Source organism: Belnapia rosea, assembly GCF_900101615.1.
In the GTDB taxonomy this organism is placed as follows: domain Bacteria; phylum Pseudomonadota; class Alphaproteobacteria; order Acetobacterales; family Acetobacteraceae; genus Belnapia; species Belnapia rosea.
The window spans coordinates 1-53,514 of record NZ_FMZX01000018.1; the positions used below are offsets into that span (position 1 = coordinate 1).

General features: G+C 69.8%; 61 protein-coding genes and 2 tRNA genes (1 of these 63 only partly in view). 40 read left to right on the forward strand and 23 right to left on the reverse strand.

The annotated features are described in order from the left end of the window. Window positions 1-339 (reverse strand): GTP-binding protein (locus tag BLR02_RS21585; protein ID WP_176849728.1); only part of this gene is annotated, 339 nt, incomplete at its 3' end. Between the two features lie 226 nt (window positions 340-565). On the opposite strand from BLR02_RS21585, the gene BLR02_RS21590 reads away from it, so the two are divergent. Continuing rightward, window positions 566-641 (forward strand) — tRNA-Gly (locus tag BLR02_RS21590). 37 nt (window positions 642-678) lie between these two features. On the opposite strand, the gene BLR02_RS30580 is transcribed toward BLR02_RS21590, so the two are convergent. Together BLR02_RS30580 and crcB are read right to left on the reverse strand one after the other, a co-directional pair. After that, window positions 679-1,473, reverse strand: coding sequence for an acyltransferase (locus BLR02_RS30580; RefSeq protein WP_090565745.1), 795 nt, complete (start codon window positions 1,471-1,473; stop codon window positions 679-681). Between the two features lie 63 nt (window positions 1,474-1,536). After that, window positions 1,537-1,917 carry a fluoride efflux transporter CrcB gene (crcB, locus tag BLR02_RS21600; protein ID WP_090565747.1) on the reverse strand — a complete coding sequence of 127 codons (381 nt, stop codon included), beginning with the start codon at window positions 1,915-1,917 and terminating at the stop codon, window positions 1,537-1,539. A 166-nt stretch (window positions 1,918-2,083) separates the two neighbouring features. On the opposite strand from crcB, the gene ilvD reads away from it, so the two are divergent. Beyond that, window positions 2,084-3,940 (forward strand): dihydroxy-acid dehydratase, encoded by a 1,857-nt coding sequence (ilvD, locus tag BLR02_RS21605; protein ID WP_090664618.1) that lies wholly within the window; start codon window positions 2,084-2,086, stop codon window positions 3,938-3,940. Between the two features lie 236 nt (window positions 3,941-4,176). Here the strand turns inward: ilvD and BLR02_RS21610 are convergent, their stop codons facing one another. After that, a complete protein-coding gene (locus BLR02_RS21610) occupies window positions 4,177-5,511 on the reverse strand; it encodes an LLM class flavin-dependent oxidoreductase (protein WP_090664619.1) in 1,335 nt (444 codons plus the stop codon). A gap of 187 nt (window positions 5,512-5,698) precedes the next feature. On the opposite strand from BLR02_RS21610, the gene BLR02_RS21615 reads away from it, so the two are divergent. The 3 genes from BLR02_RS21615 to BLR02_RS21625 all read left to right on the forward strand — a co-directional run bounded on the left by BLR02_RS21615 (window position 5,699) and on the right by BLR02_RS21625 (window position 8,032). After that, window positions 5,699-7,270 carry an ABC transporter substrate-binding protein gene (locus BLR02_RS21615; protein WP_245704893.1) on the forward strand — a complete coding sequence of 524 codons (1,572 nt, stop codon included), beginning with the start codon at window positions 5,699-5,701 and terminating at the stop codon, window positions 7,268-7,270. 70 nt (window positions 7,271-7,340) lie between these two features. Beyond that, window positions 7,341-7,694, forward strand: a complete 354-nt coding sequence (locus tag BLR02_RS21620) for a Lin0512 family protein (RefSeq protein ID WP_090565753.1) — start codon at window positions 7,341-7,343, stop codon at window positions 7,692-7,694. Beyond that, window positions 7,691-8,032: a Lin0512 family protein gene (locus BLR02_RS21625; RefSeq protein WP_090565755.1), complete on the forward strand. Its 342-nt coding sequence runs from the start codon at window positions 7,691-7,693 to the stop codon at window positions 8,030-8,032. The genes BLR02_RS21620 and BLR02_RS21625 overlap by 4 nt, the downstream gene beginning before the upstream one ends. Here the strand turns inward: BLR02_RS21625 and BLR02_RS21630 are convergent. The 3 genes from BLR02_RS21630 to BLR02_RS21640 are packed head-to-tail and all read right to left on the reverse strand — an operon-like array spanning window position 8,007 to window position 10,458. Next, complete coding sequence (locus BLR02_RS21630) at window positions 8,007-8,738, reverse strand: N-formylglutamate amidohydrolase (protein ID WP_090664620.1); 732 nt, start codon at window positions 8,736-8,738, stop codon at window positions 8,007-8,009. The two genes, BLR02_RS21625 and BLR02_RS21630, sit on opposite strands and share 26 nt — an antisense overlap. Beyond that, window positions 8,735-9,541: a transglutaminase-like domain-containing protein gene (locus tag BLR02_RS21635; protein ID WP_090565759.1), complete on the reverse strand. Its 807-nt coding sequence runs from the start codon at window positions 9,539-9,541 to the stop codon at window positions 8,735-8,737. Before BLR02_RS21635 ends, BLR02_RS21630 begins: the two co-directional genes overlap by 4 nt. A 26-nt stretch (window positions 9,542-9,567) precedes the next feature. Then, complete coding sequence (locus BLR02_RS21640; protein WP_090565762.1) at window positions 9,568-10,458, reverse strand: transglutaminase family protein; 891 nt, start codon at window positions 10,456-10,458, stop codon at window positions 9,568-9,570. 321 nt (window positions 10,459-10,779) lie between these two features. On the opposite strand from BLR02_RS21640, the gene BLR02_RS21645 reads away from it, so the two are divergent. After that, window positions 10,780-11,235, forward strand: a complete 456-nt coding sequence (locus BLR02_RS21645) for a DUF6481 family protein (RefSeq protein ID WP_090565764.1) — start codon at window positions 10,780-10,782, stop codon at window positions 11,233-11,235. Between the two features lie 3 nt (window positions 11,236-11,238). On the opposite strand, the gene BLR02_RS21650 is transcribed toward BLR02_RS21645, so the two are convergent. Continuing rightward, window positions 11,239-12,867, reverse strand: coding sequence for a flavin-containing monooxygenase (locus BLR02_RS21650; protein WP_090565767.1), 1,629 nt, complete (start codon window positions 12,865-12,867; stop codon window positions 11,239-11,241). Window positions 12,868-12,986: 119 nt separating this feature from the next. On the opposite strand from BLR02_RS21650, the gene BLR02_RS21655 reads away from it, so the two are divergent. Together BLR02_RS21655 and BLR02_RS21660 are read left to right on the forward strand one after the other, a co-directional pair. Next, complete coding sequence (locus BLR02_RS21655) at window positions 12,987-13,682, forward strand: substrate-binding domain-containing protein (RefSeq protein WP_090565769.1); 696 nt, start codon at window positions 12,987-12,989, stop codon at window positions 13,680-13,682. A gap of 59 nt (window positions 13,683-13,741) precedes the next feature. Further along, window positions 13,742-14,539: an SDR family NAD(P)-dependent oxidoreductase gene (locus BLR02_RS21660; RefSeq protein WP_090565771.1), complete on the forward strand. Its 798-nt coding sequence runs from the start codon at window positions 13,742-13,744 to the stop codon at window positions 14,537-14,539. Here the strand turns inward: BLR02_RS21660 and arfB are convergent. The 3 genes from arfB to BLR02_RS21675 are packed head-to-tail and all read right to left on the reverse strand — an operon-like array spanning window position 14,536 to window position 17,059. Continuing rightward, the gene (gene arfB / locus BLR02_RS21665) at window positions 14,536-14,958 is read right to left on the reverse strand and encodes an alternative ribosome rescue aminoacyl-tRNA hydrolase ArfB (RefSeq protein ID WP_090664621.1); all 423 of its coding nucleotides are present in this window, start codon (window positions 14,956-14,958) and stop codon (window positions 14,536-14,538) included. The two genes, BLR02_RS21660 and arfB, sit on opposite strands and share 4 nt — an antisense overlap. Continuing rightward, on the reverse strand, window positions 14,955-15,698 hold the full coding sequence (eutC, locus tag BLR02_RS21670; RefSeq protein ID WP_090664622.1) for an ethanolamine ammonia-lyase subunit EutC: 744 nt from the start codon (window positions 15,696-15,698) through the stop codon (window positions 14,955-14,957). Before eutC ends, arfB begins: the two co-directional genes overlap by 4 nt. Continuing rightward, window positions 15,695-17,059, reverse strand: coding sequence for an ethanolamine ammonia-lyase subunit EutB (locus BLR02_RS21675; RefSeq protein ID WP_090565777.1), 1,365 nt, complete (start codon window positions 17,057-17,059; stop codon window positions 15,695-15,697). Before BLR02_RS21675 ends, eutC begins: the two co-directional genes overlap by 4 nt. Window positions 17,060-17,144: 85 nt before the next feature. Here BLR02_RS21675 and BLR02_RS21680 point away from each other — a divergent pair, with 85 nt between their 5' ends. Genes BLR02_RS21680 through BLR02_RS21695 form a run of 4 tightly spaced genes read left to right on the forward strand, consistent with a single transcriptional unit; the run spans window position 17,145 to window position 20,631 of the window. Next, a complete protein-coding gene (locus BLR02_RS21680) occupies window positions 17,145-17,669 on the forward strand; it encodes a thiamine pyrophosphate-binding protein (RefSeq protein ID WP_090565779.1) in 525 nt (174 codons plus the stop codon). Between the two features lie 19 nt (window positions 17,670-17,688). Next, window positions 17,689-18,291, forward strand: coding sequence for a thiamine pyrophosphate-dependent enzyme (locus BLR02_RS21685; protein ID WP_090664659.1), 603 nt, complete (start codon window positions 17,689-17,691; stop codon window positions 18,289-18,291). 15 nt (window positions 18,292-18,306) lie between these two features. After that, window positions 18,307-19,281: a hydroxyacid dehydrogenase gene (locus BLR02_RS21690; protein WP_090664623.1), complete on the forward strand. Its 975-nt coding sequence runs from the start codon at window positions 18,307-18,309 to the stop codon at window positions 19,279-19,281. Window positions 19,282-19,290: 9 nt separating this feature from the next. Beyond that, the gene (locus BLR02_RS21695; RefSeq protein WP_090664624.1) at window positions 19,291-20,631 is read left to right on the forward strand and encodes an MmgE/PrpD family protein; all 1,341 of its coding nucleotides are present in this window, start codon (window positions 19,291-19,293) and stop codon (window positions 20,629-20,631) included. Here the strand turns inward: BLR02_RS21695 and BLR02_RS21700 are convergent. The 4 genes from BLR02_RS21700 to BLR02_RS21715 form a co-directional block, all read right to left on the reverse strand. Next, complete coding sequence (locus BLR02_RS21700) at window positions 20,624-21,904, reverse strand: TRAP transporter large permease (protein ID WP_090565786.1); 1,281 nt, start codon at window positions 21,902-21,904, stop codon at window positions 20,624-20,626. The genes BLR02_RS21695 and BLR02_RS21700 overlap by 8 nt on opposite strands. A gap of 9 nt (window positions 21,905-21,913) precedes the next feature. Continuing rightward, window positions 21,914-22,453: a TRAP transporter small permease gene (locus BLR02_RS21705; RefSeq protein ID WP_218127470.1), complete on the reverse strand. Its 540-nt coding sequence runs from the start codon at window positions 22,451-22,453 to the stop codon at window positions 21,914-21,916. Beyond that, a complete protein-coding gene (locus tag BLR02_RS21710; protein ID WP_218128023.1) occupies window positions 22,450-23,451 on the reverse strand; it encodes a TRAP transporter substrate-binding protein in 1,002 nt (333 codons plus the stop codon). Before BLR02_RS21710 ends, BLR02_RS21705 begins: the two co-directional genes overlap by 4 nt. Before the next feature lie 70 nt (window positions 23,452-23,521). Further along, window positions 23,522-24,217 (reverse strand): GntR family transcriptional regulator, encoded by a 696-nt coding sequence (locus tag BLR02_RS21715; RefSeq protein ID WP_090565788.1) that lies wholly within the window; start codon window positions 24,215-24,217, stop codon window positions 23,522-23,524. Window positions 24,218-24,277: 60 nt separating this feature from the next. Between BLR02_RS21715 and araD the strand changes: the two genes are divergently transcribed. From araD to BLR02_RS21725, 3 genes are all read left to right on the forward strand, one after another. Beyond that, entirely contained in the window at window positions 24,278-26,005 is a 1,728-nt protein-coding gene (araD, locus tag BLR02_RS21720) for an L-arabinonate dehydratase (protein WP_090664625.1), read from the forward strand. A gap of 61 nt (window positions 26,006-26,066) precedes the next feature. Then, window positions 26,067-26,195 carry a hypothetical protein gene (locus tag BLR02_RS30920; RefSeq protein WP_256336927.1) on the forward strand — a complete coding sequence of 43 codons (129 nt, stop codon included), beginning with the start codon at window positions 26,067-26,069 and terminating at the stop codon, window positions 26,193-26,195. 48 nt (window positions 26,196-26,243) lie between these two features. After that, complete coding sequence (locus BLR02_RS21725) at window positions 26,244-27,599, forward strand: amidase (protein ID WP_090664661.1); 1,356 nt, start codon at window positions 26,244-26,246, stop codon at window positions 27,597-27,599. On the opposite strand, the gene BLR02_RS21730 is transcribed toward BLR02_RS21725, so the two are convergent. Beyond that, window positions 27,580-28,650: an LLM class flavin-dependent oxidoreductase gene (locus tag BLR02_RS21730; protein WP_090664626.1), complete on the reverse strand. Its 1,071-nt coding sequence runs from the start codon at window positions 28,648-28,650 to the stop codon at window positions 27,580-27,582. The genes BLR02_RS21725 and BLR02_RS21730 overlap by 20 nt on opposite strands. 93 nt (window positions 28,651-28,743) lie before the next feature. On the opposite strand from BLR02_RS21730, the gene BLR02_RS21735 reads away from it, so the two are divergent. Beyond that, the gene (locus BLR02_RS21735) at window positions 28,744-29,676 is read left to right on the forward strand and encodes an AEC family transporter (RefSeq protein WP_176849729.1); all 933 of its coding nucleotides are present in this window, start codon (window positions 28,744-28,746) and stop codon (window positions 29,674-29,676) included. On the opposite strand, the gene BLR02_RS21740 is transcribed toward BLR02_RS21735, so the two are convergent. Further along, window positions 29,677-30,714, reverse strand: coding sequence for an amino acid ABC transporter substrate-binding protein (locus tag BLR02_RS21740; RefSeq protein ID WP_090664627.1), 1,038 nt, complete (start codon window positions 30,712-30,714; stop codon window positions 29,677-29,679). Between the two features lie 140 nt (window positions 30,715-30,854). On the opposite strand from BLR02_RS21740, the gene BLR02_RS21745 reads away from it, so the two are divergent. Further along, entirely contained in the window at window positions 30,855-32,039 is a 1,185-nt protein-coding gene (locus BLR02_RS21745) for a threonine synthase (protein ID WP_176849730.1), read from the forward strand. Then, window positions 32,036-32,497 (forward strand): hypothetical protein, encoded by a 462-nt coding sequence (locus tag BLR02_RS21750; RefSeq protein ID WP_090565798.1) that lies wholly within the window; start codon window positions 32,036-32,038, stop codon window positions 32,495-32,497. Before BLR02_RS21745 ends, BLR02_RS21750 begins: the two co-directional genes overlap by 4 nt. Here the strand turns inward: BLR02_RS21750 and pdxY are convergent. Further along, entirely contained in the window at window positions 32,494-33,336 is an 843-nt protein-coding gene (gene pdxY, locus BLR02_RS21755; RefSeq protein ID WP_090664662.1) for a pyridoxal kinase PdxY, read from the reverse strand. The genes BLR02_RS21750 and pdxY overlap by 4 nt on opposite strands. 54 nt (window positions 33,337-33,390) lie before the next feature. Between pdxY and BLR02_RS21760 the strand changes: the two genes are divergently transcribed. The 9 genes from BLR02_RS21760 (at window position 33,391) to BLR02_RS21795 (ending at window position 41,014) form a co-directional block, all read left to right on the forward strand. Continuing rightward, window positions 33,391-34,965 carry an ABC transporter substrate-binding protein gene (locus BLR02_RS21760; protein ID WP_176849731.1) on the forward strand — a complete coding sequence of 525 codons (1,575 nt, stop codon included), beginning with the start codon at window positions 33,391-33,393 and terminating at the stop codon, window positions 34,963-34,965. 91 nt (window positions 34,966-35,056) lie between these two features. Further along, window positions 35,057-36,373: an ABC transporter substrate-binding protein gene (locus BLR02_RS21765; protein ID WP_090565802.1), complete on the forward strand. Its 1,317-nt coding sequence runs from the start codon at window positions 35,057-35,059 to the stop codon at window positions 36,371-36,373. After that, window positions 36,373-37,308, forward strand: a complete 936-nt coding sequence (locus BLR02_RS21770; protein WP_090565804.1) for a branched-chain amino acid ABC transporter permease — start codon at window positions 36,373-36,375, stop codon at window positions 37,306-37,308. Before BLR02_RS21765 ends, BLR02_RS21770 begins: the two co-directional genes overlap by 1 nt. Continuing rightward, complete coding sequence (locus BLR02_RS21775; RefSeq protein ID WP_090565806.1) at window positions 37,305-38,228, forward strand: branched-chain amino acid ABC transporter permease; 924 nt, start codon at window positions 37,305-37,307, stop codon at window positions 38,226-38,228. Before BLR02_RS21770 ends, BLR02_RS21775 begins: the two co-directional genes overlap by 4 nt. Beyond that, window positions 38,225-38,980 carry an ABC transporter ATP-binding protein gene (locus BLR02_RS21780; RefSeq protein WP_090565808.1) on the forward strand — a complete coding sequence of 252 codons (756 nt, stop codon included), beginning with the start codon at window positions 38,225-38,227 and terminating at the stop codon, window positions 38,978-38,980. The genes BLR02_RS21775 and BLR02_RS21780 overlap by 4 nt, the downstream gene beginning before the upstream one ends. Next, complete coding sequence (locus BLR02_RS21785) at window positions 38,973-39,629, forward strand: ABC transporter ATP-binding protein (protein WP_090664630.1); 657 nt, start codon at window positions 38,973-38,975, stop codon at window positions 39,627-39,629. The genes BLR02_RS21780 and BLR02_RS21785 overlap by 8 nt, the downstream gene beginning before the upstream one ends. Window positions 39,630-39,651: 22 nt before the next feature. Next, window positions 39,652-40,014 carry a hypothetical protein gene (locus tag BLR02_RS28820; protein ID WP_143018234.1) on the forward strand — a complete coding sequence of 121 codons (363 nt, stop codon included), beginning with the start codon at window positions 39,652-39,654 and terminating at the stop codon, window positions 40,012-40,014. A gap of 92 nt (window positions 40,015-40,106) precedes the next feature. Next, window positions 40,107-40,334 (forward strand): 50S ribosomal protein L31, encoded by a 228-nt coding sequence (gene rpmE / locus BLR02_RS21790; RefSeq protein ID WP_043339039.1) that lies wholly within the window; start codon window positions 40,107-40,109, stop codon window positions 40,332-40,334. Between the two features lie 200 nt (window positions 40,335-40,534). After that, window positions 40,535-41,014, forward strand: coding sequence for an Hsp20 family protein (locus BLR02_RS21795; protein ID WP_090565812.1), 480 nt, complete (start codon window positions 40,535-40,537; stop codon window positions 41,012-41,014). Between the two features lie 81 nt (window positions 41,015-41,095). Here the strand turns inward: BLR02_RS21795 and BLR02_RS21800 are convergent, their stop codons facing one another. Continuing rightward, window positions 41,096-41,284, reverse strand: coding sequence for a DUF1192 family protein (locus BLR02_RS21800; RefSeq protein ID WP_090565813.1), 189 nt, complete (start codon window positions 41,282-41,284; stop codon window positions 41,096-41,098). Between the two features lie 131 nt (window positions 41,285-41,415). Between BLR02_RS21800 and BLR02_RS21805 the strand changes: the two genes are divergently transcribed. Further along, window positions 41,416-41,991, forward strand: coding sequence for a DUF1013 domain-containing protein (locus tag BLR02_RS21805; RefSeq protein WP_090565814.1), 576 nt, complete (start codon window positions 41,416-41,418; stop codon window positions 41,989-41,991). Between the two features lie 39 nt (window positions 41,992-42,030). Here BLR02_RS21805 and BLR02_RS31010 read toward each other — a convergent pair whose 3' ends face one another. Continuing rightward, on the reverse strand, window positions 42,031-42,309 hold the full coding sequence (locus tag BLR02_RS31010; protein ID WP_342670588.1) for a YdcH family protein: 279 nt from the start codon (window positions 42,307-42,309) through the stop codon (window positions 42,031-42,033). A gap of 37 nt (window positions 42,310-42,346) precedes the next feature. Here BLR02_RS31010 and BLR02_RS21815 point away from each other — a divergent pair, with 37 nt between their 5' ends. The 5 genes from BLR02_RS21815 to BLR02_RS21835 all read left to right on the forward strand — a co-directional run bounded on the left by BLR02_RS21815 (window position 42,347) and on the right by BLR02_RS21835 (window position 46,826). Beyond that, window positions 42,347-42,547, forward strand: a complete 201-nt coding sequence (locus BLR02_RS21815) for a YdcH family protein (protein ID WP_090565817.1) — start codon at window positions 42,347-42,349, stop codon at window positions 42,545-42,547. Between the two features lie 12 nt (window positions 42,548-42,559). Further along, the gene (purE, locus tag BLR02_RS21820; protein ID WP_218127473.1) at window positions 42,560-43,054 is read left to right on the forward strand and encodes a 5-(carboxyamino)imidazole ribonucleotide mutase; all 495 of its coding nucleotides are present in this window, start codon (window positions 42,560-42,562) and stop codon (window positions 43,052-43,054) included. Then, window positions 43,051-44,172 (forward strand): 5-(carboxyamino)imidazole ribonucleotide synthase, encoded by a 1,122-nt coding sequence (locus BLR02_RS21825; RefSeq protein WP_090664631.1) that lies wholly within the window; start codon window positions 43,051-43,053, stop codon window positions 44,170-44,172. The genes purE and BLR02_RS21825 overlap by 4 nt, the downstream gene beginning before the upstream one ends. Before the next feature lie 174 nt (window positions 44,173-44,346). Next, the gene (locus BLR02_RS21830; protein ID WP_090565821.1) at window positions 44,347-45,393 is read left to right on the forward strand and encodes an OmpA family protein; all 1,047 of its coding nucleotides are present in this window, start codon (window positions 44,347-44,349) and stop codon (window positions 45,391-45,393) included. Between the two features lie 263 nt (window positions 45,394-45,656). Beyond that, window positions 45,657-46,826, forward strand: a complete 1,170-nt coding sequence (locus BLR02_RS21835; protein ID WP_090565823.1) for an OmpA family protein — start codon at window positions 45,657-45,659, stop codon at window positions 46,824-46,826. Between the two features lie 132 nt (window positions 46,827-46,958). On the opposite strand, the gene BLR02_RS21840 is transcribed toward BLR02_RS21835, so the two are convergent. Further along, on the reverse strand, window positions 46,959-47,954 hold the full coding sequence (locus BLR02_RS21840) for a bifunctional GNAT family N-acetyltransferase/(deoxy)nucleoside triphosphate pyrophosphohydrolase (protein WP_090664632.1): 996 nt from the start codon (window positions 47,952-47,954) through the stop codon (window positions 46,959-46,961). A gap of 82 nt (window positions 47,955-48,036) precedes the next feature. After that, window positions 48,037-48,112: transfer RNA gene (locus BLR02_RS21845), tRNA-Ala, on the reverse strand. Between the two features lie 159 nt (window positions 48,113-48,271). Between BLR02_RS21845 and BLR02_RS21850 the strand changes: the two genes are divergently transcribed. The 7 genes from BLR02_RS21850 to obgE all read left to right on the forward strand — a co-directional run bounded on the left by BLR02_RS21850 (window position 48,272) and on the right by obgE (window position 52,495). Beyond that, window positions 48,272-48,583 carry a YggT family protein gene (locus BLR02_RS21850; RefSeq protein WP_090565827.1) on the forward strand — a complete coding sequence of 104 codons (312 nt, stop codon included), beginning with the start codon at window positions 48,272-48,274 and terminating at the stop codon, window positions 48,581-48,583. Next, window positions 48,580-48,888: a DUF167 domain-containing protein gene (locus BLR02_RS21855; protein ID WP_090565829.1), complete on the forward strand. Its 309-nt coding sequence runs from the start codon at window positions 48,580-48,582 to the stop codon at window positions 48,886-48,888. The genes BLR02_RS21850 and BLR02_RS21855 overlap by 4 nt, the downstream gene beginning before the upstream one ends. Then, on the forward strand, window positions 48,885-49,739 hold the full coding sequence (gene folD, locus BLR02_RS21860) for a bifunctional methylenetetrahydrofolate dehydrogenase/methenyltetrahydrofolate cyclohydrolase FolD (RefSeq protein WP_090664633.1): 855 nt from the start codon (window positions 48,885-48,887) through the stop codon (window positions 49,737-49,739). The genes BLR02_RS21855 and folD overlap by 4 nt, the downstream gene beginning before the upstream one ends. Window positions 49,740-49,744: 5 nt before the next feature. Beyond that, complete coding sequence (locus BLR02_RS21865; RefSeq protein ID WP_090664634.1) at window positions 49,745-50,602, forward strand: DMT family transporter; 858 nt, start codon at window positions 49,745-49,747, stop codon at window positions 50,600-50,602. Window positions 50,603-50,768: 166 nt separating this feature from the next. Beyond that, complete coding sequence (gene rplU, locus BLR02_RS21870; RefSeq protein WP_090664635.1) at window positions 50,769-51,086, forward strand: 50S ribosomal protein L21; 318 nt, start codon at window positions 50,769-50,771, stop codon at window positions 51,084-51,086. A 19-nt stretch (window positions 51,087-51,105) separates the two neighbouring features. After that, the gene (rpmA, locus tag BLR02_RS21875; protein WP_043338950.1) at window positions 51,106-51,375 is read left to right on the forward strand and encodes a 50S ribosomal protein L27; all 270 of its coding nucleotides are present in this window, start codon (window positions 51,106-51,108) and stop codon (window positions 51,373-51,375) included. A 70-nt stretch (window positions 51,376-51,445) separates the two neighbouring features. Further along, complete coding sequence (gene obgE, locus BLR02_RS21880; protein WP_090664636.1) at window positions 51,446-52,495, forward strand: GTPase ObgE; 1,050 nt, start codon at window positions 51,446-51,448, stop codon at window positions 52,493-52,495. A gap of 18 nt (window positions 52,496-52,513) precedes the next feature. On the opposite strand, the gene BLR02_RS21885 is transcribed toward obgE, so the two are convergent. Next, window positions 52,514-53,514, reverse strand: the 3' portion of a protein-coding gene (locus tag BLR02_RS21885) for an MFS transporter (RefSeq protein WP_090565839.1). Its footprint extends 223 nt past the window's final position; 1,001 of the gene's 1,224 nt are visible here — the last part of the coding sequence; its start codon lies off the right edge, out of view — the gene reads right to left on this strand; it ends in the stop codon at window positions 52,514-52,516.

Here is a 53,514-nt window from a genome sequence, read left to right on the forward strand (position 1 = left end):
CATCGGGCCGTCGGCGGCCGACACCACCAGGATCGCGCCGTCCATCTGCGCCGCGCCGGTGATCATGTTCTTCACGTAGTCGGCGTGGCCAGGGCAGTCCACATGCGCGTAGTGCCGGTTCGCCGTCTCGTACTCGACATGCGCCGTCGAGATCGTGATGCCACGAGCCCGCTCCTCCGGCGCCTTGTCGATCTGGTCATACGCCGTGAACGTCGCCCCGCCCGTCTCCGCCAGAACCTTGGTGATCGCCGCCGTCAGCGACGTCTTGCCATGATCCACATGCCCGATCGTGCCAATGTTGCAGTGCGGCTTGTTCCGCTCAAACTTCGCCTTCGCCATTGCCCGGCTCCGCTATCCCGTACGATGTATCTCGCTTGCCCGAGGGCCAGTCCGGCGGAAGGGCCCCGCCGCCCCGCCTGCCCTTTGGGCATCCCCGCGAACCGCGCGGGATATAGGCACAATTTGCAGCAGTACCAGCCAGCACCCTTGCCGGCCGGCGCGGCTGGCCCTATCAGGAAGCGTGATCGGGGTCAACGCCGGGTGGCTTCCAGGCCCGGCGTCCTGGGCGGACGTAGCTCAGTTGGTAGAGCGTCAGATTTCCAATCTGAATGTCGCGAGTTCGAACCTCGTCGTCCGCTCCAAACCGGCATTGGGGACCAGACAGGTCGGTCGCTCGCCTCAGAAGCCTTCGGAGTATCGCGCGGCCCACGCCATCGCACCGGCATCCGGCTGTCGGGACCGTGTGTAGGTGACGTTGCTCCGCACCACTTTCGCCGGCACTCCCGCCGCAAGGGAACGGGCCGGTATCGCTCCCGTCACGACGCTACGGGCGGCCACGATGGAACCGGCGCCGATCCGGCTGCCCTTCATGACAAGGGCGCCGATTCCGAGCCAGCAATGAGGCTCGAGCACCACGTCCGCGGGACTGTTCAGGATCTCACTGCTGTCCAGGTCGAAGATGGCATGAAGGTCACCGGTGAAGATGGAGATGTCCCAGGCAAGCAGAGCCGCGTCGCCAAAACACAAGGAGCGGCCGACGCCCTCGATCGTCATGGCGGCACCGCCAACCGAGCAGTTCTCGCCAAAAAAAATACCGCCGCCATTATCCAGAAACCGGATCGAGAAGGAATACCACCCCCTTCCCAGTACCACGATATTATCGCACGATTCGAAGCTGATCGATCCCTTCAACTCAAGACCCGGCTGCGCGACAATCGTATTTCTTGAATAGCCATTAAAATTGATGGATAAGTTGGCGGGATGCGGTTTGTAGCCGCAAATGATGCGGTTGCCGTCGCCAAGGTTGCCGTGGATCCTGTAGCCATGGCCGGCCGCCCGAGACCGGGCTGTCTCATCGAGTTCGATGACGACTGGATCCTCGATGCGCGGCAGCGTGAAACCTCGCTGTCCGACCTTGCCCGACAGGGCGGGATGCGCCGTGACGATGGCATCGATTGCTGGTTGGTCGATCATGAGGCGACTCTATCAGCGAACACCCCCTACCGTCACATCGCGCCGGCCCAGCGCCCGCTCCCCCTAGTAGCCCGGCCGGCCGAGCCAGTACCCCAGCGCCACCGCCGCCAGGCAGAGCGCCACCGACACCCCGATATTGGCCAGCGCCGCCGCCAGCCGCCCCTCCTGGATCAGGTCCAGGGTCTGCAGGCTGAAGGAGGAGAAGGTGGTGAAGCCGCCGCAGAGCCCGACCATGACGAAGGCGCGGATCTCCCCCGGCACCGCCAGCCGCCCGCCATCCAGCGTCAGCGCGCCGAACAGGCCGATGACGAAGGAGCCGAGGATATTGATGAGGATGGTGGCCCAGGGGAAGACCGGCCCGAAAAGCGGGAAGGTCGCCAGCACCAGCCAGTAGCGGGCCATCCCGCCGAGGGCGCTGCCCAAGGCTACCCAGGCATAGGTCATTGATGCTCTCTCCTCTCCGGTGCCGGAGAGGGCGGGGCCGGCGCCTGCGGTCGTTGAAGGGAGACCCACCCCATGTCCGGAGCTTAGGCCAGGGATGCGCCCTGGCGAAGGGGTGGCCGGCGACCTGGCTTGGTAATATGGAAGCTCCGCCGAAGAGGACGTCCCGATGCCGCAATACCGTTCCCGCACCACCACCCATGGCCGCAACATGGCCGGCGCCCGGGGCCTCTGGCGCGCCACCGGCATGAAGGACGGGGATTTCGGCAAGCCCATCATCGCGGTGGTCAACAGCTTCACCCAGTTCGTCCCCGGCCATGTCCACCTGAAGGACCTCGGCCAGCTGGTGGCGCGGGAGATCGAGGCGGCGGGCGGCGTCGCCAAGGAATTCAACACCATCGCGGTCGATGACGGCATCGCCATGGGGCATGACGGCATGCTCTACAGCCTGCCCTCGCGGGACCTGATCGCCGACAGCGTCGAGTACATGGTCAACGCGCATTGCGCCGATGCCATGGTCTGCATCTCCAACTGCGACAAGATCACGCCGGGGATGCTGATGGCGACCATGCGCCTCAACATCCCGACCATCTTCGTCTCCGGCGGGCCGATGGAGGCGGGCAAGGTGGTGCACCGGGGCCAGAAGCGCTCGGTCGACCTGATCGACGCCATGATCGTCGCCGCCGACCCGACCGTGACGGATGAGGAGGTGGCGGTCATCGAGCGCTCGGCCTGCCCGACCTGCGGCTCCTGCTCCGGCATGTTCACCGCCAATTCGATGAACTGCCTGACCGAGGCGCTGGGCCTCGCCTTGCCGGGCAACGGCACGGTCGTGGCGACGCATGCGGACCGCAAGCGGCTCTTCCTCGAGGCCGGGCGCAAGATCGTCGAGATCACCCGGGCGCATTACGAGACGGAGGATCTCTCCGTCCTGCCGCGCGCCATCGCCACCATGACCGCCTTCGAGAATGCGATGACGCTCGACATCGCCATGGGCGGCTCGACCAACACGGTGCTGCACCTGCTGGCGGCGGCGCATGAGGGTGGGGTCGGCTTCACCATGGGGGATATCGACCGGCTGTCGCGCCGGGTGCCGGTGCTCTGCAAGGTCGCGCCCTCGGTCGCCAATGTCCATGTCGAGGACGTCCACCGGGCTGGCGGCATCATGGGCATCCTGGGCGAACTTGACCGGGCCGGGCTGATCGACACCTCGGTCAGCCGGGTCGATGCGCCGAGCCTCGCGGAGGCGCTGGCCCGCTGGGACGTGCAGCGGACGGTGGATGACGGCGTGCGGCACTTCTTCCAGGCCGCGCCGGGCGGCATCCCGACCACGGTGGCCTTCAGCCAGGACCAGCGCTGGGACAGCCTCGACACCGACCGTGCCGGCGGCGTGATCCGCGACAAGGCACATGCCTTCTCGCAGGATGGTGGCCTCGCCGTGCTCCACGGCAACCTCGCCGAGGAGGGGTGCATCGTGAAGACGGCCGGCGTCGATGCCAGCATCCTTGCCTTCTCCGGCCCGGCGCGGGTCTTCGAGAGCCAGGATGCGGCGGTGGAGGGCATCCTCGGCGGCGCGGTGCAGCCGGGCGATGTGGTGCTGGTGCGCTATGAGGGGCCGCGCGGAGGGCCGGGGATGCAGGAGATGCTCTATCCGACGAGCTACCTGAAATCGAAGGGGCTCGGGAAGGTCTGCGCCCTGGTGACGGATGGGCGCTTCTCGGGCGGCTCCTCGGGCCTGTCCATCGGCCATCTCTCGCCGGAGGCGGCGGAGGGCGGCCTTGTCGGCCTTGTCGAGGATGGCGACCGGATCGAGATCGACATCCCGAACCGGCGCATTCACCTCGCCGTGCCGGATACGGTGCTGGCCGAGCGCCGTGCCGCCATGGAAGCCAAGGGCGATGCCGCCTGGCAGCCGGCCCGGCCGCGCACCCGCCAGGTCTCGACCGCGCTGCAGGCCTATGCGGCGATGGTGACGAGTGCCGCGCGCGGCGCGGTGCGCGACCTCAAGGGCATGCGGCGGGGCTAGAGTACGGTCCGCGGTCACCGGATCGCGGATCACACTCCGGCTTTCGTCATGTCGCATGATCGACGCCTCCGGCCGCCTCAGCCTTCGGCGAGGCCGGCGGCCGGCAAGCGCCCCGCCTGCCTCCTAGACCGGCAGCGGCGTGGCGGACCGGGTCCAGAGCGCCGGCTCATGGCCCCGCTCGGTCAGCAGGGCGGCGCCGAGGCCGATGGTGCCGGTGCCAAGAATGGCGACGCGCATCAGCGGGCGGCCGCGTAGCGGTTCCCGGGCACCGGCACGCCGAGATTGGCACGCAGGGTCGTCCCCTCGTACTCGGTGCGGAACAGGCCGCGGCGGCGCATCTCCGGCAGGACCAGCGCGACGAAATCGTCGAGGCCCATGGGCAGGACGGGCGGGCAGATGTTGAAGCCATCCGCCGCGCCCGCATCCACCCAGGCCTCCATGTCATCGACGATGCTCTCCGGCGTGCCAACCACGACCCTTCCGCCGAAGCCGGCGGCGATGCGGGTGTAGAGCTGGCGGATGGTCAGGTTCTCCCGCCGCGCCATCTCAAGGCCGATGCGTGCCATGCTGCGGAGCCGCGGGTCCTTCGGCTCCGGCACCGGGCCGTCGAGCGGGTAGCCGGAGAGGTCGCCCATCTGGCCATAGAGATAGGAGAGGCCGAGCTCCGGCTCGACCAGGTTGTTCAGCAGGTCGAGCTTGGCCTGCGCTTCCTCCTGGGTGCGGCCGACGAAATAGGTGACGCCGGGCATGACCTTCAGATGGTCCGGCTCCCGCCCATGCTTCGCCAGGCGGGATTTCAGGTCGGCGTAGTAGTCGCGCGCCGCCTCCAACCTGTGCGAGGCGGTGTAGACGACATCGGCGCTGCTGGCGGCGATCTCCAGCCCCTGCTCCGAGGCGCCCGCCTGCACCATGATCGGCCGGCCCTGCGGCGTGCGGGCCACGGTGAGGGGCCCGCGCACCTTGAAGTGCTTGCCCTTGTGGTCGAGCACATGGAGCTTCGACTGGTCGAAGAAGATGCCGCTGGCCTTGTCATGGACCAGCGCATCGCCCTCCCAGCTGTCCCACAGCCCCTTCACCACCTCGACGAATTCGGCCGCGCGCTCGTAGCGGGCGTCATACTCCATGTGCTGGTCGCGGTTGAAGTTCCAGGCCTCCGCCTCGGACCAGGAGGTGACGATGTTCCAGCCGGCGCGGCCGCCGCTCAGATGGTCGAGCGAGGCCCATTTGCGGGCGATGTGGAAGGGCTCGTTGTAGGTGGTGGAGGCGGTGGAGACGAGGCCGATATGGCTGGTCACCGCCGCGAGGGCCGAGAGCAGGGTCAGCGGCTCCAGCTCGGCGGTCTGGTGCGAGCGGCAGAGCGCGCCGGGCGGCTCGTCCCGGGTGCGGAGACCGATGCCGTCGGCGAGGAAGAGCATGTCGAATTTCGCCGCCTCCGCGGTGCGGGCGATGCGGAGGAAATGGCTGAGCTTCGAGGCGGCGCCGGGATCGGCCTCCGGATGGCGCCAGGCGGCGGCGTGATAGCCCAGATAGCGCATCGACAGGCCGAGCTTGATGGGCTTGCGGGTCCTCATAGGCGTCCTTGCCACCGGTGTTGGCGCATGATGCGCGGCGGCGCGCCTGGCGCAAGCGCTGCCAGACCATCCCTGCACGGAACCGTACCGTCTTTGCGTGTCCTTGCGGCAGACATTGCAGCATCGCGCCGACGGGTGGACACTCCCCGGAAGGCCCGCGACAGGGCCGTCCAAGGGAGAGGAGCCGATGATGCACCGTCGTCAATTGCTGGCCGCCCTGCCCGGTGCCCTTGCATTGCCGGCGCTCGCCGCCGAGCCGCGCGTGCTGATCCATGTGCCTCAGGCCAATCTGGCCAGCCTCGATCCGGTCTGGACCACCGCCGTCGTCACCCGCAACGCCGCCCATCTGCTGTTCGAGACGCTCTACGGCCGGGACGAGGCGCTGAACCCGCAGCCGCAGATGGTCGAGGGCCACCGGGTGGAGGATGGCGCCCGGCGCTGGACCATGCGGCTGCGGGAGGGCCTCCGCTTCCACAGCAGTGAGCCGGTACTGGCGCGGGACTGCGTCGCCTCGCTGCGGCGCTGGATGGTGCGGGACCCGATCGGCCAGACCATCGCGGCCCGGCTCGACGCGCTGGAGGCGCCGGATGACCGAACGCTGGTCTGGCGGCTGAACAAGCCCTTCGCCTCCCTGCCCTATGCCTTGGCGAAGACCCAGCCGAGCCCGGTCATCATGCCGGAGCGGGTGGCGCGGACCGAACCTTACAAGCAGGTCACCGAGATCACCGGCAGCGGCCCCTTCCGCTGGGTGGCCGAGGAGTATGTGCCGGGCAGCCGCGCGATCTTCGCCCGCTTCGACGGCTACCGGCCGCGCGAGGAGCCGGCGAGCCATGCCGCCGGCGGCTACCGGGTGAAGTTGGACCGCGTCGAATGGCGCATCATCCCCGATGCGGCGACGGCGGCCAATGCCCTCATCAATGGCGAGGTGGACTGGGTGGACCAGCCCCTGCCGGACCTGCTGCCACGGCTGAGGCGGGCGCGGGGCGTGACGGTCGGCGCGCTCGACCAGTACGGCACCTTCGGCGCGCTGCGGCCGAATCACCTGCATGGTGCGACGGCCAATCCCGCCATACGCCGCGCCATGATGGCGGCGATCGACCAGGTGGAGGTGATGACAGCGGTGATGGGCGAGGACCGTTCGCTCTACCGCGCCCCGGTCGGCTACTTCCTGCCGGGCACGCCCTCGGCCAGCGAGGCCGGGATGGAGGCGGTCAGGGCGCGGCGCAGCCCGGCCGAGATCAGGCGGATGCTGTCCGAGGCGGGCTATGCCGGCGAGCGCATCCTGCTCATGCACCCGACCGACCAGACCTTCTACGATGCCATGTCGAGCGTCGCCGCCGCGGCCTGGCGGGCGGTCGGGCTCAATATCGACGATCAGGCGATGGATTGGGGCACGGTGGTGCAGCGCCGCACCAGCATGGAGCCGCTGGAGCGGGGCGGCTGGTCCATCTTCCCGGCGGGTTATCCGGCGGCCGAGTACCGCGACCCGGTCTTTGCCTCCAACCTTCGCGGCAACGGCCGGGGCGCCTGGTTCGGCTGGCCGGAGGATGCGGAGATGGAGGCAATGCGCGACCGCTGGATGGACAGCACCGACGAGGCGGAGCTGCGCCGGCTGGACGGGGCGATCCAGGCCCGCGCCTTCGAGACGGTGCCCTTCATCCCGCTCGGCCAGTACCTGCCGCCGGCGGCCTGGCGCAGCAGCCTGAAGGGGCTGCTGAAGGGGCCGGTGCCGGTGTTCTGGAATGTGGAGAAGGGCTGATGGCTCGGTCGCCGGAGGGCACAGGCGAGGCCGGGCACCAGAAGGTGCGAATCGATCCAAGGAGAAAGCCATGCCGATGAGACGCATGGTGCTGGAAATCGGCATGGGCACCGATATCCGTGGCACCGACTATACCAAGGCCGCCGTGCGGGCGCTGCGCGATGCGCTCTGGCACAATTCCCTGACCATCACCCATGCGCTCGGGTTGCATGTGGACAGTATGGAGGTCGAGGTCCGCATCGGCGTGCCGAAGCCCGAGGAGGTGGACCAGGCCGCGGTCCTGGCCGTGCTGCCGCATGGCACCGGCACGGTGACGGTGGTGGAGGGCGGGCTCGAGATCCCGAACGAGGCGGGCACGGGCAGCACCGTCATGGCGCATGCCGCCGCGATCGTGCGGCTCGACCTGCCGGAACAGCCGGCATGACGGCGCGGCGCGTGATCCTCGAGATGGGCGCCGGCAACGACCTGCATGGCGGCGACTACACCAAGGCGGCGCTGCGGGCGGTGCAGGATGCGCTGCACCACTCCTCGCTCACCATGCTGCGCACCTTGCGGGTCGATCCGAAGACCATGCTGGTCGATGTGACGATCGGCGTGCAGCGGCCGGATCGGGTGGATGCGGAGCGGGTCCGGGCCTCCCTCCCCCATGGCATCGTCACGGTGCAGGTGGTGAAGGGCGGGCTCGACGTGCCGGATGACGAGCGGGACGATGTCGCGGTGATCGCCAGCGCGGCGATCAATGTCCGGCTTGAACTGCCCTGAACGCCCGCACCAGCCGCACCGCCCAGGCCTCGATGCCGGCATCCTCCGCCAGCAGGTCCTGGCGGACCTCGATCAGCGCCGCGGGCAGGCCGCGCGCATCGCCATGGACGGGCACGGTGTAGTCGTGCTCCGGCTCGATCCGGTAGGGCTCGTTATCGCCGATCGTCAGCCCCGGCCCGGCGAGCGCCTCGATCATCCCCCGCCCGAGTGCCACCGCATCGGCATAGAGCAGGCCGGCCTGCCAGGGCCGGGCGATGCCGAGATAGACCGGGGTGAAGCTGTGGACGCCGATGACGATGGTCGGCCGGCCCCGCCGCGCGTCGAGGCAGGCGGCGACCGCCGCATGGAAGGGGCGAAAGTAACGGTCCTGACGGGCCGCGACCTCCGCCGCCGGCAGGTCGCGGTTGCCGGGGATCTCCGTCGCCTCGCTCAGCACCGGGATCGAGGTCGGCGAGCCGAGCGGGCGGTTGCAGTCGATCAGCAGTCGCGAATAGCCGGAGAGGAAGAGCGGCGCGTCGAGACGCGCCGAGAGCTGCCGCGCCAGGGCCGCGGCGCCGATGTCCCAGGCGATGTGCCGCGCCAGGTCCGCCGTCCCCAGGCCGAGCCCCTTGTAGGGCTCGGGGATGTGGTTCGAGGCATGCTCGCAGAGCAGCACGAAGGGCGAGCTGCCCTCGGGGTTCAGCGTGGTGACGGCGGCCTCCGTCACCCCGGGATCTCGTCCGTCACCACCTGGAAATCCGCCAGGGTGCAGGGGCCGAAGGTGGTGGCGATGGCCACATCCGTCGCATCCCGCCCGCGTCCCATCAGGATGCGGCCGATGCGCGGCTGGTTGTTGCGGGCGTCGAAGGTATGCCATTCGCCGCCGAGATAGACCTCGAACCAGGCGGCGAAATCCATCGGGCCGCCAGGCGGCACGCCGATATCGCCGAGCCAGCCGGTGCAGTAGCGCGTCGGGATGTTGAGGCAGCGGCAGAAGGTCACCGCGAGATGCGCGAAGTCGCGGCAGACGCCACGGCGTTCCATGTAGGCGCCCCAGGCGGTGCGCTGGGAGCTGGCATGCTCATAGCCGAAGGTGATGTGGTTGTTCACCCAGTCGCAGACCGCCTGCACCCGGGCCCAGCCCGGCGGCGTATTGGCAAACAGCGACCAGGCGGTCTCGGACAGGCGGTCCGTCTCGCAGTAGCGGCTGCCGAGCAGGAAGACGACGGCCTCGTCCGGCAACTCCTCGACGGGATGCTGGACCGCATCGGGCACGATCCGGTCGCAGGTCCCTGGATCCCGCACCACGAAGTCGGTGGAGATGGTCAGCCGCCCGGCAGGCGCGGTGATGCGCGTGCAGAGATTGCCGAAGCTGTCATTGTACTGGCGCAGCGGGACCAATGGATCGAGATGGATATAGGAGGATGTCTCCAGGTCCGGCACCCGGGACGGGTGGGGGCTGACCATGAGCAGCATCGGCGTCGGCTGCGGGCAATCATAGACGATCTGGTAGCCGGCGCGGATGCGCATGGCGTGAAGTCCTTCTCTCGGCTGGCTCAAAGGCGAGGCGGCCCATCCTGCGCCGCCTCCGTGACACTCACCTCGACGGTCATGCCGAGGCTGTCGGAGGGGAAGCCGGTCCAGCTGCCATGCAGCGGCACGGCCTGGCGGTGGTCGCGGGCGACGGCGACGCGGATCAGGTCGCGGTTGCCGATGATGCCGTTGGTCGGATCCAGCTCCACCCAACCGGCCCCGGGGAGGTAGACGCGAAGCCAGGCATGGGTATTGCCGCCACCGACCCGCCCGCCCTGTTTCGGCACATAGAGGTAGCCGGACACGAAGCGGGCGGCGAAGCCGAGGGTGCGCACCGCCTCGATCATCAGCACGGCGAAGTCGCGGCATGTGCCGCTGCCGAGCCTGAGGGTCCGCAACGGGTCCTGCACCCCTTTCTCCTGCCGGGCGACATAGGTGAAGCGGGCCCGGATAGCATGGGTGATATCGGCCAGCAGCTCGCGCGTCGCGGTCGGGCCGTCCTTGCGAAGGAACTGCCGGGCCCAGCGGTCCAGCTCGCCGTCCGGGTCGGGGTATTGCCGCTCGATCGAGCGGGCGAGGTCGGGCATCTCCTCGACGCCATAGGAGAAGGGATAGGTTTCCGCCCCCTCTCCCATCGGCAGTTCGAGCGCATTGCCTGGCGAATGCTCGAGGCGCACCAGGCTGTGGAAGCGCAGCTCGCGCGCCCGGCCGGCAAAGCGCGCGACGGCGACGCTGTTGCCGAAGACGTCATGCAGCCAGCGCAGCTCGACCGGCTCCGGCGTGATGGTCAGCTTCGATTCCAGCAGGCGCTGGTCATGCCCCTCCCGCGGGCGGAGCATCATCCGGTGCTCGCCGAAGGCCACCGGCTGGCGGTAGCGGTAGGTCGTGATGTGCTGCACGGTGAGGACCGGCATGCCGTCAGCCAGGCCGCCGGGTCGCGGGTGGGGACAGGACGGCGGTGCCGGATGGCTGCGGCTCACACATGGCGGGGTACTCCGGTGTCGCATACGGCGGCCACGGCCGCCGGGAGTCCGGTCGGTACAAGGCATCTGCTTTGCTTGGGGATTGATCTGACATAGGGGCCGATGCCCCAGGCTGTCGAGGCGGAATGGCGGATATCCAGGCCACGGCGCCGGTTTCGCAAATTCGTGATGCCGCGATGGCGGGCCTGCATGCTCCTGTCCCGGCGCGGTTACGGCCTATACATCTGGCCTCCGTTTGAGTAGAAGCCCGCCATGCCTGCCTTTAAATCCGACAATTTCAACGACCGTCTCAGCGCCGCCTCCAAAGCCCGCCAGGCCCTGATGGAGAGGTTCCGCAACCAGCCGAAGCCGACCGACCCGGCTGTGCAGGAGCGGCTGGCGCAGCAAAAGGCGATCGCCGAGGCCCGTGAGGCCCGTATCGCTGAGCGCAAGGCGGCGAAGGAAGCCGAGGCCGCCCGCATCGCCGCCGAGGAGGCCGCCCGCCGGGCGGAGCAGGAGCGCCTCGCTGCCGAGGCCCGCCAGCGCGAGATCGAGGAGGCTGCCCGGAAGGCCGAGGAGACCCGTCAGCTCGCTCTCGAGAATGCCGACCGCGAGACCCGCGCCCGCATCCTCGACGACGAAAAGCGCCAACGGGCCCTGGCGCTGGCCGCCGAGCAGAAGGCGGCGCGGGATGCCCGCTACGCCGCCCGGAAGGCCCGCAAGAAGTAGATCCTACTCCGCCGCGGCGGCCGGGCGTGCCCCGGTGGCCGAAAGGCGGAAGCCCTCATAGCCGCGTGCGGCGATCTCGGCGCATTTCTCCCGATAGACGCCGACGCCGCCAATATAGGGCATGAAGACGCGGGGCTTGCCCGGCACATTGGCGCCCATGTACCAGGACGCCGCCTGCGGGTAGAGTGTGCGGTCGGCCACTTCATTCCCATGAGCCACCCAATCCTCCTCCGCTGACTGCGTCGCCTCGATCGTCGTCAGGCCCCGGGCGCGCAGATGGGCGAGGCAGTCGCTCAACCAATCCACATGCTGCTCGATCGAGACGATCATGTTGCTGAGCACCGAGGGGCTGCCCGGGCCGGTGATCATGAACATGTTGGGGAAGCCGGCCGTCATCAGCCCGAGATAGGTGCGCGGACCGCCGGCCCATTTCTCGGCGAGGCCCAGCCCGCCGCGGCCACGGATGTCGATGCGGGTGAGCGCCCCGGTCATCGCGTCGAAGCCGGTGGCGAACACGATGGCATCCACCTCCACCTCGCCCGCCGCGGTGCGGACACCACGCGGGGTGATGGCCTCGATCGGCGCCTCCCGCACATCCACAAGCGTGACATTCGGCTGGTTGAAGGTCTCGAAATACTCGGTGTCGACGCAGATGCGCTTGGTGCCGATCGGGTAGCCCTTGGGCGCCAGGATCTCCGCCACCTTCGGGTCCTTCACCAGGCCGCGGATCTTGTTGCGGACGAATTCCGCCGCCGTGTCGTTCGCCGCACGGTTGGTGATGAGGTCTGAGAAGGCGCCCATGAAGGCGGTGCCGCCCTTGGCCCAGCGCGCCTCGTATTCCGCCTCGCGCTCCTCCGGCGTGACCTCGAGGGCGGATTTCTCGTTCAGCCCGTAGAGGATGCCGGTGCGCATCATCCGCGCCTTGGCCCGGTGCGCCTCGTAGTCGGACTTCCACCAGGATTCGTAGTCGTCATCCATCGGGGCGTTGCGCGAGGGGATGCTGAAATTCGGCGTGCGCTGGAAGACGGTGAGATGCGCCGCCTGCCGGGCAATGACCGGGATGGCCTGGATGGCGGATGACCCGGTGCCGATGACGGCGACGCGCTTGCCGCTGAAATCCACCCCGTCATGCGGCCAGTGGCCGGTGTGGTAGGTGGCGCCGCCGAAGCTGTCTCGCCCGGCGATCTCGGGCAGCTTGGCGCTGGAGAGGCAGCCCGTGGCCATGATGCAGTAGAGGGCCGTGATGCGGTCGCCGCGATCGGTTTCGACCGTCCAGAGCCCGCTCGCCTCGTCGTATCGCGCCGAGGTCACCTGGGTCTCGAAGCGGATATCGCGCCGCAGATCCAGCGTATCGGCCACATGCGCGGCATAGCGCAGGATTTCGGGCTGGGAGGCGAAACGTTCCGACCAATGCCAGCTTTGCTGCAGCTCCGGCGAGAAGGAGTAGGAGTACTGCATGCTCTCGACGTCGCAACGGGCACCCGGATAGCGGTTCCAGTACCAAGTGCCGCCGACGTCGTCGGCCTGTTCCAGCACCACCGCCGAGATGCCGAGGCCGCGCAGCCGGTGCAGCATGTACATGCCGCCGAAGCCGGCGCCGACGATCACCGCATCGATCTTGCTCTCGGACATGGTTCCTGGTCTCCGGGCCTGTATTGGCGCTCTGTTTGATCCCCGAGGGTTGCCCCTTGCGGCCAGCCCGCCACACTCTGCCCCCTTGAGTCAACGCCCGCCGGCCGGAGACGCCACCGATGCAGGAACAACCCCGTGCGCCGCTGCGGGTCTTCTCCACCCTTGCGGTGATGGGCGCGATGCAGGCGCTGCTGCCCGAGCTGCAGGCCAGGACCGGCCAGCCCATCCATGCAGAATTCGCCCCGACCGCGGCCCTGCTGCGCCGCCTGGAGGCTGGCGAGCTGGCCGATCTCGCCATCCTCACCGCCGAGGCGGTGGAGGCGCTGATGGCCAGCGGCACCCTCCGGCTGGGCAGCCGGCGGGACCTCTGCGTCTCGGTGATCGGCGTCGCGGTGCGTGCCGGAGCGCCGCGGCCCGATATCGCGACACCCGAGGCCTGCCGCGCGGCCCTGCTTGGCGCCCGCTCCATCGCCTATTCCCGCGCCGGGGCCAGCGGCATCTTCTTCGCCGGGCTGATCGAGCGGATGGGCATCGCCGAGGCCATCAATGCCAAGGCCACAGTCATCCCCCAGGGCCTGACCGGCGAATTGGCGGCACGTGGCGAGGCGGAGCTCGCCATCCAGCAGGTGAGCGAGCTGATGACGGTGCCGGGCGTCGATATCGTCGGGCCGCTGCCGGAGGCGCTGAACACGCGGGCAGTCTTCTCGGCGGGGGTCTTCGCCGGGGCGGCGGAGGGGGCGGGCCTGCTGCTCGCCGAGATCGGGCGGGCCCTCACACCTGGCCTGCTCGAGGCCAATGGTCTCCTGCCGAGCTGAGACCTGAGCCGTTCCAATCGGCCGCAATCAGGCTAGCCTCCACGCCGGAGGAGACGTCGATGAACGAGGACAACCCCTACCCCGCCGACCTCTTCGCCGGGGAGGCCGCGCTGGTGACCGGCGCGGGATCCGGCATCGGCCGCGGCGTCGCCGCATGGCTCGGGCGCTGCGGCGCGACGGTGCTGGCGAGCGACCTCGACCCCGCGCGTGGCGAGGCAACAGCGGCAGCGCTGCGGACGGCGGGGGCCCGGGCGGAATTCCTGCAGGCCGATCTGGCGGGCGAGGATGGGCATGCGGCGCTGGCGGAAGCGGCCATGGCGCATGGGCCGGTGGCAATGCTGGTCCATAGTGCCTCGCCGCCGCGACGGGAGGGACAGACGGTTGGTGCCGTGACCCCCGCGGAATGGGATGCGATGGTCGACACCAATCTGCGATCCGGCTTCTTCCTCGCCCGCGCGCTCGGCCAGCGGATGGTTGCGGCGGGGCTGCGCGGGCGGATGCTCTTCATCACCTCCCTGCATGCCGGGACGCCGCGGAACCTGCCGCATTACAGCGCCGCCAAGGCCGGGCAGGTGATGCTGGTGCGGGAGCTGGCACGGTATTTCGGCCCGGCCGGCATCCGGGTCAACGGGGTGGCGCCGGGGGCGATCCCCGGCGGCGGCTTCCAGGGGGATTTCGAGGCCCTGGCCAAGCAGGTGCCGATGGGCCGGGTCGGCAGCCCGGAGGATATCGCGCGCGCAGCCATCCCGCTGCTCTCGGACCGTTGCATGCCTTATGTCACGGGTGCGGTGCTGCCGGTGGATGGCGGCCTGGCACTGGGCAACTGGATCGAGAGCGCCTCGGCGCTCGACGCCTAATCGGCGACCGGCTTCCCTCGCCCCCGCTTGACATCGGCCCGCTTCGACTTCCCCTCCAGGCGGCGCTTCTTGGAAGCGAGGGTGGGCCGCGTCGGCCGGCGCGGCGGCGGGGGTGGCGTCGCCGCCTCGCGGATCAGCGCCAACAGCCGCTCCAGCGCATCCTCCCGGTTCCGCTCCCGCGTGCGGAAGCGCTGGGCGGTGATGATGATGACGCCGTCCTGGGTCAGCCGGTGCCCGGCCAGCCGCTCCAGCCGCGCCCGCACCGTATCCGGCAGGTTGGGCGAGAGCCGGGCGTTGAAGCGGAGCTGGACCGCCGTCTCCACCTTGTTGACATTCTGCCCGCCGGGGCCGGAGGCGCGGATGAAGTCCTCGGTCAGCTCATCCTCGGCGATGGCGATTCGATTGGTCACCGGGATCATGGGGTGAGCCGGGGCGTCGTGGGCTGCTCGTCCTTCAGGGCGACGCCGGTGGCGCCCAGCCGCAGCGCGGCGCCGGCGAGCCAGGCCAGCTTCTCCGCCGCCGCCGCGGGCGAGAGGCCGCCGGGGCGAATATTCGAGATGCAGTTGCGCTCGGCATCCGTCCGCCCGCGCCGCGGGCCCAGGGTGAGGTAGAGGCCGAGGCTGTCGGTGGCGGAGAGGCCTGGCCGCTCGCCGATCAGCACCGCGACCATGCCGGCGCCCATCGCCTCCCCGATCTCGTCGCCGAGCGCGACCCGGGCCTGGCTTGCGAGAATGATGGGGGCGATGGCGAGGCCGGCGCGGCGCAGCAGCGGCAGGGCCGCGGCGATGAGCGCCGGGGCCTGGGTCCGCACGCCCGTGGCGCAGAGCCCGTCAGCGACGACGAAGAGGAAGGCGCCCGGCGCTGGCGGCAGCCCGGCACGATCCGTCTCGCGCAGGCGGCGGCCGAGATCGGGGCGCAGCAGATAGCTGCGGCGGTCCGCGGCCTGGCTTGCCACGCTCTGCATGGGGAGGTCCAGCGGGGCGAGCTCGGCCTCGATCGCGGCGAGGTCGAGGGACGAATGCACGGCATCCCGTGCCCGGGCATGCGCCTCCTGGAAATCGAGATGCGCCGCGGTCGGCAGCCCATGCCCGGCCCGGCCGAGCGCCACGCGGGCGGCGGTGAAGCGGCGCAGCTCCACCCAGGGAACCGGCGCGCTCATCCGAGGCCGATCAGCGCCGGTGCCAGCGGCAGCTGCCCGGCGCCGCTCGCGGCTTCGATGCCCATCCGTTCCATCCAGGCCTCGAATTCCGGGGCGGGCCGCCGGCCGAGCGCGGCGCGCAGATAGAGGCCGTCATGGAAGGAGGTGGATTGGTAGGCCAGCATCACGTCATCCGCACCCGGCACGCCCATCACATAGGTGACGCCAGCGACGCCGAGCAGGGTGAGCAGGGCATCCATGTCGTCCTGATCGGCCTCCGCGTGGTTGGTGTAGCAGACATCCACCCCCATCGGCAGGCCGAGCAGCTTGCCGCAGAAATGGTCCTCCAGCCCGGCGCGGGTGATCTGCTTGCCGTCGAACAGGTATTCCGGCCCGATGAAGCCGACGACGGAGTTCACCAGCAGGGGCGAGAATTCGCGCGCCACCGCATAGGCTCGCGCCTCGACCGTCTGCTGGTCGCAACCATGATGGGCCTCGGCCGAAAGGGCGCTGCCCTGGCCGGTCTCGAAATACATGCAATCCGTCCCCACCGTGCCCCGTCCGAGGGCGAGTGCCGCCTGATGCGCCTCCTCCAGCAGGGCGAGGGAGACGCCGAAGCTGCGGTTCACCCCCTCCGTCCCCCCGATCGACTGGAAGACGAGATCGACCGGCGCCCCGCGCTCCATGGCGAGAAGGCTGGTGGTGACATGGGCGAGGACGCAAGACTGGGTCGGGATGCCATAGCGGTCCCGCACCGCATCCAGCAGTTCGAGCAGGCGAAGGGTGGTCTCGAGGTTGTCGGTGGCTGGATTCACCCCGATCACCGCATCCCCGGAGCCGAGCAGGAGGCCGTCGAGGATCGCTGCCGCCACGCCGCGCGGATCATCCACCGGGTCATTCGGCTGAAGCCGGAGGGAGAGCCGGCCCGGCAGGCCGAGCGTGTTGCGGAAGCGGCTGGTGACGTGGCACCGGGCGGCGACCGCCACGAGATCCTGCAGCCGCATGATCTTGGAGACGCTGGCTGCCATTTCCGGCGTCAGCCCGCGACGGAGCCTGGCCAGCGCCTCCGGCCCGGCGGCGAGCAGCCAGTCGCGGAAGCCGCCCACGGTCAGGTGGGCGACGGGCGCGAATGCCCCAGCATCGTGCCGGTCGAGGATCAGTCGGGTCACCTCATCCGCCTCATAGGGGATGACGGCCTCGTTGAGGAAATGCCGCAGCGGCAGGTCGGCCAGCGCCCGCTGGGCCGCCACCCGCTCCTGCGCGGTCTCGGCGGCCATGCCGGCCAGCACATCGCCCGAACGCAGCGGTGTCGCCCGCGCCAGCAGGGTCCTGAGATCCGGGAAGAGGTAGCGGGTGCCGCCGACGGCCTGTGCGAAGCCCATGGAAGCGGTTTAGCAAGCACCGGGCCGCTCTTGCCAGCCTGGCCCGGCGGCGGGAGGATGCTGGCCAGGGACCGAGGGGAAACGCATGTCGGATGCTGCCGAAGACTGGCCGGACCAGATCTATGACCTGTTGAAGGAGCATGGCATCCGCCAGGTGGCACTGGTGCCGGATGCCGGGCATTCCCGCCTCATCAAGCGCTGCCTCGCCGACAACGACATCAAGGTCGTGACGCTCACCACCGAGGAGGAGGGCATCGGCATGCTCTTCGGCGCCTGGCTGGGCGGCGAGAAGGGCGTGCTGCTGATGCAGAGCTCGGGCGTCGGCAACTGCATCAACATGCTCTCGGTGCCGATCGCCCACCGCACGCCGCTGCCGATGATCGTCACGATGCGGGGCGACTATGGCGAGTTCAACCCCTTCCAGGTGCCGATGGGGAACGCCACCCAGACCGTGCTTGAAGCCATGGGCACGCTGGTGAAGCGTGCGGATGCGCCGGAGGATGTGGCGCCGACCGTCAATGCCACGCTCAGGATGGCCTTCAACACCTATCGCCCGACCGCGACCCTGATCGGCCAGCGCGTCATCGGCGCCAAGACATTCGGCAAGTGAGGGGCGGGAAATGACCACCATGCGCACCGGACCCACGGGCAAGCTCCTCCGCCGCGACGTGGTCGCAGCCCTCCTCGCCGATCGCGGCGGGCTCCTGGCCATCGGCGGCCTTGGCGCCCCGGCCTGGGACATCACCGCCGCCGGCGATGTGCCGGAGAACCTGCCGCTCTGGGGCGGCATGGGCGGGGCGGCGATGATGGGGCTCGGCCTGGCGCTGGCCCAGCCCTTGCGCCCCGTTGCCGTCATCACCGGGGATGGCGAGATGCTGATGGGCATCGGCAGCCTCGCCACCATCGCCGTGCAGGAGCCGCGCAACCTCTCCATCGTGGTGCTCGACAACGAGCATTACGGCGAGACAGGGATGCAGGAGACGGCGACGCGCCATGGCGTCGACCTCGTCGCCATGGCGCGTGGCGCCGGCATCGGCGACTGCCGCCTGGTGAGGACCGCCGAGGAGGTGACGGCGCTGCGCGAGGCGCTGCATGCCGGGGCCGGGCCGCTCTTCGCCACGGTGAAGATCGACGAGGCGCCCGTGCCGCTGGTGCTGCCGCCGCGCGAAGCGTCGATCCTCCAGGCGCGGATGCGCGAGGCCATCCTGGGCCAGGCCGCCCACCTGCAATAGAGCGGAACAAGCCCCATGCCCCATATCGTCTGCCTGCGTCCGGTTCATCCGGACGCCCTCGCCCTGCTCCGTGCCCGGGAGGGTGTGACGGTCGAGGTGCTCGACCCGGTGAATGACGAGACCATCGCCGCCGCCATGCCGCGGGCCGAGGCGGTGATTGTCCGCGCCACGCCGATCAACCGCGCCTTCCTCGCCCATGCGCCCAATCTGCGCATCGTCGCCCGCCACGGCGTCGGCTACGACGCGGTGGACGTGCCGGCGCTGACCGAACGCGGCATCCCGCTGACCGTGACGCCGGATGCCAATGCGGTCAGCGTCGCCGAGCATGCGATGATGCTGCTGCTGAATATCGCCCGGCAGACCCGCTTCTATGACGCGGCGACGCGCGACCTGCGCTGGAGCAACCCGCCGGTACCCTCGACCTTCGATCTCGCCGGCCGCACCATCCTGGTGATGGGCTTCGGCCGCATCGGCGGGCGAGTGGCACGGCTGGCCGCGGCCTTCGGGATGAACGTGCTCGTGCGGGACCCCTTCATCCCGCAGAACACCATCAAGGGCGCCGGCTTCCGGCCGGTGAAGGACCTGGCGGCGGGGCTGGCCGAGGCGGATGTCGTCACCATCCACCTGCCCAGCAGCGAGAAGACCCGCGGCATCGTCAATGGCGAATTCCTCGCCAGCATGAAGCGCGGCGCCGTCCTCGTGAATACCGCGCGCGGCACGCTGGTGGACGAGGCGGCCCTGGCGGGAGCGCTGACCAGCGGGCATCTCTCCGCGGCGGGCCTCGACGTCTTCTGGGACGAGCCGGCACGGGCCGACAACCCGCTGCTCAAGCTGCCGAACGTCATCGTCACCCCACATACCGCTGCGGCGACGGAGCAGAGCCTGCGGCGCATGGCCTTGTCCTGCGCGGAGAGCATCCTCCAGCTTCTCGACGGCAAGCTGGACCCCGACGTGGTCATCAACCAGGAGGTGCTGCGCGGCAACGCGTAGCGGCTGGGCATGGAGAATCCGCTGCTGGTTCTGGCCGATCACGCCGCCTCCTGGCGTGACCGGCCGCTGGCGCCCGAAGTCGCGCACCATGCGCGTCGGGCACTGATCGACTGGTTCGCGGCCCTCCTGCCCGGCTGCTCCCGGCCGCCTGCCACGCTGCTCGCCGCGGCGCTGGCGCCGGAACGGGGGCCGGGTCATTCCATCTGCTATGTCGATGGCAAGCGGGGGCCGCTGCGCCATGCCGCGCTGCTGAACGCGACTGCCAGCCATACGGTCGAGTTCGACGACATCTTCCGCGATGCCGGCTACCACCCCGGCTGCCCGACCATCCCTCCGGCCCTGGCTGCCGTGCAGCAGCAGGGCGGCGGGATGGACAGGCTGCTGCGTGCCATGGCCGCGGGCTACGAGGTCTCCTGCCGTATCGGTATGGCGGTGCAGCCGAGCCACTACAGGAACTGGCACACCACCGGCACTGTCGGCACCTTCGGCGCCGCCGCGGCAACGGCGCTGGTGCTCGGCTGCGATGCCGGGCGGATGGCGCATGCCATCGCCACGGCCGCCACCTTCGCCGGCGGCTTGCAGCAGGCCTTCCTCTCGGACGGCATGTCGAAGCCGCTGCATCCCGGCCATGCGGCGGAGGCCGGGGCGCTCGCCGCCATCGGCGCGGCGGCGGGGGTCACCGGCGCGCTCGACGTGCTGCATGGGCCGCGCGGCTTCGCCGCCGCGACCAGCGAGGATACGGGCAAGTGGGAGACAGCGCTGGCCGATCTCGACCGCCGCATCTGCATCACCGAGATGACCTTCAAGAACCATGGCTGCTGCGGCCATATCTTCGCCGCCCTGGACGCGGTGGATGACCTGCGGCGCGAGCACGGCTTCGGCGCCGACGACGTCGCCGCCATCCATGTCGGCGGCTATGGCCCGACCAAGACCGTCTGCGACCGGCCGGAGGCGCGGACCGAGCAGGAATGCCGCTTCTCGACCCAGTACTGCATGGGGGCGCTGCTGGTGCTGGGCGGTGTCCGCCTCGCCGCCTTCGCGTCGGAGAACCTGGCCAACCCCGCCATCCGCGCCGTCATGCCGCGGGTGACGGTCGAGCTGGACCCCGAGCTGGCCGATGCCTATCCCGCGCGCCGTGCAGCGAAGGTGCGGCTGACGCTGCGCGGCGGGCGGGTGCTGGAGCGCTTCCAGCCGACCCGGAAGGGCGACCCGGACGCGCCGCTCTCCGATGCCGACCTCTCCGCCAAATTCGAGGAGCTGGTCGGCCCCGTCCTCGGCGCCGCGCCGGCCTCGGCCCTGCTCGAGGCGCTCTGGCACGGCGATGCCGTGCCAGGCGTGTTGCCTATCTGAACAGTGCCGGCAGCCAGAGGCTCAGCGCCGGCACATAGGTCACCAGCAGCAGCACCACGACCATCGCCGAGTAGAATGGTGCCGAGGTCTTCGTCGCGTCCCACATCGAGACCTTGCCGACAGCGCAGGCGACGAAGAGCACGGGGCCGACCGGCGGGGTGATGGTGCCGATGCCGAGATTGACGATCAGCACGATGCCGAACTGCACCGGGTCCATGCCGATCGCCTTCACCACCGGCAGGAAGATCGGCGTACCGATCATGATGAGCGGCGCCATGTCCATGAAGGTGCCGAGCAGCAGCAGGACGATGTTGATGATGAGCAAGGTCATCAGCGGGTCGTCGGTGATGCCCTTCATCAGCGCCACGGTCTGCGCCGGCACCTGCAGCAGCGCCATCAGCCAGCCGAAGGCCGAGGCGGTGCCGATGATGAGCATCACCATGCCCGTCGTCCGCACCGCGCCGCCCACGGCATGGACGAAGCCCTGCCAGCTCAGGCTGCGGTAGACCAGCAGCACGACCAGCAGGGCGTAGATCACCGCGACGCAGGCGCTCTCGGTCGCGGTGAAGACGCCGCTGCGGACGCCGGCGAAGATGATGACGATGAGCATCAGGCCGGGGATGGCATTGAAGATCAGCCGCGCCAGGATCGCCCAGCCGGGGAAGGCCTCGCGCGGGTAGCCGCGCTTCACCGCCACCAGCCAGGCGACGACCATCAGCGAGAGCATCATGACGAAGCCGGGGACGATTCCGGCGGTGAAGAGATCCGCCACGCTGATCGCCCCGCCGGCCGCGATGACATAGAGGATCATGTTGTGGCTGGGCGGGATCAGCAGGTCGATCAGCGCGGCATTGGCGGTGATGTTGACGGCGTAATCGGGTGCGTAGCCGCGCGCCTTCATCTGCGGGATCATCACGCCGCCGACCGCGCTGGCATCGGCGACGGCGGAGCCGGAGACGCCGCCGAACAGCGTGGCGGCCACGATGTTCACCTGCCCCAGCCCACCGCGGAGATGGCCGACCATGGCGGCAGCCAGGGCCACCAGCCGGTCGGCGATCTGGCCCCGCATCATCAGGTCGCCGGCGAAGATGAAGAAGGGGATCGCCAGCATGGAGAAGACGTTCATGCCGGAGGAAAGCTGCTGGAACACCACGATCGGCGGCAGGTCCATGTACAGCACGGTAGCGAAGGCCGCGGCGCCAAGGCAGAAGGCGACCGGCACGCCGATCAGCAGCAGCAGCGTGAAGCTGCCGAGCAGCAGGGTGAGTTCCACGGCGCGCCCCTAGCTATCGGTCAGGATGGTATCGGCCGGCAGGCCAACCGGTGCCTGGCCGGTGGCCAGCCGCGCCACCAGGCGCTCGAGCCCGAACAGCGCCATCAGCGCGCCGCCGAAGGTGATCGGCAGATATTCCACCGTGCCCGGCAGGCCGAGCGTCGGCAGCGTCGCATCCCAGACGGTGAGGGCGAGGTCGCTGCCATACCAGGCCATCGCCGCGCCGAAGACGGTGATGACCGCATCGGAGAGGATGTTGCAAGCCAGGGCGAGGCCGGCGGGCAGCGAGTCACGCAGCGTCTCGAACCCCATATGGAAGCCCTCGCGCACGCCGGCCGCGGCGGCGCCGAGGATCACCCAGGCCATCAGCAGCAGGGCCGAAGCCTCTGCCCAGGCCGGCGTATCGTTCAGGACGAAGCGGCCAAAGACGCCCCAGGCGACGACGATGGTCATGGCGACCATGGCGAGGCCGGCGATGAAGATCGCCGCCCGCGCCGCGATGCCGAGCGCCGCGGAAAGGCCGTGATGCAGGGCCTGCACGCCGTTCACGCCGCGCGGATGCGGTCGACGAGGGCCTTCAACTTGGCATCGCGCACGAACTGGTCATAGACGGGCTGGATGAGCTTGGCGAAGGCCGGCTTGTCGGCCTCGACCACCGTGGCGCCGCCGGCCTCGACCTGCTTGCGGGCATCCTCCTCCATCTTGACCCAGAGGGTGCGCATATGCGGCACGCTCTCCTTCGCGGCCTGGCGGATGATCTCCTGGTCGGGTTTGGCGATGCGATCGAAGCTGCGCTTGCTCATCGCGACGATCTCGGGCGTCAGGCTGTGCTCGGTCCGCGCATATTGCTTCGCCACCTCGAAGTGGCGCGCGGTGAGATAAGAAGGGAAATTGTTCTCGGCGCCGTCCACCACGCCGGTCTGCAGGGCGGAATAGACCTCGCCATAGGGCAGCGGCGTCGCGTTGGCGCCGAAGGCCCGCATCATTGCCACCCACATGTCGGATTGCTGGACGCGGATCTTGAGGCCCTTCATCTCGTCGGGCGTCCGCGCCGGCCGGCCGCGGGTATAGAAACTGCGCGCGCCGGCATCGTAGTAGCACAGCGTGACGAGGCCATGCGGCAGCGTGCCCTTGCCGATATCCTCGCCGATCGGCCCGTCCATCACCTTCTGCATATGGGCGGTGTCGCGGAACAGGAAGGGCAGGCCGGCGACCAGCGTCTCGGGCACCAGGTTGTTCAGCGGCGCGGTGTTGACGCGGGTGATGTCGATGACGCCGAAGCGGGTCTGCTCCAGCGTGTCCTTCTCGTCGCCGAGCTGGCGGGAATGGAACATCTGGGTCCGGATGCGGCCGCCGGTCCGCTCCTCGATCAGCTTGCCCATGTACTTCACGCCCTCGATGGTCGGGTAGCCATCGGGATGGATGTCGGCGGCGCGGAGGGTCACCCCCTGGGCGCTGGCGCGGCCGCCGATCCAGGGGGCGGCAAGGGCGGCACCGAGCATGAGCCGACGGCGGATGGTGATGCTCTCCACGGATTCGTCCTCCAACGGGGCGATCTTCCGCCGCCCATTCAACTGCAATAGCAGATAGCAGCTTGCGCCCGCGTCCGGCGGGAAGTCAACGGTCGCGGCGTGGCGGCGCCAGCACGCCGTTGGTCGTGAGCGAGCGCAGCACGTGCTGGCGCATCCGGGCCTCGGCCAGGGCCGGGTCCCGGGCGCGGAGCGCGGCCAGGATGGAGGCGTGCTCGCGCAGCGCCTTCGGCATGTCCTTCGGCGTGCTGCCAAGCGCCCGCAGCCGGCCGAGATCGTCATAGGCGCGCAGCGCCTCGAGCGACTTCACCAGGAACAGATTGCCCGTGGCGCCCTGGAGGATGGCATGGAAGCGCTCGTTCAGCTCGGCCAGCGCCTCGGTATCGGCCGCGGCCGTCGCGGTGCGCATGCCGCGGACGATGCCTGCCAGTTCGGCCAGGTCCTCGCCGGCCATGCGCTCGGCGGCCAATGCCGCAGCCACCCCTTCGAGCGCCGCGCGGATGCGGCCCAGCTCGGCGAGGCGCTCCGGCCCGATCTCGGCGACGACGGTGCCGCGCCGCGGCAGGGTGACGACCATGCCATCCTGCTCGAGGCGCCGCAGCGCCTCCCGCACCGGCTGGGCCGAGATGCCGAGGGCCGAGGCCATGCGGCGTTCCGAGATTCGGCTGCCAGGCCGCAACGTTCCCTGCACGATGCTCTCGCGCAGCCGCCGATAGGCCCGCTCACCGAGCGAGAGCGTCTCCTCTTCGGCGAGGGGTTCGACCGGGATGGCGCCTGCGGACATGGACAACTGCTATAGCAGCTGCCAGGGTAGGTCGGAAGTCATTGCTGCTGGGGAAATGCCATGCGCCGGAAAAGGCCCGAGGAGTTGCGCAGCCATCGCTGGTTCGGGGTCGACGACCTTCGCGCCTTCGGCCATCGCTCCCGCCTGTTGCAGACCGGCCTTGCGGAGGGGGATTTCCGCGGCAAGCCGGTGATCGGCATCATCAATACCTGGTCCGACCTCAGCGTCTGCCACGCGCATTTCCGCACGCGTGCCGAGGAGGTGAAGCGTGGCGTCTGGCAGGCCGGTGGCTTCCCGGTGGAATTGCCGGCGCATCCGGTGACCGAGCAGTACCAGAAGCCGAGCAGCATGCTCTATCGCAACTTCCTTGCGATGGAGACCGAGGAGCTGGCGCGCAGCCACCCCTGCGACGGGATCGTGCTGATGGGCGGCTGCGACAAGACGCCGCCCGCCCTCGTCATGGGTGCGCTCTCGGCCAACCTGCCCTGCATCTTCGTCCCCGCCGGGCCAATGCTGTCGGGCAACTGGCATGGCAAGAAGCTCGGCAGCGGCAGCGATGTCTGGAAGTACAATGCCGAGCTGCGCGCCGGCAACATCACACCGGCGCAATGGAAGGACATGGAGAGCGGCATCGCCCGCAGCTTCGGCACCTGCATGACGGCAGGCACGGCGGCGACGATGATGCTGGCGGTGGAGGCGATGGGCCTCGCCCTGCCCGGCGCCTCCTCCATTCCGGCCGCCGATTCCGCCCATCCGCGCATGGCGACCGCGGCCGGGCGCCGGATCGTCGAGATGGTCTGGGAGGATGCGACACCATCCAGCCTGCTGACCCAGGGCAGCGTCGACAATGCGGTGACGGCGACCATGGCCTTCGGCGGCTCGACCAATGCCATTCCGCACCTCATCGCCATGGCGCGGCGCGGCGGCTTCCAACTCGACCTCGACCGGTTCGATGCCATCAGCCGCCGGGTGCCGCTGATCGCCAATCTGCGGCCCAATGGCGATACCTGGCTGATGGAGGATTTCTACTATGCCGGCGGGGCCCGGGCCTTCCTGGCCCGTCTCGCCCCCCATCTGGACCTCGCGGCCCGCACCGTCACGGGCGCCACACTCGGCGAGAACCTCGAGGGTGCCGAGTGCTACAATGAGGATATCATCCGTCCGCTCGACCGGCCGCTGCAGGCGGAGGGCGGCGTCGCCATCCTGCGCGGCTCGCTCGCCCCGCGTGGCGCCGTCATCAAGACCAGCGCGGCCGACCCGAAGCTGCTGACCCATACCGGCCCGGCCGTGGTCTTCGAGGACTACAACGACATGAATGCCCGGATCGACGATCCGGCGCTCGAGGTCACGGCGGATAGCGTGCTGGTGCTGCGCCAGGCCGGGCCCCAGGGCGGCCCCGGCATGCCGGAATGGGGCATGATGCCGATCCCGAAGAAGCTGTTGCAGCAGGGGGTGCGGGACATGGTCCGGCTCTCGGATGCCCGCATGTCCGGCACCAGCTACGGCACCTGCATCCTGCATGTGGCGCCCGAATCGCATGTCGGCGGGCCATTGGCCCTGGTCCGCAGCGGCGACCCGATCCGGCTCGACGTGCCCAACCGCAGCCTCGACCTGCTGGTCGAGCCGGCGGAGATGGAGCGCCGCCGGGCCGCCTGGACGCCGCCGCCGCCGCGCTACAGCCGAGGCTGGACCGCGCTGCACCTCGCCCATGTCCGTCAGGCCGATGAGGGCTGCGACTTCGACTTCCTGGAAGCCGGGGCGCCGACGCCGGAGCCGGAAATTCACTGAACCGTGTATCGATGTTTTAACGAGTGGCCAGTAGACAGGGGCTCTGCGAGAGGCAAAGCCCGTGGCTGACGACGAGAACGAAAGCGAAACCGAGTTTCATCTGCTGGAAGGCTGGATGTTGGGCGCCCTGCTCTTCCCGCTGGCCATGGAAGAGGTTGAGCGGGTTCCCGTCGCCAACGACCAGGATTAGCGACGGGCGGGCTTGCCCGGGCCGGTGATCCTGGCCAGCATCCCGCCCATGCAGCATATCGCCGACGCCGCCGCCGCCCTCGCCAGCGGCCGTATCTCCGCCGAAGCCCTGGTCGATGCCGCGCTCGACCGCGTCGCCGCGCCCGAGGGCGAGGGCCGCCGCACCTTCACCGCCGTCCATGCAGAGGCCGCGCGGGCCGAGGCGCGCGCCATGGATGCGCTGCGCCATGCCGGCCGCGCGCCGGGTCCCTGGGCCGGCATCCCCGTTACCGTTAAGGATCTGTTCGACGAGCGCGGGCACCCGACCCCGGCCGGCTCCGCCGTGCTGCGGGACGCGCCGGCCGCGGCACAGGATGCGCCCGTGGTGGCGCGGCTGCGGCGCCAGGGCTTCGTCGTCATCGGCCGGACGAATATGGTGGAGTTCGCCTTCTCCGGCCTCGGGGTGAACCCGCATTACGGCACCCCCCTCTCGCCCTGGGACCGGGCGACAGGGCGTCTTCCAGGCGGTTCCTCCTCCGGCGCTGCGGTGGCGGCGGCCGATCATATGGGCTTTGGCGGGCTGGGGACGGATACCGGCGGCTCCTGCCGGGTGCCGGCGGCGCTCTGCGGCGTGGTTGGCTACAAGCCGACGGCGCGCCGCGTCCCCATCACCGGCGTGCTGCCCCTCGCCCCCTCGCTCGATTCGGTCGGGCCGCTGGCCCGCAGTGTCGCCTGCTGCCATCTGCTCGATGCCGTCATCAGTGGCGAGGAGGCGCCGCAGCCCCTCCATGCCCGGCCTCTGGCTGGCCTCCGTCTCGGCCTGCCGCGGCGGACCTTCCTCACGGATGATATCGACATCGCGGTTGGCAATGCCTTCCAGCGCGCCCTCTCCCGCCTGTCCGCTGCCGGCGCGCGGATCGACATGTTCGATATCCCGGAACTGGACGAGTTGCCGGTGGTGAATGCGACGGGCGGCTTCGCGGCAAGCGAGGCCTGGGCCTGGCACCGGGCCCTCATCGCCGAGAAGGCCAGCCAGTACGACCCGCGCATCCTCGCCCGCATCCGCCGGGGCGAGCGGATGGGTGCGGCGGACTATATCGACCTGGTTGCCGCCCGCGCCCGCCTCTCCGCCGCCATTGCCCGCCGCACCGCGGAATTCGATGCGATGGTGACACCGACCTGCCCCATCATCCCCCCGGCGCTCGCCGAGGTGGAGCAGGAGGCGGAGTACAACCGCATCAACATGTTGCTGCTGCGGAACACGGCCGTGGGCAATTTCCTCGACCGCTGCAGCATCAGCCTGCCGATCCATCGCCCGGGCGAGGCGCCGGTCGGCCTGATGCTGACCGGCGAAACCATGGCGGATGCCGCCCTGTTCCGCACCGCGGCCGCGGTAGAGGCGGCGCTCAGCGAAACGCCCGCATGATCCGCCCCCAATCCTCGATGGCCGCCTCCTGCCCCGGGACGACCTGCACGGTGAACTCCGTATAGCCGGCATCGCGCAGGTCGCCGACACGGCGCCGCAGCTCCGCCTCGGTCGCGGTGAAGCTGCTGATGCGGATCATCTCGGCGGTGACGAAGGGGCGCTCCTCCGGCTTCACGAACATCAGGTGCCCCCGGTGGTTCTGCAGCCAGGGGGCATCCTTCGGCTCGAAGCCGCGGGCCAGCGCGACATAGCCCTCCACCGCCGCGCGGCAGCTCTCCGGCACGGGGGTGATGTTGGGCAAGCCGGAGAGCACCTCATCGGCAGCCCGATGCAGCAGCACCGCAGCGCGGGGCCCGGCCTGGGCGATGGCGCGCTCGCTATCGGCGGGCTCCCCCTCCTCCAGCACACAGCCGAGGACGAAGGCGGTCGCCTGCAGGGCCTCCCGCGCCTGGCCGGCCGCGGCCCAGGCCTGCTGCATCTCGCCCAGCATGGCGACCGCCGCCGGGACATCGGAGAAGAAATTGATCCACCCGGCGCCGAGCCGCGCCGTCAGCGCCCGGGCCCTCGGGCCCGCGGCGGCCAGGTGCAGCCGCATCGGCGACCTGGTATCGATCAGGCCGAGATCGGGGTTCAGTAGCCGGATCTTCCGGCGCTCACCCTCAAGCTCCGCCTCGACCGTCTCCTCGGCGAGGAGGGCGAGCATCACCCGCACATACTCCTCGAACTCCTTCAGCTTCATGGCGCCGAGCCCCATGGCGCGCCGCCCGGTGAAGCCGGTGCCCAGCCCCATATCGACCCGCCCCGGCGCCAGCTTGTTCAACGAGGCGAAGGCGTTGGCGGTAACCGGGGCGATGCGGTTGGAGGGGATCAGCACCCCGGTGCCGAGGCGGATGCGGCTGGTCTTCACCGCCGCCGCGCCCATGGCGACGAAGCAGTCGGCGCTCAACATCTGGGTGTCGTAGAACCAGGCGGAGCGGAAGCCGAGCTCCTCCGCCCGCTGCGCCAGCCGCCAGCTCTCGGCGTCCGTCGCCATGGCGATGCCGAATTCCATGGTCCATTTCCTTCCGCTGTTTCCGACAGCCAAGCGCGGCCGGGCCGGAGGGGCAAGCTTCCCAGCGGCGGCGCTCCCGCTATGGTGGCGGGCGTGATCGCCTTCCTCGCCATCTGCCTGCCGATCTTCGCCGTCATCGGGGTCGGGTGGTTTGCGGCCTGGCGCGGGCTGATCCAGCCGGCGATGGTGGATGCGGTCGGCAGCTTCTCCTTCCTCTTTGCCCTGCCGGCGCTGCTGCTGCGGCTGATGGCGGCCCAGCCGCTTGGCCGCAGCTTCGAGCCGGGCTTCTTCCTCGGCTATCTCGGCGCCTGCCTCGGCATCTTCGCCCTGGTCATGCTGGCGGCGCTGCCCTTTCGCCGGCGCGGGCCGGCCGCCGCAATCGGCGCCGCCGCCGCGATGGGCAATGTCGGTTATCTCGGTCCGCCGCTGATCCTGCCGCTGCTCGGCGAGCAGGGGGCCGGCCCGATCGCCATGTCGATCATGTCCGAGGTGGCGGTGGTGCTGGCGCTCGGCTCGGTGCTGATGGCGCCGGGGGCGGGGTTCCGGACCATGGGGCGGGTGTTGCGCATCCTCGTCTTCAACCCGGTGCTGCTCTCGATCACGGGCGGGGCGCTGCTGGGGGCGGCTGGCATCCCGCTGCCGGGGCCGGTCGAGCGCTTCCTGGGTTTCCTCGGCGGCGCCGCGGGACCGACCGCGCTTTTCGCCCTGGGCGGCACGCTGGCGCGGCTCAGGATCGACCGGCGGCTGCTGGCGGCGGCCAGCGGGGCCGTGGTGGCGAAGCTGCTGCTCTATCCTCTGCTGGTCTGGCTGGTGCTCGGCCAGGTGCTGGGGCTGGCGCCGGTCTGGGTGCAGGCGGGCGTGCTGCTCGCGGCCATGCCGACCGCGACCAATGCCTTTGTGATGGCCCAGCGCAACCAGGCGGCAACCGAGGAGGTCTCCGCCGTGGTGCTGTTCTCGACGCTGATCGCCGCTCTCGCCTTCCCGGCAACGGCCTGGCTGATCGCCCCGCCGGTGGCCGTGCCCTGATCAGCGGATCGGTGGCGCGTACATCAGCCCGCCCCGCGTCCAGAGGTCGTTCAGCCCGCGGCGCAGCTTGATCGAGCTGCCCATCCCGAGATTGCGCTCGAAAATCTCGCCGTAATTCCCCACGGCCTTGATGGCCCAATAGGCCCAGCGCCGGTCGAGCCCCATCAGCGGCCCGTGGTCACCCGACAGCCCGAGCAGCCGCCGCACCTCGGGGTTCTGGCTGTTCATGAAGCTGTCGACATTCGCCTGGGTGATGCCAAGTTCCTCAGCCGTCAGCAGGGCAAAGAAGGTCCAGCGGACGATGTCGAACCACTGGTCGTCGCCATGGCGGACGACCGGCGAGTGCGGTTCCTTGCTGATGATCTCAGGAAGGATCACATGCTCCTCCGGATGGGGGAAGGAGGCGCGAAGCCCGGCGAGCTGGCTGGCATCCGTGCTGTAGGCATCGCACCGCCCGGCGAGGTAGCTGCGCCGCGCCTCGTCGTTCTGCTCGAAGACCACGGGGTTGTAGCGGATGTTGTTGACCCGCGCCCAATCCGTCAGGTTCAGCTCGTTGGTGCTGCCGGCGACGACGCAGATGGAGGCGCCGGTCAGCTCCAGCGCCGATTTCAGGCCGAGCGAGGTGCGCAGCAGGAAGCCCTGGCCGTCATAGAAACTCACCGCCGTGAAGTTCAGCCCATTGGCCGTGTCGCGCCCCTGGGTCCAGGTGACCGTGCGGATCAGCACGTCGATCTGGCCGGACTGCAGCGCCGGCAGCCGGGCCGTGGTCGTCAGCGGCACCCAGCGGACCTTCGCCGCGTCGCCGAGCACCGACCCGGCCAGCGCGCGGCAGAGGTCGTTGTCGATGCCGCGATACTCGCCGCGGCTGTCGGGGAGAGAGAAGCCGGCCGCGCCGGTCGAGGTGCCGCAGACCAGGATGTCCCGCTGCCGCACTGCAGAAAGGGTCGGGCCGGCGCTCTGCGCCTGGGCATGGGCTGCGGCCGGCGCGAGCAGGCCGAGGCCGGCGGCGAGAGCGGCGGCAAGCAAGGGCTTGGTCATCCATGGTCTCCCGGTGATGGCCGGGCATGATGGGCAAGCGGTGGACGCAAGGCCAGAGCCCGATTGCCAGGGGCGGAACGGCCGAACCCGGCCAGGATCGGCGTTCCAGGGGATGCCGGTCCTGGTCTAGGGTGCGCGCCATGGAGCATGTCTTCCTCCATTGTACCGGCTGCGGCGAGGCGCCCTCCAGCATCATGGGGCTGTGCCAGGCCTGCGGCGGGGCCGTCATGCCGCGCTACCGGCTGCCGCCCGGCCGGCTGAGCCGCGCGACGATAGAGGCCCGTCCGCCCCTGCTGCTCTCTGCCTGGGCCGAGTTGCTGCCCTTCCATGACCCGGCCAGCCTCGCCTCCGCCGGCTTCGGGGAGATGGCGACGCCCCTTCTGCCTGCCCCCCGGCTCGGGCGGCGGATCGGCCTGCCGCGCCTCCACCTCAAGCTCGACCTGCTGCTGCCGAGCCTCTCGCACAAGGACCGGCCGCATACCGCCGTGGTCGCCGCCGCGCTGGAGCAGGGCGGGACGCGCATCGCCCTCGCCTCCTCGGGCAATGGCGGCGCGGCGTTGGCGATGCATGCTCGCCGCGCCGGGATCGAGGCGGTTGTCGTGCTCGGCCGCGAGGGCGCGCCCTCGCCGAGCAAGCTGGCGCGCCTGCGGACGCTGGGGGCAAGGCTCGAATGGGTGGAGGGCGGGCTGGATGCCGCCAATCGCCGCGTCGAGGCCGGCGCCGCGGCCGGTGAATGGCTGCCCGCCACGACCTGGACCAACCCCTTCGTCGTCGAGGGCGAGAAGACCATCGGCTTCGAGATCGCCCGGCAGACCGGCTGGCGCGGACCGGATGCGCTGTTCCTGCCGCTTGGGGGCGGGGCGGCGGTGGTCGCCCCCTGGAAAGGTCTCGGCGAGTTGCAGGCGCTCGGCCTGCTGGAGCGGATGCCCCGCCTCTACGGCGCGCAATTCGCCCATTGCGCCCCGGTCGTGGCCGCCTTCGACCGTGGCGACGAGGCCATCCACCCCGTCCGACCAGAGCCGAGCCTGACCAGCGTGCTGATGGTGGGCAACCCGCGGATCGGCGGCCCGCTGGCCCTCCGCGCCCTGCGCGGGACCGGCGGGGCGGCGCGTGCCGTGCCGGATGCGACGGTGCTGCGGGCGATGCGGCTGCTGGCGGCGGAGGAGGGCATCGGTGCCGAGCCCGCCGGCGCCATCGCCCTCGCGGCAGCCCTGCAGGAGGCGGAAGCCGGCCGCCTGCCGCCCGAGGCCGAGGTGGTGGCGCTGGTCTGCGGCAGCGCGGCGAATGACCCGGAGGCGGTGGCCGCCATGGTGGAGGGCGCATGATCCGGCGCGACCTGCTCCTGTTCGCCGCCGGCCTGCCCTTCCAGGTGACGGAGGGCGAGCATCTCCGCATGACCGGCCAGGCCCTCGGCTGGACCATCCTGCGCGACCGCGCTCCCCGCCCGGATGCGCCGGAGACGGGGATGGTGCTGATCCGCGTGCAGCGGCCGGTGCCGCCGGCCAGCCGGCCGGGGCATCTGGCCGCGATGCTGCAGGCCTTCCGCCCCTTCCATTTCCCGAACCTGCCAGCGGAGGAGATGGTGCGGCTCGGTGGTCTGCCCGGCACCGCCATCGAGACCCGCGGCATGGGCATCGGCAGCCGCCAGACGGTGATGGTTCGGGCCGTCTGCCTTTACGGGCGGGATCGCAGCTTCCTCCTCATCGCCTCGGCGCCTGAGGCGGAATGGCCGGCATTGCGCCCCGACGTGCTGCGGGTGATGGAGGGGTTCCGGCCGGGCTAGACCCCCTCCGGCTCGAACCAAGTGCCTGGGCGGACGAACTCCTCCTGCGCCGCGACCGTCAGGAGTTCGCGCGAGCCCGCAGCCATGGTCCGCCGCAGCAGGCCATAGATGGAGGAGGCGGCCGCCGCCATCGCCCCCGCCGCCTCGCCGCGCAGCCGGTGGAAGAGGAAGAGTGCGGCGATCGCATCCCCGGCTCCGTTGAAGGATTGCGCGAGCCGAGGCGTCCGCAGCCGCCAGAAGCGCCCGCCTTCCCCGGCCAGCAGGTCCATGGCATCCGCCGGCGTCTCCTCGGTGCGGAGGCTGGTCACCATGACGCAGCGCGGGCCGCGGGCCTGCAGCGCGGCGATGGCGGATTTCGCGCCTTCCAGCGTGCGGATCGTGCCGCCGGTCAGCCATTCCAGCTCGAACTGATTGGGCGTGGCGATATCGGCCAGGGGTATCGCCCGGTCGCGCAGCAGCTCGGCAATCCCTGGCCGGACATAGACGCGGCCATCGTCGCCGATCACCGGGTCGCAGCAATACATCGCGGCGGGATTGGCGGCTTTCACCCGCGCCACCGCATCCAGCACCGCCTCGCCCGTCTCCGCGTCGCCGATATAGCCGGAGAGCACGGCATCGCAGGATGGGAGCACGCCCCGCTCCTCGATCCCCTGCACGCAGTCGCGGATGAGGCTCGCCGGAAAGACCGTACCGCGGAAGGCGCCATGGCCGGGATGGTTGGAGAACTGCACGGTGTTGACCGCCCAGACCTCCGCCCCGAGCCGCTGCAGGGGAAATACCGCGCTGGCATTGCCGACATGGCCATAGGCCACCCAGGACTGGATCGAAAGGATGTTCACGGCGGCGAGGCTAGGGCATCCTGGCCGCAACGAAAACCGGGGAGGAGACGGCCAATGCGCCGCATCATCGCTTTGCTGGCGGCAGCCCTGCTGCTGCCGGCACCGGAGGCCGGCGCGCAGGGGCGGGGCGACCCGAATGTGCTGCGGGTCAAGCTGTTCGGCGACCTGCGCTCCATCGACCCCTTCATCAGCCCCGAATACATGGCGCGCAACCATGGCTACATGGTCTACGACACGCTCTTCGCCCTCGACTCCAGGCTGCGGCCGCAGCCGCAGATGGTGGCGCTCTGGACCAATTCGGCAGACGGCCTGACCTGGGACTTCACCCTCCGCGAGAGGCTGCGCTTCCATGACGGAGCGCCGGTCACCGCCGAGGATGTGGTCGCCAGCCTGCGCCGCTGGGCCATGCGGGACGGGCTCGGCCAGCAGCTCATGAGCCTGGCGACGGCGATCGAGCCGACCGCCCCGGATGCCTTCCGCATCACGCTGAGATCCCCCTTCGGACTGATGCTGGAGGCGCTCGCCAAGCCTTCCGGCCAGCCGGCCTTCATCATGCCGGCGCGGGTCGCCGCGACGCCCGCCGCGACGCCGATCACCGACCCGACCGGCTCCGGCCCCTTCACGCTACGGCGGGAGGATTGGCGGGCGGGCGACCGCGTCACCTACCGGCGCAACCCAGCCTATGTTCCGCGCGCCGATGCGCCGGACGGGCTGGCGGGCGGCAAGCGGGCCGGGGTGGAGCGTGTCGAATGGGTCTACCTGCCGGATGCGCAGACCGCGCTCAATGCGCTGGCCGCCGGCGAGATCGACATCTTCGAGGAATTGCCGCCCGACCTCTTCCCCGTGGTCCGGCGCAACCGGAGCCTGCGGCTCGGTCCGCAGGATAATGTCGGGGTGCAGCCGATCTTCCGCATGAACCAGGCGGTGCCGCCCTTCGACAACCCGCGCCTGCGCCAGGCCATGCTGCGGCTGGTCGATCCGGCAAAGATCCTGCCGGCCTATCTGGGTGACCCGGCGCTCTGGCGCGACTGCCGTTCCTTCTATGTCTGCGGCAGCCCCTACCATACGCAGGAGGGCTGGGTGACGCCGGATCTCGCCGAGGCACGGCGCCTCGTCGCCGCCAGCGGCTATGACGGCACGCCGGTGGTGGTGCTCGACGCGCAGGACAGCACCATCAGCCACACCCTCGCCCTGGTCTCGGCCGACCTGCTGAAGCAGGCAGGGCTCACCGTCGACGTGCAGGCGATGGACTGGGCGACGCTGGTGCAGCGCCGCCTCTCCCGCAATCCGGGATCGCAGGGCTGGAACCTCTTCGTCTCCGCTCCCTCCGGCCTCGATGCGATGGACCCGGCCGGGCACAATGCCATGCGGTCCGCCTGCGAGCGCACCGCCCTGCCCGGCTGGCCCTGTGACCAGGCCATGGAGCGGCTGCGCGATGCCTTCCTGGCCGCGCCGGAGGCCGGTACACGGCGCGAGGCGGCCGCCGCCTACCATGCCCGCGCGCTGGAGAGCGTGCCCTATGTGCCGCTCGGCCAGTTCAGCCTGGTGCGGGGCTATTCGGCACGCCTCTCCGGCATCCTCGACGCGCCGGTGCCGGTCTATTGGAACATTGCGAAGCTCAATGAGTGAGGAGGGCCCTTCCCTCCCCGTTCGCCGCCCGGCAGGATGCCAGGGAAACCCGGGACACACCGGGGTGCCCCAAGGAGAGGACCGAGCCAGCATGACCGAAGCCGTCACCCGCCGCGCCGCGCTGCTCGGCGCAGGCGCCACCGCCGGAAGCCTGCTGCTCGCCGGCGGCGGAGCGCAGGCCCAGGGCAAGCCGAGCGAGCTGCGGGTCGGCATCACCACCTTCCTCTCCGGCTCGGCCAGCGTCTTCGGCGTGCCCGCGAAGCAGATGGCGGAGCTGCTCTTCGAGGAGATCAACAAGGCGGGCGGCATCGGCGGCGTGCCGGTACGCCCCTTCTTCGTCGACGAGGCGCCCGGCACGGACCATCTGGTCGGTGAGTTCCGCCGGCTGGTGCAGAATGAGGGCGTGCAGATCGTCTTCGCCTCCATCTCCTCCGGCTCCTGCCTCGCCTGCACGCCGCTCTCGGACGAGATGAAGAAGACGACGCTGCTCTGGGATTGCGGCACCCAGCGCATCTTCGAGGAGGCACCGCACCCCTATGCCTTCCGCACCCAGGGATACGGCACGCCGGAGGTGCTGGCGCCGCTGCTCTATCTGCTGAAGCACAAGCCGGACTTCCGGACGCTCGCCGTCATCAACCAGGATTATGCCTGGGGCCGTGACAGCTGGGAGCTGTGGAAGGCCGGCATGGACGCGATGAAGCCCGGCGTGCGGGTGGTGGCGGAGATGTTCCCCCGCTTCGGTGCCACCGACTACAGCACGGAGGTCACGCGGCTGCTGGCGGCGCGGCCCGACGTGATCCTCTCGACGAGCTGGGGCGGCGACCTCGTCACCCTGCTCCGCCAATCCGCCGAGCGGCGGCTCTTCGAGCGCTCCACCTTCGTGCTGCCCATCGCCGAGGCCTCGATGCAGATCCTCGGCCGCACCATGCAGCCCGGCCATATCATCGGCGCCCGCGGCGATCACTGGAACAACCATCCCTCGCCGAAGGACCCGGCGCGGCTGAAGCGCTTCGTCGACCTCTACCGTTCGAAATACAACGAGTACCCGATCTATCCCTGCCATCACATGGCCCAGGCCATCTCCGCCATGCAGGCGGCCTATGCCAAGGCCATCGCGGCGAAGGGCGGCGGCTGGCCGAACGACCAGGAACTGGCCAATGCCTTCCGCGGCCTGACCTTCGACAGCCCGACCTCCAGCATCACGCTGCGGGAGGATGGCCAGGGCCTCGAGGACCAGATCGTCGGCCTCAGCAGCTTCAACCAGCAATACCCCTTCGCCGTGCCGAAGGACATGATCCTCTTCCCTGCCGCCATGGTCTCGACGCCGGTCGGACAGAAGAGCGTCGACTGGCTGAAGTCACTGAAGCCCGACTTCCTCAACCAGGTCCCGGCGCCGATCGCCGGCTGATGGCAACCTGGCTCTCCGAGAACAGCCTGCTGCTCGGCCTGGCGCTGCTGGACGGCCTGGCCTATGCGGCGCTGGTCTTCATGGTGGCGGTGGGGCTGAACCTCGTCTTCGGCGTGCTGCGCATCGTCAACGTGGCGCATGGCAGCCTCTTCGCCATCGGCGCCTATACGGCCGCCTCGATCGGCCTGTTCTTCGCCTCGCGCGGCCTGCCGGCCTGGATGGGCTATGTGGCGCTGGTGCTGGCGGCGGTCGCCGTCGGCGCGGTGCTCGGCCCGCTGATCGAGCGGCTGCTGCTGCGGCGCATCTATGGCCATGAGGATGTGCTGCAGCTCCTTGTCACCTTCGCCCTCTTCATGATCCTTGAGGATGTGCAGAAGCTGGTCTGGGGCGTGCAGCCGGTCTCGCAGGATGCGCCCTTGAGATTTCTCGGCACGGTGGACATCCCCTTCGGCGATGATGTCATCCCCTTCACCGCCTATCAGCTCTTCGTCCTGCCAGGCATCGCGCTGGCGACCCTCATCGCCCTCGCCTGGTTCCTGCGGCGGACGCTGACCGGCCGCGTGATCGTCGCCGTCACCACGGACAAGGAGGCAGCGACCGCCATGGGCATCGATGCCGCACGCATCATGCTGCTGACCTTCTCCTTCGGCGCCGGGTTGGCGGCGCTGGGCGGAGCGCTGGCCTCGCCGACCACGGCATTGGTGCCAGGTATCGGGGCGCAGACCATCGTGCTCTCATTCGCCGTGGTGGCGACGGCGGGGCTCGGGCAGATCGAGGGAGCCGCGCTGACCGCGCTGATGATCGGCCTCGGACGCAGCATCGCGGTCTATTTCGCCCCGGAATTCGAGGTGGTGGTGCCGTATCTCATCATGGTGGCGGTGCTGCTGGTGCGGCCGCAGGGGCTGTTCGGCGTGATCGAGACCCGCCGGGTATGAAGCGCGAGCCCCTGCTCGCCGCGCTCGGCGCATTCGCTCTCATCGCCTGTGCCTGGGCGGTGCCGTGGCTGAAATTCATCCTCACCATCGCCCTGGCCAAAGGCATTGCCGTGCTCGGCATCCTGCTGCTGCTGCGGGCGGGGCAGGTGAGCTTCGGCCACTCCATGTTCCTGGCGCTGGGCGCCTACACCGTCGCCTTCATGGCCCCAACGGAGCCTGAGGTTCTGCTCCTGCTGCCCGCGGCCGCGCTGGTCGCCACGGGCTTCGGCCTTGTTATCGGCCTCTTCCTGGTGCGTTACCGGGACATCTTCTTCGGCATGCTGAACCTGGCCTTCGCCATGGTGCTCTACTCCCTCCTGGAGAAGCTCTACGCCATCACCAAGGGCACTGACGGCATCCGCGTCGCAGGCCTCACCTTCGCCGGTACCCAGCCGGAGCGGCCGGTGCAGGAATGGGTGATGTTCGGCATCGCGCTCGGCCTCGCCATCCTGTTCGGCCTGCTGGTCAGCGTCTATCTGGCCTCGCCCATGGGCCGCGCGCTGGCGGGGATCAAGACGCGGGAGACGCGGCTGGAATTCATGGGCGTGCCCGCCCGGCGGGTGCTGCTCTTCGCCTATGTGCTCTCGGCGCTGATGGGCGGCGTCGGCGGCGCGCTGGTGGCGATGACCACGCGCCACGTGACCCCGCAGATCGCCTACTGGACGGCATCGGGCGAGCTGGTCTTCATCGCCATCCTCGGCGGTGCCGGCAGCGCGCTCGGTCCCTTCCTCGGGGCCACGGCCTTCGAGCTCGTGCGGGTCTATGCCGCCGCGGCCGTCGCCGAGGCCTGGCAGATGATCCTCGGCGCGGTGCTGCTCGTGGTCATCCTCTTCGCCCCGGGCGGGGTCTGGGGGCTGCTGTCCCGGCGGTGGCGCGCATGAGCGAGGTGCTGCTTTCCGCCCGAGGGCTCCGCCTCGCCTTCGGCGGCGTCAAGGCGGCCGATGGCATCGACCTTGATGTCCGGCACGGCGAGTTCCTGGCCATCATCGGCCCGAACGGTGCCGGCAAGACCACCTTCATCAACATGACGACCGGTTACCTGCGCCCCCAGGCCGGCAGGATCGAGTTCGAGGGCAAGCCCATCCTCGGCCTCTCACCCCGGGCCATCGTCCGGCGGGGGATCGGCCGCAGCTTCCAGCTCCCCCAGCTCTTCACCGAACATACGGTGCTGGAGAATGCGGCACTGGCCATCGCCGCCCGGCGCGGCATCTGGTCCCCCCTCGCCCCCCTGCTCCGCCCTCGCTGGCGGGATGAGGCGATGGACCTGCTGGACCGCTTCGGCCTGCGCGCGGTTGCCGAGGCGCGCGCCGATGCGCTGAACGAGGGTGCCCGAAAGCTCGCCGACATCGCCATGGCAGTCGCGCTGGAGCCGAGCCTGCTGCTGATGGACGAGCCGACCAGCGGCGTCGCCGCGGCCGAGAAGATGGCAATCGTCGAGACGCTGGTGCGCGTGCTGCGCAGCACCGGCGTCACCGCGGTTTTCGTCGAGCACGACATGGATGTGGTCGCCCGCTTCGCCGACCGGGTGGCGGTCTGGAGCCAGGGCCGGATCGCAGCCCTCGGCCCGCCCGCCGAGGTGCTGGCCGACCCGGCGGTGCGGCGGGACGTGATCGGGATCGCCGCCGATGCTTGAACTCACAGGCGTCTCCGTCGACATCGCCGGCATCCGCGTGTTGCGCGGCGTCTCGCTGGCCGTGCCGCCCGGCGGGCGGGTGGCGCTGATCGGCCGCAACGGCGCCGGGAAGACCACCACCCTCCGCGCCCTGATGGGGCTGCTGCCGGTGCGTGAGGGGCAGGTCACCATTGACGGCCGGGAGGCGACGGCGGTGCCGGCGCATCATCGCGCCCGGCTCGGCATCGGCTATGCGCCGGAGGAGCGCCGGCTCTTCGGCAGCTTCTCGGTCCAGGAGAACATGCTGCTGCCGGCCCAGGTGCTGCGCCTGCCGGCGGCCGAGACGGCGCGGAGGCTGGAGGCTGTCTTCACCCTGCTGCCGGAGTTGCGCGACCTGGCCCCTCGCCGGGCCGCGGGCCTGTCCGGTGGACAGGGGAAAATGGTGGCGCTCGGCCGGGCGCTGATGGTCGGCACCAGGGCTGTGCTGCTGGACGAGCCCTTCCAGGGCCTCGCCCCGGCGCTCGCTCTCCGCTACGCCGAGGCCCTGGCCCGGCTGCGCCAGGCGCTGCCCGATGTCGCCATCCTCATCACCGAGAGCAATCCGGAGCTCCTGCGGCCATTGGTGCAGGCGACCTATGTAATTGAGCGTGGGGAAATGGCACCGGTATGAAGCTTGCCCCATATGGTGGGGCATGCCCTTGAAATACGCCGCGCTGGCGCTGCTGCTCATGGGCTTGGCGGGCTGTGCCGGGCGGAGCACCACCGCGTTGCCAAACCCGGAGATGCTGGCGGCGCATGAGTGGGAGCATGGTCCGCCCTGGGGGCCGGAGGAGATACCCTGGGTTTCGCCGCCTCCTTCTTACTATAGCTATTACGATCCAGCCCCCTGGCACTGGGGCGGGGCCTCGGTCGGCCTCGGGGCGCGGCGCGGCCCCTGGTGGGGTGGCCATCGCGGCTTCCACCGGGGCAGGCCGGGGTTGATCGGCCGTGGCGGCTGGCATGGCGGGCGCGGCCCCATGGGTGGTCACTTCGGCGGCCGGCGGGGCCGGCGCTAGCCACGCAGGTTGCGTCGCCGGGCACCTTCCCCTATACGCCCCGTTTCCCGCGGCCGGTCGGTATCGGCTGCGCCCAATTCCGCGAGCGCGCCATGAAGCCCGATATTCATCCCGACTATCACGACATCACCATCGTCATGACCGATGGGACCACCTACACGACGCGGTCCTGCTACGGGAAGGAAGGCGACACCATCCGCCTCGATATCGACCCGAAGTCGCATCCGGCCTGGACCGGCGTTCAGCGTGTGATGGACACGGGTGGCCAGGTGGCGAAGTTCAACAAGAAGTTCGCCGGCATCGGCGCCCGCAAGAAGTAAGCCGCCCTCATCGAGGCGAGGCTTCCAGGAACGCCGCCCCCTCTTGAACGGGGGGCGGCGTTTTCTAATTTCACCTCTGTCAGAGGCGCCCGAATGGGGTTTCTGGCGCGGTTGACAGCCATCAGGGCGCCCGAACGGGGCCATGAGGCGGCAGCCGCCGGCACAACCAGGACCTTGCTTCCTCCAAGGAGGTTCCGCGTATGAATACCCTTGATTTCGCCCCGCTGCTCCGCACCGCCATCGGCTTCGACCGGCTGGCCCGCACGCTCGAGACCGCGCGTGCCTCGCAGGATCCGCAGGGTTATCCCCCCTACAACATCGAGCGTGTCGGTGAGGACAGCTACGTCCTGACCATGGCCGTCGCCGGCTTCGGGCCGAACGACCTCGAGATTGTGGCGCGGGACAACGTGCTGACCGTCTCTGGCCGTGCGCCGCAGACGGAGGAAGGCCGCAGCTACCTGCATCGTGGCATCGCGGGCCGCGCCTTCGAGCGCCGGTTCGCCCTGGCCGACCATATTGTGGTCGATGGCGCGAACCTGGAGCATGGCTTGCTGCAACTCGCCCTGAAGCGGGTGGTGCCCGAGGCGCTGAAGCCCCGCCGGATTCCGGTGCAGGCTGGCCGCCCGGCAATCCCTGCCGCGGTTGAGCAGGACCAGGCGCCGCAGGCCCAGGCCGCCTGACGCTTCGGCGGCCTGATCACGGCAGCCGTACCGACCGGCCGGCGGGGGCAACCCCGCCGGCTTTTTCATGGCCGGATCAGGTCAGGGCCGGCGGAAGAAGCTGTCCGCGGCGTTGCGATGCTTCTCGCGCGCGGTGATGGCCGCCTCGGCCCGGGCGATCTCAGCCTGCAGGGCCGCGATGTAGCGTTGCAATTCCGCCACGCCCCACATATCGAGCACAGCCGGGGTGAAGGAATTCCTCCGCGAATGCGGGCTTTCCTCTTCGATCATGCGGTCACTCTCCCGTTCGGCGGGCTTTGACCCCGCCCAATGTGGCCTCTATATGCCACGCCAAGCCGCGGTGGGGGTGCCAGCCGTTTCCGGTCCCAGCCCCAATGGCACTGCTCTGATAGGTTCGCTCCATGACCCAGCCGTTGATGCCGAAGGCCACCGCCGTGTGGCTGATCGACAAGACTTCCCTGACCTTCGAACAGGTCGCCGATTTCGTGGGCATGCATCCGCTGGAAGTCCAGGCCATCGCCGATGGCGAGGTCGCCCAGGGCATCATCGGTTACGATCCGGTGCTGAACGGCCAGCTTACCCGGGAGGAGATCGCGCGCTGCGAGGCCGATCCGGCGTTGCGCCTGCAGATCCAGTCCTCGAGCCTCCCGGCGCCGAAGGCCCGCGGCAAGGGCGCCCGCTATACGCCCGTATCCAAGCGCAACGATCGTCCCGATGGTATCGCCTGGCTGATCCGCAACCATCCGCAGCTTTCGGATGTGACGATCGGCAAGCTCCTCGGCACCACCAAGGACACCATCGCCAAGGTGCGCGACCGGACGCATTGGAACAGCGCCAACATCAAGCCGCGGGATCCTGTCATCCTCGGGCTTTGCAGCCAGTCCGACCTCAACGCCGCGCTGATCGCCGCGGGGGAGCGCCCGGGCAGCGTGCCGCCGGCGCCGCTGCCGGATGCGGCCGAAGACTCTGCGGCGTGAGGATCGCGGCGCGGCCGCTATGGGCCGCGCCGCCGCCGCTCAGTTCGCCCGTCTCAGTTTTTCGATCTCTTCCCGCAGCCGCAGCTTCTCCCGCTTGAGTCGCGCCAGCTCCAGCTCATCCGGCCGGGGACGGGCGCCCTGCGCGCCGATCTCCCGCTCGAGGATGGCATGCTTGTCTTCAAGGGACCGGAGCCGTGGCGAAGTCATCATGCGGACATCTCCTTTTCCGTCCAGGAATGCGCCAGGCGAAAAGCGGCGGTTCGCCCGCTGTTGCGCCCGCGCCGGGGCATGGTAATGGCGTCCGCGCTTCGAATGCATCCTTTCCTTCACCGTCCAGCCACGAGCCTGCACACCGATGCTCGATGACCGAGACAGCCTGCTGCGACGCCTGCATGAGATGCGGAGCGAGCACCGCGACCTGGACACGGTCATTGCCCGGCTGTCGGACAGCCTGGCTGACCAGCTCCAGGTGCAGCGGCTGAAAAAGCGCAAGCTGAAGCTGAAGGACGAGATCACCTGGCTGGAAAGCCGGCTCCTCCCCGACATCATCGCCTGAAGGGCGCCCCGCATGGCCATGGACCCCTCCACGCCGCTGGTCGGCGTCATCATGGGCAGCCGTTCCGACTGGGAGACCATGCGGCATGCGGCGGAGGTGCTGGAGAAGCTCGGCATCCCACACGAGACCCGCGTCGTCTCCGCCCACCGCACGCCGGAGCGGCTGCATGGCTATGCGGCCGAGGCACGCGGGCGCGGGCTGAAGGTCATCATCGCCGGCGCCGGCGGGGCCGCGCATCTGCCGGGCATGGCGGCGGCTATGACACCGCTGCCGGTGCTCGGCGTTCCCGTCGAGAGCCATGCGCTGAAGGGCATGGATAGCCTGCTGTCGATCGTCCAGATGCCTGGCGGCGTTCCGGTCGGCACGCTGGCGATCGGCAAGGCCGGCGCGATCAATGCCGGGCTGCTGGCGGCCTCCATACTGGCGCTGGCCGACCCGGATCTCGCCGGCCGGCTCGATGCCTGGCGCGCCTCGCAGACGGCCGGCGTGCCGGAGGAGCCGGCGTGAGCCGCTCGCTTCCGCCCGGCGGCACCATCGGCATCCTGGGTGGCGGCCAGCTCGGCCGGATGTCGGCCATGGCGGCGGCGCGGCTCGGTTATCGTTGCCATGTCTATGCCCCCGAGGCGGAAAGCCCCGGGATGCAGGTGGCCGCCGCTGCGACCGTCGCACCGTACGAGGATGACGCGGCCCTCACCCGCTTTGCGGCCGCGGTCGATGTCGTCACCTTCGAATTCGAGAATATCCCCGCCGAGACGCTGGCGACGCTCGCCCCTCTTGCCCCTTGCCGCCCTGGCGTCGAGGTGCTGCGGGTCTGCCAGGACCGGCTGGCCGAAAAGGATTTCCTCCAGCGCGCCGGAGTACCGGTGGCACCCTGGCGGGCGGTCGAGGATCTCGCCGGGCTCGAGGCGGCGATCGCCGTGATCGGCCTGCCTGCGGTGCTGAAGACAACACGGCTCGGTTATGACGGGCGCGGCCAGGCCGTGATCCGCCATCCCGGGGAGGCAGCCGCCGCCTTTGCCCGGCTGGCACCGAAGCCGCTGATCCTCGAAGCCTTCGTCCCCTTCGTGGCCGAGGTCTCCGCCATTGCCGCCCGCGGCGAGGATGGCGCTGCAGCAGTTTATGACGCGGTCGAGAATCGGCACCGCGACCACATCCTCGATCTGAGCTTCGCTCCGGCCCGGCTGCCGGCACCGGTCGCGGAGGCTGCGCGGGGCCATGCGCAGCGGGTGGCGGAGGCGCTCGGCTTGGTCGGCGTGCTGGCGCTCGAGATGTTCCTGCTACCAGATGGCCAGCTGCTGGGGAACGAGATTGCCCCGCGGCCTCATAATTCCGGCCATTGGACCATGGACGGGTGCGCTGCCAGCCAGTTCGAGCAGCATGTTCGTGCCGTAGCCGGGTTGCCGCTCGCCTCACCGGCCCGGCATCACGATGTCGTCATGAAGAATCTGGTCGGGCCGGATGGGCTGGCACGCTGGCCGGCCCTGCTGCGCACCACCGATGTCGTGCCCCACTGGTACGGCAAGTCGGAGGCTCGCTCCGGCCGAAAACTCGGCCATGCCAATCGGTTGTTGGCCCTTGGCAGCCTCTCTACCCTCGAGGATGAAGCGGCCCTGCGCGGGCTGTGACGTATTTGCCATCCCACGCTGTGGCACGTCTGCCACATCGATGCGGAATTGGTTGGGAACCCGATGCAGGTATGCGCTTGCGGTGCTAGGTTCCCTGGACGCAGCGCTGTCGCCGCCTCAACTTCGCGGTAGGGCGTGGCGACACAGGCGTTTTTTGATCGAGGAGAGATTTCGATGACCCTCAGGAAGGCCCTTCTGGCCGCGACGGTGCTGGCGTTGCCGGTCGCCGCGCAGGCGCAGCCGGTCTCCGGCCTCTATATCGGGGCCGGCGGTGGTCTGAACATCCACCAGGATTCGAACAACAACGGCGTCAAGACGAAGTTCGACGACATCGGCGCCGTTGGCCTGGCATCCATCGGCTGGGGCTTCGGCAACGGTCTCCGCGCGGAGATCGAGGGCAGCTTCCGCAGCAACGACATCCGCAGCCTGAACGGCGGTGGCCGCACCGGTAACAGCGGCTACTTCCGCAACTATGCCGCGATGGCGAATGTCCTCTATGACTTCAACCTCGGCCTGCCGGTCATCCCGTATCTCGGCGTCGGCGTCGGCTATGGCTGGGTGGATGTGGACAAGGCGAACATCGCCGGCCCCGGCGGCAGCCGCTACCGGATCGAGGACGTCGATGGCAACCTCGCCTATCAGGGCATTGCCGGCATGGCCTTCGCGCTGCCGGTTCCCGGCCTGGCGCTGACCGCCGAGTACCGCTTCTTCGGTACGCTTGAGCCGAAGCTGAACATCGACCGCACCAGCGTCGTGGGCGCTCCGGGCGGCACCTACAAGCCGACCAACTACAACCACAGCGCGCTGATCGGCATTCGCTATGCCTTCAACACGCCGGTTGCCCCGCCGCCGCCGGCCCCGGTGCCGCCGGTGACGACGGCGCCCGAGGTGGCCCGTACCTACCTGGTGTTCTTCGACTGGGATCGTGCGGACCTGACCGACCGCGCCCGGCAGATCATCTCCGAGGCCGCCGGCGCCGCCCGCCGCGTCTCCTCGACCCGCATCGAAGTGGCCGGCCATGCCGACCGCTCGGGCACCCCGCAGTACAACCAGCGCCTGTCGCAGCGCCGCGCCGATGCGGTTGCGGCCGAGCTGGTTCGCCAGGGCGTGAGCCGGAACGAGATCGCGGTCACCGCCTTCGGCGAGAGCCGCCCGCTGGTTCCGACCGCCGATGGCGTGCGCGAGCCGCAGAACCGCCGCGTCGAGATCGTGCTGCGCTAAGCGGCACCTTCTCCTCTCGGAGACAAGGAAGGGGCGCCTCCGGGCGCCCCTTTTTTTGTGCCTGGATGCCTGTCCTGCGACAAAACCCCGCCTTCAGTCTCGCCACGTAACTGAACTGTGGCTTGGCTGCCACAGTGCTGCAGGTCGCGTTTTCGGCACTGAACTGCGCCCCAAATTTATTCTTCATGTCAGGGAACGCAGCCCGCGTCCGAACCGGATGGCCGGTCCCCGACGGGATGTGTCTCTTGCTTGGAGCAATAGGAATGAGTCTCAAAAGGGCCCTGCTGGCCACCGCCCTGGTGTCGGCTCCCTTGCTGGCATCGATCAGCACCGCCAGCGCTCAGCCGGTGACCGGCCTCTACATCGGCGTCGGTGCCGGTGCGAACTGGGTCAACAACCCGGCGAAGGTTGATCTCAGCGGCGATGTCCAGGCGGGCAATTTCGGCTTGCCGGAGAACACCCGCATCAACAATGTCGGCAAGCTCAACTTCGATCTGGGCTGGACCGGCGTCGCCAGCATCGGCTGGGGCTTCGGCAACGGGTTCCGGGCCGAAATCGAGGGCAACTTCCGCGAGAACCAGGTCGACAGCATCCGTGGCTTCGGTCTGGCGCCTGTCGGCCGTACCGGTGGCTTCCAGCGCACCTACGGCGTGATGGCGAACGTCTTCTACGACTTTGACTTCGCCAATTTCGGCCTCGGCCAGAGCATCTTCCAGCCCTATGTCGGCGTCGGCGCGGGTTATGCCTGGACCGATTGGGGCAACATCCGTGGCCAGAGCGCCAATGGCCTGGTCATCCACTCGAACGACGACAATGGCCAGTTCGCCTATCAGGGCATCGTCGGCGTGGCGACCCCGCTCACCTGGCTTGGCGTTACCGGCCTGACGCTGACGGCGGAATACCGCTTCTTCGGCACCCTCCAGCCGGAGCAGTTCACCACCATCAGCACCCCGCAGGGCCAGGTCGTCTCCGCGGGCAAGGTCGAGTCGGACAACTACAACCACTCGGTCCTGCTTGGCGTTCGCTACGCGCTGTTCCAGCCGCCGCCGGCCCCGCCGCCGGTCGTCGCCGCTCCGCCGACGGCCGCCCCGGCCCCGGCCCCGGCCCGCACCTACCTCGTGTTCTTCGACTGGGATCGGGCGGACCTCACCACCCGCGCCCGCGAGATCATCAGCGAGGCGGCGCAGAACTCCCGCCGCGTGCAGGCGACGCGCATCGAAGTGGCCGGCCATGCCGACCGCTCCGGCACGCCGCAGTACAACCAGCGCCTCTCCGAGCGGCGTGCCCAGGCCGTTGCCGCCGAGCTGGTGGCCCAGGGCATCAGCCGCAACGAGATCAGCGTGACGGCTTTCGGCGAGAGCCGCCCGCTGGTCCCGACCGCGGATGGCGTGCGCGAGCCGCAGAACCGCCGCGTCGAGATCGTGCTGCGCTAAGCAGCACCGTCCAGGCAGGAACAGGAAGGGGCGCCCTCGGGCGCCCCTTTTCTATATCAGCTCTATGTCAGCGGAGATGCTGGCGCCCTGGTCCTTGAAGCGTCACCCGGACACCGCGGCAGTGATTGGTGGCTACAAGAAATCCAGCAGCATCGCCACCAGCGGCTTGTCCGCCGGCGGCATGGCATAGCCGCCCATCTGCTGCGGCCGGACCCAGGCCAGTGCTTGCCCCTCCACCGGCCGTATGGTCCCGCCCCATTTGCGGCAGAGATAGAGCGGCATCATGAGGTGGAAAGCCTCGTAGCCATGAGAGGCGAAGGTGAAGGGCGCGAGGCAGCTCTCGCTGACATCGATGTCGAGCTCCTCCTTGAGCTCGCGGATCAGCGCCGCCTCCGGACTCTCGCCCGGCTTCACCTTGCCGCCGGGGAACTCCCATAACCCCGCCAGCGGCTTGCCTTCCGGCCGGCGGGCCAGCAGCACCCGACCATCCGCATCGACCAGCGCCACGGCGGCGACGAGCAGGATGGGCTTCTCCACCCGCGGGGTTTCCGGCGGGGGCGCCAGCAGGGCCTCCCGCCCGGCACGGAACAGGCGCACCGGCATCGGTCCGCCACGGGAGATAAAGGTCTGCATCGCCTCTCCGGCCGGCTGCAGACCAACACGCTGCAACACCGCCGCCGAGCGCGCATTGTCCTTCAGCGCGCTGGCATGGATGCCGGTGAGGCCGAGTGTCTCCAGCGCCCAGCGGCAGAGGGCCGCAGCCGCTTCCGTCGCCACGCCATGGCCCCAGAATTTCCGCCCGACCCAGTAGCCGAGCTCGGCCTGTTTGCGATCCGAATCGAGGGTCAGCGCCACGCAGCCGACCAGCCGTTCAACCGGCCCCTCGGATCCGTCCTCCTCGCCGACGATTGCCAGGTGCCAGGCGTCCCCGGCCGCGATCTGTGCCCAGGTGGAGCGGACCCACTCCTCGGCGCGCGCGAGCTCATAGGGATATCGGACGCGAGCGAGGTTCTTCGCCACCTCCCAGTCATTCACCAGGCGATGCAGCGCCGTGGCATCCTCGGCCCTGAGCACGCGAAGGATCAGGCGCTCCGTACGCAGCGGCGGAAAATCGGGCGGCGATGTCACGATGGCAGGGGACCCCGGTGACGGTTGCGACAGGACGCTTCGGCCGGGATGGGTCAGGCCAGGATCACCGCGGAGAGGCGGCTGGTGGAGCTGAGCGGGATCGAACCGCTGACCTCGTCATTGCGAACGACGCGCTCTCCCAACTGAGCTACAGCCCCGTACCAGACCAGCGGGCTTGGGGTCCCGCAGGGCGCGCTAGATGCCCCCGCTAGAACGCGAAGTCAAGCCCGCTTGTCCGGCGGCTGGCCCGTCTTTAGGTTGCGCCCGCGTTCCCACGGCTCCGTCCCAAAGCCCCATTCTCAATCAAGGTCATCGGCATGTTCCTGGATGTGGTGTTCTTCCTGGCCGGCGCTGTGCTGGACCTGCTCTGGTGGGCGGTGATGCTCGCCGTGGTGGTCCAGCTGCTGGTCAATTTCGGCGTACTCGACACCCGCAACCGCATCGTCTGGACCATCGCGGATTTTCTCTACCGGGTGACGGAGCCACTTTTCGGCCGTGTGCGCCGCGTGCTGCCGAATTTCGGTCCGGTCGATCTCTCGCCGCTGGTGGTGCTGCTGCTGATCACTGCCTGCCAGATGCTGCTCGGCGCCATCCGCCGTTCGCTGCTGGTCAACGGGATGTATTTTTGAGTGATGGCTGGTGGCGGCCGGGCCAGGACGGCCTCACCCTTCGGGTGAAGGTGCAGCCCCGGGCACGGCGCCGAGCTATCGGCGGCCTGGCGCCGGGCGTGGATGGACCTCGCCTCCGTCTTGCCGTCACTGAGGCGGCCGAGGATGGGCGGGCGAACCGTGCCGTCTGCGCCGTGCTCGCCGAGGCGCTTGGCCTGCCCGCCTCCTCCGTCACCGTGCTGCAGGGCATGACGGCGCGCGAGAAGCTGCTGCAGGTGGCCGGCGACCCGGCGGTGCTGGCCACGAAGCTGAAGGAACTGGCATGACCGCAACCATCATCGACGGCAAGGCCGTGGCGGAACGGCTGCGCGCCGGCCTCGCCGAACGGATCGCCGCCCTGCCCTTCCGCCCGGGCCTCCGCGTCGTCCGCATCGGCGATGATCCGGCGAGCGGCGTCTATGTCCGCAACAAGGACCGCGCCGCCATGGCCGCCGGCTTCGACAGTGCGACCATCCACCTGCCGGCGGAGACCAGCGAGGCGACCCTGCTTGCGCTGATCGCCCGGCTGAATGCCGACCCGGCGGTGGATGGTATCCTGGTGCAGCTCCCCCTGCCGTCGCAGATCCGCGCCGATGCGGTCATCGCCGCCGTGGATCCCGCAAAGGATGTCGACGGCTTCCACCCGATCAATGCCGGGCGCCTCGCCAGCCGTCAGCCCGGCCTCATCCCCTGCACGCCGAAGGGGGTGATGCATCTGCTGCGCGAGGCGGGGGCGACGTTGCCCGGCGCCCGTGCCGTGGTGCTCGGCCGCAGCCAGATCGTCGGCCGGCCGATGCTGCAATTGCTGCTGGCGGCCGATTGCACCGTCACAGTCGTGCACTCCCGCACCCGCGACCTTCCCGCTGAATGCCGGCGGGCGGAGATCTTGGTGGCCGCCGTCGGCCAGCCGGCGCTGGTGCGTGGCGACTGGATCGCCGAGGGCGCCATCGTCATCGATGTCGGCATCAACCGCGGCGCCGACGGCAAGCTGATCGGCGATGTCGCCTTCGCCGAGGCACTGCCGCGGGCCGCGGCCATCACCCCTGTGCCGGGCGGCGTCGGGCCGATGACCATCGCCTGCCTACTTGAGAACACCTTGGAGGCAGCGCTCGCGCGGCGGAGCCTGCCCGCGGAGTAACTCCCTTGGCGGGTTTCGGCCTCGGCCTGCTCTTCGTCACGATCTGGGCCTCGGCCTTCACCGCCATCAAGGGGCTGGTGCCGGAATGGCCGCCGCTCTGGGCGCTGGCCGTGCGCTTCTGCCTGGTGGCGCTGCTCCTCGGCGGGGTGCTGGCCTGGCGCGGGCTGCGCTGGCCGGGGCGCCCGGACGGGTGGCGGCTGGCGGCGATGGGAGTGTTCGGCTCGGCTGGCTACCTGGCCGGCGCCTGGCTTGCCTCGCTGACCCTGCCCTCGGGGCTGGTGGCGCTGCTCTCCGCCACCGCGCCGCTTTTCGTCGCAATGGGCGAGGTGGCCTTCCTCGGCCGCCGGGTGCCGGCAATGGCCTGGGCGGGGCTTGGCCTTGGCTGGCTTGGCGTTGCGGTGCTCGGCGCCGGGCGCGGGGCGACGGGGTTCGAGCTGCATGGGGTGCTGCTGGCCCTGGGCGGCGCGCTGTCCCAGGCAACGGGCATTCTGGTCTTCGCCCCGGCGCGGGGACGGGTCGATGCCTGGACAGCCAATGCGGTCCAGGCAGCGGTCGCTGCCCTGGTGCTTATCGGCCTCGCCGGCCTGATCGAGACCCGCCTGCCCGGCCCTCCCAGTGCGGTGGCGATCGCCTCCCTCGCCTATGGCGTGGTGGTGGTCGGCATCGGCGGCTATGCGCTCTACTTCACCATGTTGAAGCGCCTGCCGCCGGCGACCGCCTCGGCGCTGCAGCTGCTGGCCCCGCCCGTCGCTGCCCTGCTGGGCTGGGGGCTGCTCGGCGAGGTGCTGGGCTGGACGGATGTGGCCGGCGGCCTGGTGACGCTGGCCGGCCTCGCCCTGCTGTTCCGGGCCCGCACCAGCTGAGCCTCGGCGGTTGACGGGCACCATGACTCCCGTCTATAGGCCTCGCCTCCCGGTGTCGCCCCTGGCCTCGCCGGCGGCCCTTTTTGGCCGATCCCATACCGAACCCTTGCCCGGGGCAGCGCCGACCCCGGCCTTTGATCCTGGCGCGACCAGTTGAGGCCGCACGATGACCTTCGCAGTGATCCGCACCGGCGGAAAGCAGTACCGGGTGACGCCGAACGCCCTGCTCACCGTCGAGAAGCTTGAGGCCGAGCCCGGCGCCACCGTCACCTTTCATGACGTTCTGGCCCTGGGTGGCGAAGCCGGCCTCACCCTCGGGGCGCCGACTGTCCCGGGCGCCAGCGTCACCGCCACGGTGGTGAAGCAGGCCCGCGGTGAGAAGGTGCTGATCCTGAAGAAGCGCCGCCGGCAGAACAGCCGCCGCAAGCGGGGCCATCGCCAGGACCTGACGGTCCTGCGTATCGCCGACATCGCCGCGGCCTGAACGAGAAGGAGATCTCTCCATGGCACATAAGAAGGCAGGCGGCTCCTCCCGCAACGGGCGCGACAGCGCCGGCAAGCGCCTCGGCGTGAAGCTGTTCGGCGGTCAGGTCGTGCGCGCGGGCAACATCATCGTCACCCAGCGCGGCACGAAGATGCTGCCGGGCCGCAATGTCGGCGTCGGCCGCACCCATTCGCTGCATGCGATGGTCGATGGTACGGTGAAGTTCGAGCGCAAGGCCGAGGGCCGCGTGCATGTCTCCGTGCTGCCGGTGGCCCAGGCTGCCGAATAAGCCTCACCCGCAGCGGTGACGCGAAGGGGGCCGCGAGGCCCCCTTTTTCTTTTCCAGGGTCCAAGCCCCCATGAAATTCCTCGATGAAGCCAAGGTCTGGGTGAAGGCCGGTGACGGGGGCGATGGCGTCATCGCCTTCCGGCGCGAGAAGTATATCGAATTCGGCGGTCCCGACGGCGGCAATGGCGGCCGCGGCGGCAATGTGGTGATCGAGGCGGTCGATGGCCTCAATACGCTGATCGACTACCGCTACGCCCAGCATTTCAAGGCGCGCAAGGGCGGCAACGGCGCCGGCCAGGACCGATCGGGCGCGGGTAGCGAGGATGTCGTCCTCAAGGTTCCCCTGGGCACCCAGGTCTTCGCCGAGGACAAGGAGACGCTGCTCGCCGACCTCGATGCGCCCGGCACCCGCGTCGTCATCGCCCGGGGCGGCGATGGCGGCCATGGCAACGCGCATTACAAGACAAGCACCAACCGCGCCCCGCGCCGGGCCGACAAGGGCTGGCCGGGCGAAGAGAAGTGGCTCTGGCTGCGACTCAAGCTGATCGCTGATGCCGGGCTGGTCGGCCTGCCGAATGCGGGGAAGTCCACCTTCCTCGCCGCCGTCAGCGCGGCCCGCCCGAAGATCGCCGACTACCCCTTCACCACGCTGCATCCGCAACTCGGCGTGGTGCGGCTCAACGCCTCCGAGGAATTCGTCCTCGCCGACATCCCCGGCCTGATCGAGGGCGCGCATGAGGGGGCGGGGCTCGGCGACCGCTTCCTCGGCCATGTCGAGCGCTGCGCCGTGCTGCTGCATCTGGTGGATGGCAGCCAGCCCGACCCGGTTGGTGCCTGGCGCACCGTGCGGGAGGAGCTGGAAGGCTACGGCAACGGCCTCGCCGAGAAGCCGGAGCTGGTGGCGCTCAACAAGCTGGACGCCATGACCCCCCAGGCCCGCACCAGCCGGCTGAAGGCGCTGGAGCGTGCCGTTGGCCGTCCGGTGCTGCTGCTCTCCGGCGCGACGCGGGAAGGCGTGCCCGAGGCGCTGCGGGCGCTGGCCGATGTCATCGCCGCCCGGCGTGCGGAACAGAAGGAGGCACGCCCCTCCCCAGCCGCGGCCGCTACAGGCAAGGGGTAGCTGGCGCGGACGGGGGCCTTACCGCGCCCGCCGGCCCGGCAGCGCCAGCAGCCCACCCAGCGTGCCGATGACGGCCGCGAGCGGGCCGAAGCCGGCGAAGCCGTGCTGGGCGATCATCCAGCTGCCGAGCGCCGCGGCGCCAAGCCAGCCGATGCTGGCCGAGGTCACGTTGAGGCCAAGCACGGTGCCGCGCACCTCATCCGGCACCTCGGCCAGCGCGGCCATCAGGCTCGGCCGGGCGATCGCGTTGACGAAGACATAGAAGAAGCCGAGCACGACGGAGACGCCGAGCCCAGGGCGCCAGCCGAACAGCAGGAGCGCCATCGCGGCCGAGCCGAACATCGCCCCGGCGAAGGTCAGACGCCGGCTCGGCAAGCGGTCCGCCAACTGGCCGCCCAGCACCATGCCGAGAATGCTGCCCAGCGCGAAAACCGCCAGCGGCACCACCAATCCGCTGAGGGAGAGGCCATAGCTCGCCTGCAGGAAGGTGGCGAAGTAGACGGCGATGAGGCCGTAGCAGATCCGCTCCGCCACCCCCATGGTCAGCAGCCGCAGCACCGGCCCGGTCAACGCCGACTTGGTCTGGCCGCCGGGCTGTGGGCGCATGGCCGCCTCGACGGCCGCCGGGCGCCGTGTCGTCGCCCAGAGCGCGAGCCCGGCCAGCACGGCTACCCCGGCGACAACCTGGTTCACGCCGCGCCAGCCGAGCGAGGCGCCGATCCAGGCCGCCAGAGGCACGCCGAGCAACAGGGTGAGCGACTGCCCGGCCATCACCCAACCCAATGCCCGGCCACGCTGCCGATCCACCACCCGGGCCGAGGCCTCGGTCATCAGCACGCCGGTGAAGGCGCCGGCGCAGCCGCCCGCCACCGTTACCCAAAGCGCCACCCAGAGAAAGCTGCCCGCCTCGGCGACGGCGAGCAGGCAGAGCGCCATCGCCACCGGTCCGCCGATCAGGAAGGGCCGCCGCCCCCAGCGGTCCGAGCCGGCCCCGGCCACCATCGAGGCGATGCCCCAGG

Coding starts and splice junctions, on each gene's coding strand:
- BLR02_RS30580 (WP_090565745.1), bottom strand. CDS start 1,473: ATGATCGACCAACCAGCAATCGATGCCATCGTCACGGCGCATCCCGCC.
- crcB (WP_090565747.1), bottom strand. CDS start 1,917: ATGACCTATGCCTGGGTAGCCTTGGGCAGCGCCCTCGGCGGGATGGCC.
- ilvD (WP_090664618.1), top strand. CDS start 2,084: ATGCCGCAATACCGTTCCCGCACCACCACCCATGGCCGCAACATGGCC.
- BLR02_RS21610 (WP_090664619.1), bottom strand. CDS start 5,511: ATGAGGACCCGCAAGCCCATCAAGCTCGGCCTGTCGATGCGCTATCTG.
- BLR02_RS21615 (WP_245704893.1), top strand. CDS start 5,699: ATGATGCACCGTCGTCAATTGCTGGCCGCCCTGCCCGGTGCCCTTGCA.
- BLR02_RS21620 (WP_090565753.1), top strand. CDS start 7,341: ATGCCGATGAGACGCATGGTGCTGGAAATCGGCATGGGCACCGATATC.
- BLR02_RS21625 (WP_090565755.1), top strand. CDS start 7,691: ATGACGGCGCGGCGCGTGATCCTCGAGATGGGCGCCGGCAACGACCTG.
- BLR02_RS21635 (WP_090565759.1), bottom strand. CDS start 9,541: ATGCGCATCCGCGCCGGCTACCAGATCGTCTATGATTGCCCGCAGCCG.
- BLR02_RS21640 (WP_090565762.1), bottom strand. CDS start 10,458: ATGCCGGTCCTCACCGTGCAGCACATCACGACCTACCGCTACCGCCAG.
- BLR02_RS21645 (WP_090565764.1), top strand. CDS start 10,780: ATGCCTGCCTTTAAATCCGACAATTTCAACGACCGTCTCAGCGCCGCC.
- BLR02_RS21650 (WP_090565767.1), bottom strand. CDS start 12,867: ATGTCCGAGAGCAAGATCGATGCGGTGATCGTCGGCGCCGGCTTCGGC.
- BLR02_RS21655 (WP_090565769.1), top strand. CDS start 12,987: ATGCAGGAACAACCCCGTGCGCCGCTGCGGGTCTTCTCCACCCTTGCG.
- BLR02_RS21660 (WP_090565771.1), top strand. CDS start 13,742: ATGAACGAGGACAACCCCTACCCCGCCGACCTCTTCGCCGGGGAGGCC.
- arfB (WP_090664621.1), bottom strand. CDS start 14,958: ATGATCCCGGTGACCAATCGAATCGCCATCGCCGAGGATGAGCTGACC.
- eutC (WP_090664622.1), bottom strand. CDS start 15,698: ATGAGCGCGCCGGTTCCCTGGGTGGAGCTGCGCCGCTTCACCGCCGCC.
- BLR02_RS21675 (WP_090565777.1), bottom strand. CDS start 17,059: ATGGGCTTCGCACAGGCCGTCGGCGGCACCCGCTACCTCTTCCCGGAT.
- BLR02_RS21680 (WP_090565779.1), top strand. CDS start 17,145: ATGTCGGATGCTGCCGAAGACTGGCCGGACCAGATCTATGACCTGTTG.
- BLR02_RS21685 (WP_090664659.1), top strand. CDS start 17,689: ATGCGCACCGGACCCACGGGCAAGCTCCTCCGCCGCGACGTGGTCGCA.
- BLR02_RS21690 (WP_090664623.1), top strand. CDS start 18,307: ATGCCCCATATCGTCTGCCTGCGTCCGGTTCATCCGGACGCCCTCGCC.
- BLR02_RS21695 (WP_090664624.1), top strand. CDS start 19,291: ATGGAGAATCCGCTGCTGGTTCTGGCCGATCACGCCGCCTCCTGGCGT.
- BLR02_RS21715 (WP_090565788.1), bottom strand. CDS start 24,217: ATGTCCGCAGGCGCCATCCCGGTCGAACCCCTCGCCGAAGAGGAGACG.
- araD (WP_090664625.1), top strand. CDS start 24,278: ATGCGCCGGAAAAGGCCCGAGGAGTTGCGCAGCCATCGCTGGTTCGGG.
- BLR02_RS21725 (WP_090664661.1), top strand. CDS start 26,244: ATGCAGCATATCGCCGACGCCGCCGCCGCCCTCGCCAGCGGCCGTATC.
- BLR02_RS21730 (WP_090664626.1), bottom strand. CDS start 28,650: ATGGAATTCGGCATCGCCATGGCGACGGACGCCGAGAGCTGGCGGCTG.
- BLR02_RS21740 (WP_090664627.1), bottom strand. CDS start 30,714: ATGACCAAGCCCTTGCTTGCCGCCGCTCTCGCCGCCGGCCTCGGCCTG.
- BLR02_RS21745 (WP_176849730.1), top strand. CDS start 30,855: ATGGAGCATGTCTTCCTCCATTGTACCGGCTGCGGCGAGGCGCCCTCC.
- BLR02_RS21750 (WP_090565798.1), top strand. CDS start 32,036: ATGATCCGGCGCGACCTGCTCCTGTTCGCCGCCGGCCTGCCCTTCCAG.
- BLR02_RS21760 (WP_176849731.1), top strand. CDS start 33,391: ATGCGCCGCATCATCGCTTTGCTGGCGGCAGCCCTGCTGCTGCCGGCA.
- BLR02_RS21765 (WP_090565802.1), top strand. CDS start 35,057: ATGACCGAAGCCGTCACCCGCCGCGCCGCGCTGCTCGGCGCAGGCGCC.
- BLR02_RS21770 (WP_090565804.1), top strand. CDS start 36,373: ATGGCAACCTGGCTCTCCGAGAACAGCCTGCTGCTCGGCCTGGCGCTG.
- BLR02_RS21775 (WP_090565806.1), top strand. CDS start 37,305: ATGAAGCGCGAGCCCCTGCTCGCCGCGCTCGGCGCATTCGCTCTCATC.
- BLR02_RS21780 (WP_090565808.1), top strand. CDS start 38,225: ATGAGCGAGGTGCTGCTTTCCGCCCGAGGGCTCCGCCTCGCCTTCGGC.
- BLR02_RS21785 (WP_090664630.1), top strand. CDS start 38,973: ATGCTTGAACTCACAGGCGTCTCCGTCGACATCGCCGGCATCCGCGTG.
- BLR02_RS28820 (WP_143018234.1), top strand. CDS start 39,652: ATGCCCTTGAAATACGCCGCGCTGGCGCTGCTGCTCATGGGCTTGGCG.
- rpmE (WP_043339039.1), top strand. CDS start 40,107: ATGAAGCCCGATATTCATCCCGACTATCACGACATCACCATCGTCATG.
- BLR02_RS21795 (WP_090565812.1), top strand. CDS start 40,535: ATGAATACCCTTGATTTCGCCCCGCTGCTCCGCACCGCCATCGGCTTC.
- BLR02_RS21800 (WP_090565813.1), bottom strand. CDS start 41,284: ATGATCGAAGAGGAAAGCCCGCATTCGCGGAGGAATTCCTTCACCCCG.
- BLR02_RS21805 (WP_090565814.1), top strand. CDS start 41,416: ATGACCCAGCCGTTGATGCCGAAGGCCACCGCCGTGTGGCTGATCGAC.
- BLR02_RS31010 (WP_342670588.1), bottom strand. CDS start 42,309: ATGCATTCGAAGCGCGGACGCCATTACCATGCCCCGGCGCGGGCGCAA.
- BLR02_RS21815 (WP_090565817.1), top strand. CDS start 42,347: ATGCTCGATGACCGAGACAGCCTGCTGCGACGCCTGCATGAGATGCGG.
- purE (WP_218127473.1), top strand. CDS start 42,560: ATGGCCATGGACCCCTCCACGCCGCTGGTCGGCGTCATCATGGGCAGC.
- BLR02_RS21830 (WP_090565821.1), top strand. CDS start 44,347: ATGACCCTCAGGAAGGCCCTTCTGGCCGCGACGGTGCTGGCGTTGCCG.
- BLR02_RS21835 (WP_090565823.1), top strand. CDS start 45,657: ATGAGTCTCAAAAGGGCCCTGCTGGCCACCGCCCTGGTGTCGGCTCCC.
- BLR02_RS21850 (WP_090565827.1), top strand. CDS start 48,272: ATGTTCCTGGATGTGGTGTTCTTCCTGGCCGGCGCTGTGCTGGACCTG.
- folD (WP_090664633.1), top strand. CDS start 48,885: ATGACCGCAACCATCATCGACGGCAAGGCCGTGGCGGAACGGCTGCGC.
- rplU (WP_090664635.1), top strand. CDS start 50,769: ATGACCTTCGCAGTGATCCGCACCGGCGGAAAGCAGTACCGGGTGACG.
- rpmA (WP_043338950.1), top strand. CDS start 51,106: ATGGCACATAAGAAGGCAGGCGGCTCCTCCCGCAACGGGCGCGACAGC.
- obgE (WP_090664636.1), top strand. CDS start 51,446: ATGAAATTCCTCGATGAAGCCAAGGTCTGGGTGAAGGCCGGTGACGGG.